The organism is Streptomyces sp. NPDC002851 (genome assembly GCF_053591935.1).
Map to the genome: position 1 here is coordinate 115,344 of NZ_JBSFUT010000007.1, position 57,081 is coordinate 172,424.

Annotated in this window: 50 protein-coding genes, 1 tRNA gene and 2 pseudogenes (2 of these 53 running past the window's edge); 27 read left to right on the forward strand and 26 right to left on the reverse strand. The window is 70.7% G+C overall.

The genetic code is table 11. The features are described from left to right. The 7 genes from rho to ACWD10_RS10255 form a co-directional block, all read right to left on the reverse strand. Positions 1-440 carry the 5' portion of a transcription termination factor Rho gene (rho, locus tag ACWD10_RS10225; protein WP_451089020.1) on the reverse strand. The gene continues 1,624 nt to the left of window position 1, outside the view, so only the first 440 of its 2,064 coding nucleotides appear in the window; it begins with the start codon at positions 438-440; its stop codon lies off the left edge, out of view. A gap of 387 nt (positions 441-827) precedes the next feature. Then, positions 828-1,745: a homoserine kinase gene (thrB, locus tag ACWD10_RS10230; protein WP_451089022.1), complete on the reverse strand. Its 918-nt coding sequence runs from the start codon at positions 1,743-1,745 to the stop codon at positions 828-830. A gap of 413 nt (positions 1,746-2,158) precedes the next feature. Continuing rightward, complete coding sequence (gene thrC, locus ACWD10_RS10235; protein WP_451089024.1) at positions 2,159-3,244, reverse strand: threonine synthase; 1,086 nt, start codon at positions 3,242-3,244, stop codon at positions 2,159-2,161. Positions 3,245-3,250: 6 nt separating this feature from the next. Continuing rightward, the gene (locus ACWD10_RS10240; protein WP_451089026.1) at positions 3,251-4,552 is read right to left on the reverse strand and encodes a homoserine dehydrogenase; all 1,302 of its coding nucleotides are present in this window, start codon (positions 4,550-4,552) and stop codon (positions 3,251-3,253) included. A 144-nt stretch (positions 4,553-4,696) separates the two neighbouring features. After that, positions 4,697-6,088 carry a diaminopimelate decarboxylase gene (gene lysA / locus ACWD10_RS10245; protein ID WP_451089028.1) on the reverse strand — a complete coding sequence of 464 codons (1,392 nt, stop codon included), beginning with the start codon at positions 6,086-6,088 and terminating at the stop codon, positions 4,697-4,699. 13 nt (positions 6,089-6,101) lie between these two features. Then, positions 6,102-7,160, reverse strand: coding sequence for an ArgS-related anticodon-binding protein NrtL (nrtL, locus tag ACWD10_RS10250; RefSeq protein WP_451089030.1), 1,059 nt, complete (start codon positions 7,158-7,160; stop codon positions 6,102-6,104). 157 nt (positions 7,161-7,317) lie between these two features. Further along, positions 7,318-7,785, reverse strand: coding sequence for a response regulator (locus ACWD10_RS10255; protein WP_451089032.1), 468 nt, complete (start codon positions 7,783-7,785; stop codon positions 7,318-7,320). 154 nt (positions 7,786-7,939) lie between these two features. Between ACWD10_RS10255 and ACWD10_RS10260 the strand changes: the two genes are divergently transcribed. From ACWD10_RS10260 to ACWD10_RS10270, 3 genes are all read left to right on the forward strand, one after another. Next, a tRNA-Arg gene (locus tag ACWD10_RS10260) sits at positions 7,940-8,011 on the forward strand. A gap of 624 nt (positions 8,012-8,635) precedes the next feature. Further along, positions 8,636-9,277, forward strand: a complete 642-nt coding sequence (locus ACWD10_RS10265; protein ID WP_451089033.1) for an LmeA family phospholipid-binding protein — start codon at positions 8,636-8,638, stop codon at positions 9,275-9,277. Positions 9,278-9,427: 150 nt separating this feature from the next. Next, positions 9,428-9,733 (forward strand): hypothetical protein, encoded by a 306-nt coding sequence (locus tag ACWD10_RS10270; protein WP_451089035.1) that lies wholly within the window; start codon positions 9,428-9,430, stop codon positions 9,731-9,733. Between the two features lie 171 nt (positions 9,734-9,904). Here the strand turns inward: ACWD10_RS10270 and ACWD10_RS10275 are convergent, their stop codons facing one another. From ACWD10_RS10275 to ACWD10_RS10290, 4 genes and pseudogenes are all read right to left on the reverse strand, one after another. Beyond that, positions 9,905-10,225, reverse strand: a complete 321-nt coding sequence (locus ACWD10_RS10275; RefSeq protein ID WP_451089037.1) for a hypothetical protein — start codon at positions 10,223-10,225, stop codon at positions 9,905-9,907. A gap of 61 nt (positions 10,226-10,286) precedes the next feature. After that, positions 10,287-10,607, reverse strand: coding sequence for a hypothetical protein (locus tag ACWD10_RS10280; protein ID WP_451089039.1), 321 nt, complete (start codon positions 10,605-10,607; stop codon positions 10,287-10,289). A gap of 63 nt (positions 10,608-10,670) precedes the next feature. Further along, a pseudogene (locus ACWD10_RS10285) lies at positions 10,671-10,913 on the reverse strand (hypothetical protein); the annotation flags it as partial. A gap of 916 nt (positions 10,914-11,829) precedes the next feature. Further along, a complete protein-coding gene (locus tag ACWD10_RS10290) occupies positions 11,830-12,222 on the reverse strand; it encodes a hypothetical protein (protein WP_451089041.1) in 393 nt (130 codons plus the stop codon). Between the two features lie 413 nt (positions 12,223-12,635). Here ACWD10_RS10290 and ACWD10_RS10295 point away from each other — a divergent pair, with 413 nt between their 5' ends. After that, positions 12,636-13,139, forward strand: coding sequence for a tyrosinase cofactor (locus tag ACWD10_RS10295; protein WP_451089043.1), 504 nt, complete (start codon positions 12,636-12,638; stop codon positions 13,137-13,139). Beyond that, positions 13,123-13,989: a tyrosinase family protein gene (locus tag ACWD10_RS10300; protein WP_451089045.1), complete on the forward strand. Its 867-nt coding sequence runs from the start codon at positions 13,123-13,125 to the stop codon at positions 13,987-13,989. The genes ACWD10_RS10295 and ACWD10_RS10300 overlap by 17 nt, the downstream gene beginning before the upstream one ends. A gap of 86 nt (positions 13,990-14,075) precedes the next feature. Here ACWD10_RS10300 and ACWD10_RS10305 read toward each other — a convergent pair whose 3' ends face one another. Continuing rightward, positions 14,076-14,750, reverse strand: a complete 675-nt coding sequence (locus ACWD10_RS10305) for a protein-L-isoaspartate(D-aspartate) O-methyltransferase (RefSeq protein WP_451089047.1) — start codon at positions 14,748-14,750, stop codon at positions 14,076-14,078. Between the two features lie 231 nt (positions 14,751-14,981). Here ACWD10_RS10305 and ACWD10_RS10310 point away from each other — a divergent pair, with 231 nt between their 5' ends. Together ACWD10_RS10310 and ACWD10_RS10315 are read left to right on the forward strand one after the other, a co-directional pair. Next, positions 14,982-15,767 carry a VOC family protein gene (locus ACWD10_RS10310; protein ID WP_451089049.1) on the forward strand — a complete coding sequence of 262 codons (786 nt, stop codon included), beginning with the start codon at positions 14,982-14,984 and terminating at the stop codon, positions 15,765-15,767. Positions 15,768-15,905: 138 nt separating this feature from the next. Further along, positions 15,906-16,709, forward strand: coding sequence for a putative protein N(5)-glutamine methyltransferase (locus ACWD10_RS10315; protein WP_451089051.1), 804 nt, complete (start codon positions 15,906-15,908; stop codon positions 16,707-16,709). A 3-nt stretch (positions 16,710-16,712) separates the two neighbouring features. Here ACWD10_RS10315 and ku read toward each other — a convergent pair whose 3' ends face one another. Beyond that, positions 16,713-17,783, reverse strand: coding sequence for a non-homologous end joining protein Ku (gene ku, locus ACWD10_RS10320; RefSeq protein ID WP_451089053.1), 1,071 nt, complete (start codon positions 17,781-17,783; stop codon positions 16,713-16,715). A 59-nt stretch (positions 17,784-17,842) separates the two neighbouring features. On the opposite strand from ku, the gene ligD reads away from it, so the two are divergent. From ligD to ACWD10_RS10335, 3 genes are all read left to right on the forward strand, one after another. Continuing rightward, the gene (ligD, locus tag ACWD10_RS10325) at positions 17,843-18,763 is read left to right on the forward strand and encodes a non-homologous end-joining DNA ligase (protein ID WP_451089055.1); all 921 of its coding nucleotides are present in this window, start codon (positions 17,843-17,845) and stop codon (positions 18,761-18,763) included. After that, positions 18,760-19,734, forward strand: coding sequence for an ATP-dependent DNA ligase (locus ACWD10_RS10330; protein ID WP_451089057.1), 975 nt, complete (start codon positions 18,760-18,762; stop codon positions 19,732-19,734). Before ligD ends, ACWD10_RS10330 begins: the two co-directional genes overlap by 4 nt. A 115-nt stretch (positions 19,735-19,849) precedes the next feature. After that, positions 19,850-20,278 carry a DUF4440 domain-containing protein gene (locus tag ACWD10_RS10335; protein ID WP_451089059.1) on the forward strand — a complete coding sequence of 143 codons (429 nt, stop codon included), beginning with the start codon at positions 19,850-19,852 and terminating at the stop codon, positions 20,276-20,278. Positions 20,279-20,292: 14 nt separating this feature from the next. Here the strand turns inward: ACWD10_RS10335 and ACWD10_RS10340 are convergent, their stop codons facing one another. Then, positions 20,293-21,096 (reverse strand): nuclease-related domain-containing protein, encoded by an 804-nt coding sequence (locus tag ACWD10_RS10340; RefSeq protein WP_451089061.1) that lies wholly within the window; start codon positions 21,094-21,096, stop codon positions 20,293-20,295. 263 nt (positions 21,097-21,359) lie between these two features. Here ACWD10_RS10340 and ACWD10_RS10345 point away from each other — a divergent pair, with 263 nt between their 5' ends. The 5 genes from ACWD10_RS10345 to ACWD10_RS10365 are packed head-to-tail and all read left to right on the forward strand — an operon-like array spanning position 21,360 to position 26,979. After that, on the forward strand, positions 21,360-22,004 hold the full coding sequence (locus tag ACWD10_RS10345) for a sortase domain-containing protein (protein ID WP_451089063.1): 645 nt from the start codon (positions 21,360-21,362) through the stop codon (positions 22,002-22,004). A 48-nt stretch (positions 22,005-22,052) separates the two neighbouring features. Then, complete coding sequence (locus ACWD10_RS10350) at positions 22,053-22,781, forward strand: hypothetical protein (RefSeq protein WP_451089065.1); 729 nt, start codon at positions 22,053-22,055, stop codon at positions 22,779-22,781. Next, on the forward strand, positions 22,778-24,103 hold the full coding sequence (locus ACWD10_RS10355) for an ATP-binding protein (protein WP_451089067.1): 1,326 nt from the start codon (positions 22,778-22,780) through the stop codon (positions 24,101-24,103). Before ACWD10_RS10350 ends, ACWD10_RS10355 begins: the two co-directional genes overlap by 4 nt. A 39-nt stretch (positions 24,104-24,142) precedes the next feature. Further along, positions 24,143-25,522 (forward strand): FtsW/RodA/SpoVE family cell cycle protein, encoded by a 1,380-nt coding sequence (locus ACWD10_RS10360; protein WP_451089069.1) that lies wholly within the window; start codon positions 24,143-24,145, stop codon positions 25,520-25,522. Continuing rightward, complete coding sequence (locus tag ACWD10_RS10365; protein ID WP_451089071.1) at positions 25,519-26,979, forward strand: penicillin-binding transpeptidase domain-containing protein; 1,461 nt, start codon at positions 25,519-25,521, stop codon at positions 26,977-26,979. The genes ACWD10_RS10360 and ACWD10_RS10365 overlap by 4 nt, the downstream gene beginning before the upstream one ends. A 44-nt stretch (positions 26,980-27,023) precedes the next feature. On the opposite strand, the gene ACWD10_RS10370 is transcribed toward ACWD10_RS10365, so the two are convergent. Beyond that, entirely contained in the window at positions 27,024-27,893 is an 870-nt protein-coding gene (locus ACWD10_RS10370) for a hypothetical protein (protein ID WP_451089073.1), read from the reverse strand. 302 nt (positions 27,894-28,195) lie between these two features. Here ACWD10_RS10370 and ACWD10_RS10375 point away from each other — a divergent pair, with 302 nt between their 5' ends. The 4 genes from ACWD10_RS10375 to ACWD10_RS10390 all read left to right on the forward strand — a co-directional run bounded on the left by ACWD10_RS10375 (position 28,196) and on the right by ACWD10_RS10390 (position 31,861). Beyond that, complete coding sequence (locus ACWD10_RS10375; protein WP_451089075.1) at positions 28,196-29,137, forward strand: AurF N-oxygenase family protein; 942 nt, start codon at positions 28,196-28,198, stop codon at positions 29,135-29,137. A gap of 105 nt (positions 29,138-29,242) precedes the next feature. Next, positions 29,243-30,019: a TetR/AcrR family transcriptional regulator gene (locus ACWD10_RS10380; protein ID WP_451089077.1), complete on the forward strand. Its 777-nt coding sequence runs from the start codon at positions 29,243-29,245 to the stop codon at positions 30,017-30,019. A 123-nt stretch (positions 30,020-30,142) separates the two neighbouring features. Next, positions 30,143-30,496 (forward strand): hypothetical protein, encoded by a 354-nt coding sequence (locus ACWD10_RS10385; RefSeq protein WP_451089079.1) that lies wholly within the window; start codon positions 30,143-30,145, stop codon positions 30,494-30,496. 129 nt (positions 30,497-30,625) lie between these two features. Continuing rightward, entirely contained in the window at positions 30,626-31,861 is a 1,236-nt protein-coding gene (locus tag ACWD10_RS10390; protein WP_451089081.1) for an NlpC/P60 family protein, read from the forward strand. 13 nt (positions 31,862-31,874) lie between these two features. On the opposite strand, the gene ACWD10_RS10395 is transcribed toward ACWD10_RS10390, so the two are convergent. The 7 genes from ACWD10_RS10395 to ACWD10_RS10425 all read right to left on the reverse strand — a co-directional run bounded on the left by ACWD10_RS10395 (position 31,875) and on the right by ACWD10_RS10425 (position 40,910). Next, positions 31,875-32,387 (reverse strand): GNAT family N-acetyltransferase, encoded by a 513-nt coding sequence (locus ACWD10_RS10395; RefSeq protein ID WP_451089083.1) that lies wholly within the window; start codon positions 32,385-32,387, stop codon positions 31,875-31,877. Continuing rightward, the gene (locus tag ACWD10_RS10400; protein ID WP_451089084.1) at positions 32,378-33,634 is read right to left on the reverse strand and encodes an XRE family transcriptional regulator; all 1,257 of its coding nucleotides are present in this window, start codon (positions 33,632-33,634) and stop codon (positions 32,378-32,380) included. Before ACWD10_RS10400 ends, ACWD10_RS10395 begins: the two co-directional genes overlap by 10 nt. Positions 33,635-34,881: 1,247 nt before the next feature. Then, positions 34,882-36,132: a styrene monooxygenase/indole monooxygenase family protein gene (locus ACWD10_RS10405; protein ID WP_451089086.1), complete on the reverse strand. Its 1,251-nt coding sequence runs from the start codon at positions 36,130-36,132 to the stop codon at positions 34,882-34,884. A gap of 72 nt (positions 36,133-36,204) precedes the next feature. Continuing rightward, positions 36,205-36,870, reverse strand: a complete 666-nt coding sequence (locus ACWD10_RS10410; protein ID WP_451089088.1) for a GTP-binding protein — start codon at positions 36,868-36,870, stop codon at positions 36,205-36,207. Continuing rightward, a complete protein-coding gene (locus tag ACWD10_RS10415) occupies positions 36,851-37,258 on the reverse strand; it encodes a DUF742 domain-containing protein (protein ID WP_451089090.1) in 408 nt (135 codons plus the stop codon). Before ACWD10_RS10415 ends, ACWD10_RS10410 begins: the two co-directional genes overlap by 20 nt. Further along, positions 37,255-37,761 carry a roadblock/LC7 domain-containing protein gene (locus ACWD10_RS10420; RefSeq protein WP_451089092.1) on the reverse strand — a complete coding sequence of 169 codons (507 nt, stop codon included), beginning with the start codon at positions 37,759-37,761 and terminating at the stop codon, positions 37,255-37,257. The genes ACWD10_RS10415 and ACWD10_RS10420 overlap by 4 nt, the downstream gene beginning before the upstream one ends. Further along, entirely contained in the window at positions 37,758-40,910 is a 3,153-nt protein-coding gene (locus ACWD10_RS10425; protein WP_451089094.1) for a nitrate- and nitrite sensing domain-containing protein, read from the reverse strand. The genes ACWD10_RS10420 and ACWD10_RS10425 overlap by 4 nt, the downstream gene beginning before the upstream one ends. A 424-nt stretch (positions 40,911-41,334) precedes the next feature. Here ACWD10_RS10425 and ACWD10_RS10430 point away from each other — a divergent pair, with 424 nt between their 5' ends. Next, entirely contained in the window at positions 41,335-42,201 is an 867-nt protein-coding gene (locus ACWD10_RS10430) for a hypothetical protein (protein WP_451089096.1), read from the forward strand. 25 nt (positions 42,202-42,226) lie between these two features. On the opposite strand, the gene ACWD10_RS10435 is transcribed toward ACWD10_RS10430, so the two are convergent. Further along, a complete protein-coding gene (locus ACWD10_RS10435; protein WP_451089098.1) occupies positions 42,227-42,733 on the reverse strand; it encodes a MarR family winged helix-turn-helix transcriptional regulator in 507 nt (168 codons plus the stop codon). Between the two features lie 252 nt (positions 42,734-42,985). Between ACWD10_RS10435 and ACWD10_RS10440 the strand changes: the two genes are divergently transcribed. Next, positions 42,986-43,837, forward strand: coding sequence for a lysozyme (locus ACWD10_RS10440; RefSeq protein WP_451089100.1), 852 nt, complete (start codon positions 42,986-42,988; stop codon positions 43,835-43,837). Between the two features lie 53 nt (positions 43,838-43,890). On the opposite strand, the gene lon is transcribed toward ACWD10_RS10440, so the two are convergent. Beyond that, the gene (gene lon / locus ACWD10_RS10445; protein WP_451089102.1) at positions 43,891-46,353 is read right to left on the reverse strand and encodes an endopeptidase La; all 2,463 of its coding nucleotides are present in this window, start codon (positions 46,351-46,353) and stop codon (positions 43,891-43,893) included. Between the two features lie 203 nt (positions 46,354-46,556). On the opposite strand from lon, the gene ACWD10_RS10450 reads away from it, so the two are divergent. Continuing rightward, a complete protein-coding gene (locus ACWD10_RS10450) occupies positions 46,557-47,336 on the forward strand; it encodes an SAM-dependent methyltransferase (RefSeq protein ID WP_451089104.1) in 780 nt (259 codons plus the stop codon). A gap of 115 nt (positions 47,337-47,451) precedes the next feature. On the opposite strand, the pseudogene ACWD10_RS10455 reads toward ACWD10_RS10450, so the two are convergent. Beyond that, positions 47,452-48,309 (reverse strand): annotated as a pseudogene (locus ACWD10_RS10455) (rhomboid-like protein); the annotation flags it as partial. Positions 48,310-48,519: 210 nt separating this feature from the next. Here ACWD10_RS10455 and ACWD10_RS10460 point away from each other — a divergent pair. The 5 genes from ACWD10_RS10460 to ACWD10_RS10480 all read left to right on the forward strand — a co-directional run bounded on the left by ACWD10_RS10460 (position 48,520) and on the right by ACWD10_RS10480 (position 55,591). After that, on the forward strand, positions 48,520-49,212 hold the full coding sequence (locus tag ACWD10_RS10460) for a spermidine synthase (RefSeq protein WP_451089106.1): 693 nt from the start codon (positions 48,520-48,522) through the stop codon (positions 49,210-49,212). 119 nt (positions 49,213-49,331) lie between these two features. Continuing rightward, positions 49,332-50,069: a response regulator transcription factor gene (locus ACWD10_RS10465; protein WP_451089108.1), complete on the forward strand. Its 738-nt coding sequence runs from the start codon at positions 49,332-49,334 to the stop codon at positions 50,067-50,069. Further along, positions 50,066-51,193 carry a HAMP domain-containing sensor histidine kinase gene (locus ACWD10_RS10470; protein ID WP_451089111.1) on the forward strand — a complete coding sequence of 376 codons (1,128 nt, stop codon included), beginning with the start codon at positions 50,066-50,068 and terminating at the stop codon, positions 51,191-51,193. The genes ACWD10_RS10465 and ACWD10_RS10470 overlap by 4 nt, the downstream gene beginning before the upstream one ends. 313 nt (positions 51,194-51,506) lie before the next feature. After that, a complete protein-coding gene (locus ACWD10_RS10475; RefSeq protein ID WP_451089113.1) occupies positions 51,507-55,331 on the forward strand; it encodes a multifunctional oxoglutarate decarboxylase/oxoglutarate dehydrogenase thiamine pyrophosphate-binding subunit/dihydrolipoyllysine-residue succinyltransferase subunit in 3,825 nt (1,274 codons plus the stop codon). A 77-nt stretch (positions 55,332-55,408) separates the two neighbouring features. Next, the gene (locus tag ACWD10_RS10480; protein WP_215025437.1) at positions 55,409-55,591 is read left to right on the forward strand and encodes a DUF6104 family protein; all 183 of its coding nucleotides are present in this window, start codon (positions 55,409-55,411) and stop codon (positions 55,589-55,591) included. A 16-nt stretch (positions 55,592-55,607) separates the two neighbouring features. On the opposite strand, the gene helR is transcribed toward ACWD10_RS10480, so the two are convergent. Beyond that, a protein-coding gene (gene helR, locus ACWD10_RS10485; protein ID WP_451089275.1) for an RNA polymerase recycling motor ATPase HelR crosses the window boundary here: on the reverse strand, positions 55,608-57,081 show its 3' portion. Its footprint extends 749 nt past the window's final position; only the last 1,474 of its 2,223 coding nucleotides appear in the window; its start codon lies beyond the right edge, outside the window; its stop codon occupies positions 55,608-55,610.

Sequence of the window (57,081 nt, forward strand, 5' to 3'; positions counted from 1 at the left end):
GGCTGGCCGGGAATGTCGATCTGCTGCTGGGCACCGGCCGGTTCGGCCTTCGCGGCGCCCTCGGCACCCGCCTTCGCGCCGGTGTCCTTGGCGGCCTTCTCCGGGGCCTCGGCCTCACCGGTACGGGCCTTGGAGGTGGCGCGGCGCTTCGGCTTGGTCTCGCCCTCGGCGCTCTTCGCGGGGGCGGCCGAGCCGCCGGAGGCCTGGGCCTCCTTGATGACCTCGATCAGCTGGCTCTTGCGCATCCGCGCGGTGCCCCTGATCCCGAGGCCGGATGCGACCTGCTGAAGCTCTGCCAGCACCATGCCATCAAGGCCGGTACCGCGGCGCCGCCGCGTGCTGCCGGTCGAGGGCGCAGCAGAGGCGTCCGTGGCGGGCGCGGCAGCGGTCTCGACCGTACTGTCGGCAGTCACGCCCATCAGATCGGTGGTGTCGCTCACGAAGGGTCCTTCCCTGGAGCGGACGTCGGCCTGTCTGGCTCGGCGACCGGTTGTGCTGTCCGGCGGGTGTCCTGGATCTTGCGGTCCTGCCGGGGCGGTGGTCCCGCCGAAACGGCGGAAGAGTTCTTTGATGACGGCGTTACCCGACGGGGAACCACAGATCTTGCTGTGTCACCCGGCTCGGTCGCGCCGGTTCCGGAGCGTGTTCAGGCCCGCTCAATGCGTGGCATCAAGCAGTTTGGGGGGCTCCCGGAAGAAGGTCTGTCCCCTGCTCATTACCTGACGGGGACGCGAAGCACCGCGCCATGCAGACGCCATGTGCTGACTTGAGGTTAACACTACCGGATCCAACAAACATTCCCCCTCTCTTGCTCCGGCATACGTGTATCAGGGCGCGAGCGGCAACACACTCGCTCCCGCGGTGTCCAGGGCCAGGCGATTCGCCGCCCAGCCCTCGCCCGCGAGCCGGGCGACCTTGTCGGCCGCGCTGGCGTCGGCGAGCGCGAGCACCGTGGGGCCCGCGCCCGAGATCACGGCGGGCACGCCGTCCGCGCGCAGGCGCTCCACCAGGGCCGCGCTCTCCGGCATCGCGGGGGCGCGGTACTCCTGGTGCAGGCGGTCCTCGGTGGCGGGAAGGAGCAGCTCGGGGCGGCGCGTCAGGGCCTCGACGAGCAGGGCGGCCCGGCCGGCGTTGGCCGCGGCGTCCACATGCGGGACGGTGCGCGGAAGCAGGCCTCGGGCGGTCTCGGTGAGGACCGGCTTGTCCGGTACGAAAACCACCGGAACGATGGAATCAGCGGGATCCATCCTGATCGCCCGCGCGGCTCCCCCGTCCATCCACGAGAGCGTGAAGCCGCCGAGCAGACAGGCGGCGACGTTGTCGGGGTGGCCCTCGATCTCGGTGGCGAGTTCGAGCAGCGCGGCGTCGTCCAACTTGGCGTCCCCGCCTATGGTTACGGCTCGCGCGGCGACGATTCCGGCGCAGATCGCGGCGGACGAGGAGCCGAGGCCGCGGCCGTGCGGGATGCGGTTGGCGCAGACCACCTCGAGGCCGCGGGGCTGACCGCCGAGCAGGTCGAAGGCGGTGCGCAGGGAGCGTACGAGCAGGTGTTTCTCATCGCGCGGCAGGGTTTCGGAACCCTCGCCCGCGATGTCGATGTGCAGGCCGGAGTCGGCCACCCTGACGGCGACGTCGTCGTACAGCGCGAGGGAGAGGCCCAGGGCGTCGAAGCCCGGACCGAGGTTGGCGCTGGTGGCGGGGACGCGCACCCGGACGGCGGCGGCACGGAAGGCGGGACCGGCCATCGCTCGATGACTCTCCTTGTTGAGCTGCGGAATGGTGAGCTGCGTATTTACGATCTTGCCAGAGCCCCTGGACCAGGGGAACGACAGAGGTACGAATTGCCCGTAAGGCCGCTGGGGGACGGCGCCGCGGCATATGCGGCGAGGCGGGTCCGGTACAGCCTATCGAAGGAAGGTTCTGCTGCGACATAGGGCGCACAGGAGGCGCACGATGCGTGTCACAAGCCCCCCGTGCACCCCCTGAACAGGAATGGGCGGTTTCACGGGGGCTGCCGCGCGGCCTCGTGGCGACCGTGCGCCCGACGCTGTACCGCTGCCCCCTCGGGCGCCGTACCACCGCCCTTTCAGGCGGCCGTACGACTGTGCTCGAGCGAGGCCCAGGACCCGCCCCGTGAGGCGAGGCCCGGGCGCTCCGCTTAAGCGAGACCCAGGCGCTCCGCCGCGGCCGCGGCGTCGACCGGCACGGTGACCGGCTGCGGGGCTCCGGCGACGGCCCAGTCCGGGTCCTTCAGGCCGTTGCCGGTGACCGTGCAGACGATCCGCTGGCCCTTGTCGAGCATGCCCTCTTCGGCGGCCTTGAGCAGACCGGCCACCGAGGCGGCCGACGCGGGCTCCACGAAGACGCCCTCGCGGGAGGCCAACAGCTTGTAGGCGCGCAGGATTTGACGGTCGGTCACCTCGTCGATGAGGCCGCCGGATTCGTCCCGGGCCGCCTCGGCGAAGGCCCAGGAGGCCGGGTTGCCGATGCGGATCGCGGTGGCGATGGTCGACGGGTCCTTGACGACCTCGCCGCGCACGATCGGGGCCGACCCGGACGCCTGAAAGCCCCACATGCGCGGCGTACGGGAGGCGCTGCCGTCCGCCGCGTACTCCTTGTAGCCCTTCCAATAGGCCGTGATGTTCCCGGCGTTGCCAACGGGAAGGACGTGAATGTCGGGGGCGTCGCCGAGGCGGTCGACGACCTCGAACGCGGCGGTCTTCTGGCCCTCGATGCGGGCCGGGTTGACCGAATTCACCAGCGCCACGGGGTAGTTCTCGGACAGTTGCCGGGCGAGCACCAGGCAGTCGTCGAAGTTGCCGTCGACCTGGAGGATCTTGGCGCCGTGCACCAGGGCCTGGCCCATCTTGCCCAGGGCGATCTTGCCGATCGGCACCAGGACCGCGGGGACCATACCGGCCTTGCCCGCGTACGCCGCCGCGGAGGCGGACGTATTGCCGGTGGAGGCGCAGATGACGGCCTTGGCGCCGTTCTCCTTGGCCTTGGAGATCGCCATGGTCATGCCGCGGTCCTTGAAGGACCCGGTGGGGTTGGCGCCCTCGACCTTCAGGTGGACCTCACAGCCGGTGAGCTCCGAGAGGACCTCGGCGTGCACGAGCGGGGTACCGCCCTCGCCGAGCGTGACCACGGGCGTCGCCTCGCTGACGGGCAAACGCTCGCGGTACTCCTCGATGATCCCGCGCCACTGGTGGGCGCCGGTCCGCGGGGCGGGCGGATTGCTCATCGTCCCTTACTCTCCTTCAACACGCATGATGCTGGCGACACCCCGGACGGTGTCGAGCTTGCGCAGCGCGTCGACGGTACCGGTGAGGGCGGCGTCGGCTGCGCGGTGGGTGACGACGACGAGAGAGGCCTCGCCGTTCTCGCCGGGTCGGCCTTCCTGTCGGACGGTGTCGATGGACACCCCGTGCTCGGCGAAGACCGTTGCGACCTGGGCGAGTACGCCCGGCTTGTCGGCCACGTCGAGGCTGATGTGGTACCGCGTGACGACCTCGCCCATCGGGCTGACGGGGAGGCGGGTGTACGCGGATTCGCCGGGCCCGGTGGCTCCGGCGAGCTTGTTGCGGCACACGGCGACGAGGTCGCCGAGCACGGCCGACGCGGTCGGCGATCCGCCCGCCCCGGGGCCGTAGAACATCAGCTGACCCGCGGCGTCCGACTCCACGAACACCGCGTTGTACGCCTCGCGGACCGAGGCCAGCGGGTGGCCGAGCGGGATCATCGCGGGGTGCACGCGGGCGGTGACGGACTCGCCGTGGGCGGCGCGCTCGCAGATCGCGAGCAGCTTGATGGTGCAGCCCATTTCCTTCGCGGACGCGAAGTCTGCGGCGGTGACCTCGGTCATGCCCTCGCGGTAGACGTCATCCAGGCGCACGCGCGTGTGGAAGGCGATACCGGCCAGGATCGCGGCCTTGGCGGCGGCGTCGAAACCCTCGACGTCGGCGGTCGGGTCGGCCTCGGCGTACCCGAGGGCGGTGGCCTCGTCGAGCGCTTCCTGGTACCCGGCACCGGTGGAGTCCATCTTGTCGAGGATGAAGTTGGTGGTGCCGTTGACGATGCCCATGACGCGGTTGATCTTGTCGCCCGCGAGGGACTCGCGCAGCGGGCGGATCAGCGGGATGGCACCGGCGACGGCGGCCTCGTAGTAGAGGTCCCGGTCGTGCTCCTCGGCGGCGGCGTGCAGCGCGGCGCCGTCCTGGGCGAGCAGCGCCTTGTTCGCGGAGACGACCGAGGCGCCGTGTTCGAAGGCGGTGGTGATCAGCGTACGGGCGGGCTCGATGCCGCCGATGACCTCGACGACGACATCGAGGTCGCCCCGTTTGACCAGGGCGGTCGCGTCGGTGGTGATCAGCTCCGGGGAGATGCCCGCGCGCACCCGGTCGGGGCGGCGGACGGCGACGCCCGCGAGCTCCACCGGGGCGCCGATGCGGGCGGCGAGGTCGTCGGCGTGCGTCGTCATGATGCGCGCCACCTCTGAGCCGACAACCCCGCAGCCCAGCAGCGCCACCTTCAGCGGACGCGTACGCTTCATTCGACCTACGCCTTTCAATCGAGCACAGCCTGATTCATCTACGGTTGCACCAGTCTCGCCCACCAGAACGGGGTTTCTATCCCCCGTCCGGATCCTGAGACGTAAATTTCACGGACCGGAGTCTCCCGATCCGTCCGGTCCTGCTCAGCCCACGTCGAGCCGCAGGAGATCTTCCTCCGTTTCGCGTCGGACGACCACCCGCGCCGCACCATCCTTGACGGCGACGACCGGCGGCCGCAGCGCGTGGTTGTAATTGCTCGCCATGGAACGGCAGTACGCGCCCGTGGCGGGCACCGCGATCAGATCGCCGGGCGCCACGTCGGCGGGCAGGAAGGCGTCCTTGACCACGATGTCCCCGCTCTCGCAGTGCTTGCCGACGACCCGTACGAGCATCGGCTTGGCGTCGGAGCGCCGGGACACCAGGGCGACGCTGTACTCGGCGTCGTACAGCGCGGTGCGGATGTTGTCCGACATACCGCCGTCCACGGAGACGTAAGTCCGCAGGCCTTCAAGGGGCTTGACCGTGCCGACCCGGTAGAGGGTGAACGCGGTCGGCCCGACGATGGCGCGCCCCGGCTCGACCGAGATCCGCGGGGTGCGGAGCCCCGCGGCCGCGCACTCGCGCGTGACGATCTCGCTGAGCGCCTTGGCGATCTCGTGCGGCTCGCGCGGGTCGTCGTCGGAGGTGTACGCGATACCGAGGCCGCCGCCGAGGTCGATCTCGGGCAGCTCGACGCCGTGCTCGTCGCGGATCTCGGCGAGCAGCCCCACGACCCGGTGCGCGGAGATCTCGAAGCCCGAGGTGTCGAAGATCTGCGACCCGATGTGGCTGTGGATGCCGATGAGTTCGAGCCCGTCGAGCTTGAGCGCGCGGCGTACGGCCTCGGCGGCCTGACCGCCCGCGAGGGCCAGGCCGAACTTCTGGTCCTCGTGGGCGGTGGCGATGAACTCGTGGGTGTGCGCCTCGACGCCGACGGTCACGCGGATCTGCACCCGCTGCCGCTTACCGAGCCGCTCGGCGGTGTGCGCGACCCGCACGATCTCTTGAAAGGAGTCGAGCACGATCCGCCCAACGCCAGCGGCAACGGCCCGCTCGATCTCCTCGGCGGACTTGTTGTTCCCGTGGTACGCGATCCGCTCGGCGGGCATCCCGGCGTCGAGCGCGGTGGTGAGCTCACCGGCGGAGCACACATCGAGGTTCAGCCCCTCCTCCTTGAGCCACCGCACGACGGCCCGGGAGAGGAACGCCTTACCGGCGTAGAAGACATCGGCGTCGGCACCGAAGGCGCTGCGCCAGGCCTGGCAGCGGGCCCGGAAGTCGGCCTCGTCCAGGAAGTACGCGGGCGTCCCGAACTCCTCGGCGAGCCGGGCGACATCGATCCCGCCGACACTGACGACACCATCGTCGTTACGGGCCACGGTGCGCGCCCAGACCTTCGGGTCCAGCTCGTTCAAATCAGCGGGCGGAGCGGTGTAGTGCCCCTCGGGAAGCACATCGGCGTGACGGGGCCCGGCGGGGTGGGCGGAACGGCTCATGATGCGGTCTCTCTCACAGATGTTCGGGGGCGCTGATGCCGAGCAGGGACAGGCCGCCGGCGAGCACCGTCCCGGCGGCTTCGGCGAGCGCGAGCCGGGCGCGGTGGGCGGCCGTGGGTTTCTCGTCGCCGCGCGGCAGGACGGTGTGCTGGTGCACCAGCACGGCGTCGGCGGTGCCGATCAGATGCCGGGCGAGCCGGTCGGGCGCGCGGCGGCGGGCGGCGGCCGCGAGGGTACGGGGGTAGTCGGCGAGGGCGGCGAGCAGCTCGTCGACGGCCTGCCGCTCATGCCGCGGATACGTCGATGACTCCTCCCGCTCCGGAAGGTCCAGGTCCCCCGGGGCGGCCGCGAACCCCAGGTCGGCGGCGTTCCGACGCAGCGCCCGGGTGCGGGCGTGGGCGTAACGGACCCGGAAGAGCGGATTGCTCTCGCCCTGAACGAGATGCTCCCCACCCGCACGCGGGTGATCATGGGCGGCCGGATGCAGCAGGGCCCACTGCCCGGCATCGCGCCCGAGCTCCGCGAGCCCTTCCGGCGCGGGCACAGGCCGCAGATTCACGGATCCGTACGAGAGAGGTTCGCCGTACGAGACAGGTTCACCGTACGAGATACGAACGATGCCACCCTGGGTGCCGACGATCCGGCCGACGGCCTCGGCAACGGCGGTGGCGCGCGGCTCGTCGGGGATCCGCAGCTCGACGATCTGTCCACGCAGGCCATCGCCATGCCCGTACGCCTGGGCCCGCTCGAGGACCTCGCGTACCAGAGCCTGCTGCTGCCCCTGCCGCCCCCCGGCCAGCGTGATGTTCAGGAACCCGGGTCCGGTGATCTCGACGTCGGCGATGCCCGGCTCGGCGGCGAGCGACGCGGTGAGGAGTTCGGCGACCTCGCGGGCGGGACGCCGGGCCCGGCCCGCGAGCTGGAGCGCGACGTTGGTGGCGTAGTCCCCGCGCCCGCCCGGCCGGGGCCGCTCGACGACCACCCGCTCCGGTACGGCGACGCTCAGCGCATCCCCCTGAACGGCACGGCACACGGCGCGCCGCACGGTACGGGAGACATCAGCGGGGGTCACGGGACAAGCGTATGGGAGGAGGGGGGTGGGCACGCGAACCGGTTTCGGCGTCTTCCCGAAATGCGGACGACCGGGGTGGCTCTATTACGGACTGCCGGGGTGGCTCTATACGGACGACCGGGGTGGCTGTGTACGGAGACCAGGGTGGCTCCCCCGGTCAGCCGCGCCGCTCGGTCAGCTCGGAGGCCTCGGGCCGCGCGGAAGTGCACCCGCCGGGGGCCCCAGTGCCGAAGCCGCCCTCGCACCCCCGTCGCTCCTGAACCAACCGCCGTACGACTCCGACGAGTTCGGTCGGCTCGAACGGCTTCGCGAGAAACGCGTCGACGCCGACTTCCAGGCCGCTGTCCACCTCGTACTGCGTGCAGGCGCTCACGACGACGAGCGGGAGCCGCCGAGTGCGGGCGTCCGCGCGCAGCCGCGCGGCGGTGCGGAGGCCGTCGAGCCGGGGCATCACCACATCGAGCGTGATGACGTCGGGTTCCACTTGGTGCACGACTTCCAGACACTCGGCACCGTCGGACGCGGTCACGACCTCGAAGCCCTCCAGCTCGAGGTTGACCCTGATCAGCTGCCGGATGACCTTGTTGTCGTCCACGACAAGGATCCGGCCGGACGCCCCTGGCACAACTCGAGAGTAGGTCCGCAACCGCCGCCGCGTCCCGGTTTTCCCTACTTCCGCCCCGTGCGGGCGGAGATCCGGACCGGGAAAACCTGTGCCAGGACACCCCTACGGAGCTGGTAGGGTTCTACCCGTCGCCGCACACACAGCGCAACGACACGCCCCCGTAGCTCAGGGGATAGAGCAACGGCCTCCGGAGCCGTGTGCGCAGGTTCGAATCCTGCCGGGGGCACCCCCTGTGAGGTGCCTAAAGACCCCGTGATCAGCGCGTTCGCTGAGTGCGGGGTCTTCGCGTGTGTGCAGGCGTATGTCGCTCTGAGCGGCCGTATGCCGGGGTCCGTGGACTATTCGTGGACAGGATCCCGAGGCATCTGCCCTCCACACGCGGTAGTAGGTGGACGAGCCGACCACCCCCCCGCGCTCGTTGGTGAACAGACGCCCGTCCTCCGCAGGGCCGAACGTGTCGATGTGGCCGCGAAGGATCGCGACGAGCCCGGTGGCCCGTGCCCACGCGGCGGCCGCGGGCAGAAACCCTCAGGGCGCCGCCGAGAACAGCGGGCGCCCCGGGGTGCGGTACAGGAGTCCCGCGCCCCGGGCCGCCCGCCCCGCGCCTCACGCTGCCCGGCCTGGGTCCCCGGGCGCTAGGGCCTGTCCGATGGGGCCGGGTGAGGTGACGGCGGGCATGGCTGGTCGTTCCGAAGAAGGGGGGCGGGGCGGCTCAACCGACGACGAGACGTCGAACTCGTCGGGTATATCGCCCTGTTGCTCCGTCATAACCGGCACTGTAGCGACGCCGCCGGAGCACGAGTGGTGGGATAGGGCGGTATAGACCACCCTTCGGAAGGATCACCCCATCATGCGCATGCGTACGCCCCTCATCCTCCTCGGCACGCTCGCCGTCCTGGCCGTCGGCGGCGATCTCGCGGCCGAGCAGATAGCAGAGAACATAGCCGCCGACAAGGTCGGTGAAAGACTGCCGGGGCAACAGGGCAGCGCCGAGGTGGACATCAAGGGCTTTCCCTTCCTCACCCAGGCCGTGACCAGAGAGTTCGACGAGATCACCATCACCGTGAAGGACGCGGCCGCCCCGGCCGGTTCCGCTACCGTCACCCTGCCCAGAGCCACGCTCACCGCGCGCGGAGTGAAGGTGGAGGGCATGTCGTCCGCCGTCGCCCAGCTGGTCGAGGGGCAGGCAACCGTCCCCTACAGCGCACTCGCCTCCGCCCTCGAACAGCAGAACCCCTCGGGCGGCCCGGTGGAGATCGCCCCGGTCACAGGCGGTGCCACCCGCGTACGGATCACCCAGGGCGGCAAGGACCTCATCGCCCGGCTCTCGGGCCAGGGCGCGGACATCGCGTTCACCCCAGAGGTCGAGGGTGCCCCGCCCCAGACCGTCGCCGTGGCCACCGGGCCCCTGCGGGCGGACATCACCGGCGCCACTCCAGATGACGACGGAGTTCGGCTCCACTTCGCCGGACGGCTGGTCAGCCTCGGATAAGCGCCCGCCCATCTCGCCGTGAGTGATGCCGAATCGCTCAGGCAGTTCCTTCGTATGAGTTCCTGGAACTTGACGGCCGCAGAGTTTCCTGGAAGGTCCCCCTCTCGTTGGTACGGGAGAACGAGGACCGGATTTCCTGGAAGGAACACGATGAAGAACCTGAAGACCGCTGCCGTTGCCGCCGGCTCCCTTGCCATTGCCGGCGCTGCTGTTCCCGCCTCCGCGGTGGACCTGTCGGGGCACGGCCTCGTCGACAACGGTACGACGGTCGCCCGTAGCCTCCCCAACGCCGCCAAGCTGCCGACCGGCTACGTGGGCAACAACGTGAAGCGCACGGCGGACAAGGTGAAGACCGTCGCGAACGAGTCGGGCGTGGTGAAGACCCCCATCTTCGGTGGCACCCTGCCGAACCCCCTCGACGGACAGCTGCTCGGCGGACTTCCGCTCGACAATTGAGTTCACCGCCCACCGGCTCGATGCTCGGGGCCGGCTCCGTATTCTTCGGAGCCGGCCCTTCGGCATATATGGCTGGTCGGCATATATGGCTCGTCATTGCCGGGACGGGTTCGCGAAACGCCGATGGCGGCCCACCGGGATTCCGGGGACCGCCATCGGGTGAGGCACTGCTCAGAACAGCATGCCGCTCTCGTACGGGGCTTGCTGCTGCTGGTTGACCGTGCCCGTGTTGCAGGCGGCGTAGTGCGAGTTCGGCGCGAAGACGCCACCGAGGACAGCTCCGTTGGACCACGGGGCGATGCAGCGGCCGTCGACGACAGCACCGTTGACGACGGCAAGACCCTGCTGCGGCTCGTTCACGACGACCGGGGCCGACGAGAAGCCGCTACCACCCCGGACGGTGGTGGTGTTGTTGTCGGCCGCGGCGGTGCCACCGGTCGCGAGGACAATGCCTGCGGCAATGGCGGAAACAGCCATAACCTTATTGCGCATGAGTTGAGCCTTTCCCGACTGTGATGGGGGTTTACCTGCTCCGCATCGCACGAAGCAGGAGTCAGAACAACATGCCGCCCTCGTACGGGGCTTGCTGCTGCTGGTTGACCGTGCCCGTGTTGCAGGCGGCGTAGTGCGAGTTCGGCGCGACGACGCCACCGAGGACAGTTCCGTTGGACCACGGAGCCACACAGCGGAGGTCGGCCACGGTGCCGTTGACGATGACAACGCCCTGCTGCGGGGCGTTCACGACGACCGGGGCCGTCGAGAAGCCGCTACCACCCCGGACGGTGGTGGTGTTGTTGTCGGCCGCGGCGGTACCTCCGGTCGCGAGAGCGATACCTGCCGCGACGGCGGAAATAGCCGTAACCTTCTTACGCATGAGTTGAGCCTTTCCGGGCTGCGTTGGGGGGATTCACCTGCTGCGAATTGCTCGAAGCAGGAGTCAGAGCAGCAGGCCGCCCTCGTACGGGGCTTGCTGCTGCTGGTTGACCGTGCCCGTGTTGCAGGCGGCGTAGTGCGAGTTCGGCGCGGCGACGCCACCGAGGACACTTCCGTTGGACCACGGGGCGATGCAGCGGCCGTCGACGACGGTGCCGTTGACGACGAGAACGCCTTGCTGCGGCGCGTTTACGACGACCGGGCCGGACGAGAAGCCGCCACCGCCGGTGACGGTCGTGGTGTCGCCACCGTTCTTGCCGTTGCCGTTTCCGTTGTCGCCGTTTCCGTTGTCGCCGTTTCCGTTGCCGCCGTTCCCGTTGCCGTTCCCGTTGCCGTTCCCGTTGCCGTTCCCGTTGCCGTTCCCGTTGCCGTTCCCGTTGCCGTTTCCGTTGCCGCCGTTACCGTTGCCGTTGTCGCCGTTACCGTTGCCGTTCCCGTTGCCCTTGCCGTTTCCGTTGCCCTTGCCGTTTCCGTTGCCCTTGCCGTTGCCCTTGCCGTTTCCGTTGCCCTTGCCGTTGCCCTTGCCGTTTCCGTTGTCGCCCTTGCCGTTGCCCTTGCCGTTGTCGTTGCCCTTGCCGTTGCCCTTGCCGTCGTCGCCGTTGACGGGCTTGGTGACGCCACCGTTGCCGGTGCCGTCCTTGCCGTAGGTGTCGTCCGCGGAGGCGATGCCGGCGGTGCTGAGGACAGTGGTGAGGGCGAGGGCCGTGATGATCGCGAACTTCTTAGGCAACTCGGTTCCCTTCCTGAATTCACTTTTGCGCGCTTACGAAAAGGAAACCCGTATATGCATGCATAAGTCACGGCGGGAAGATTCACACGCGGGCAGATTCCATCGGATGGCGCAACGTGGCGCACTCGGCGGCGGACCCGGCTTTACGTACGTTCGTGGGGAAGCCCTCGAAAATGTTTTGCCCGCCCGGCGTGAACAGATTTCCGATGACATGCGTCCGGCCCACCGGCGAGGAAAGGGCCGGTGGGCCGGACGAGGGTTCACGTGTGCCGATGGGCTCGGGGCCCGCCGCGTGCGGAGCTGGAACTGCGGGTCCGGATCCAGCCTCCGGCCCCCCGCCGACGGTCTTCCGGCCGCCGAGAACCGGATCAGAGTCTTCGAATTCCGGGCCCGGCTTTCGCCGGTACGGCCGACTCGTAAGGCTGCCGGGTCGTCACTTGTTGGGGAGCAGGGAGCCGAGTCCGGCGGCGGTCGGCGCCTTCAGCGGACGGACCTGGACCGTGCCGCTGCCAGCCGGGTTCTTCACCGGAATCGTGGGCTTCTCGGCGGCGGTCGGGTCCATGCCGTCCAGGTAGATGCCGGACACCGGCTGCCCCGGCTTCTTCTTGTCGAACGCGCTGCCCTTGGCGATCTGTCCGTTACTGGCCAGCTCCGTCACGACATCGGTCGCCGGCACGACCGCCGGAGTCACCTTGGTCGGGGACACGAGCCCGAGCGGGCCGGCGGAGTTCCCCGAGCTCTCCGCTGCGGCCGACGCCGCCGCGGAACCGCCCACAAGACCCGCCCCGATCGCCAACGCCGCAGTGGTGAAAACTGCCTTCTTCATGATTCACCTCGCTTGAAAGTACCTCTGATCCGACGGTTGGAGAACATAGCAGTCCATCGGCACTGCAAAAGCGGCTCGCTACTCCGTACGCGTGAAAGTCACAGGGGTGAAGAATGCAATGCGCGGGAAAATTCGGCGGAATTTAAGTCTGATCCGCGAATCAATTCATCCTATGGTTCTTCCGGTTCGACTGGTCCACATGCGTGCCCGAAAATATGAAATTCAGGGGCTTCCTCGACGCACTCACCGGCAGTGTCCCGTTCACGTCCCCCCGGACCCGTTGGTGGGATTTCCGGACAAGCTGACCATTGCTGCACCCGGGGCGACACGGCCGTCCTGACGCTTCGGCGGTCACTGCTCGGCGCCCTTGAACTGCTACTTGTACGAAGAACGAACCGTACGAGGAGTGAGCGATGGCCGTCAGCGCAGGCGGGGTTTCGGTGGGTGAGGTCCAGGGCGCGGACGCCCCGGTGGGCAGCGAACCCGGGGGATGGACGCGGCGGGAGGCGGCGCGGATGCTGCTCGCCCCTTCCGCCCTGGCGGTCGCCCCCCTCATCACCGGCGCCCGCCCCTCGCCGTCCGCCGACCGGCCACCGGGCCCCGGCGCCGACGGTCCCTTCGATGAGACCTATCGGGGCCGCCGTATCCAGGGCGTTCCGGTGTCCCGCGGCGGCCTCAGCGACCTCGATGTCGCCTGGCACGTCACCGTGGACGGCCGGCCGCTGCATCTGATGCGCCGGGCCGACGGCACCTGGCTGAGCATGGTCGACCACTACAGCTGCTACGAGACCCCGCTGGAGGCGACCCGCGCGGCCGTCGACGAACTCGGGCCTCGCGAGCGGCTGCGCAATCTGGCTCCCGGGCCGCTCGGCGGCGGGTATCCGCACAGGGAGGCAGAGCATGGTGTACGTGCGTAAGAACGTGAGCAAGCTGACGCGCAGTGAGCGTCGGCGGTTCGTCGAGGCGCTCCTTGAGCTCAAACGGCGGGGCGAGTACGACGAGTTCGTACGCGTGCACATCGCGCACTTCACCGGGGACGGCGACCGGAGCCTGCGCGTCGCCCACACGACGCCCTCCTTCCTGCCCTGGCACCGCCAGTTCATGCTGGACCTGGAGAACGCGCTGCGCCGCGTCGACTCCTCGGTGACGGTGCCGTACTGGGACTGGACCCGGGACCGCAAGGCGACCTCGCTGCCATGGACCGACGATCTGCTCGGTGGCAATGGGCGGCCCGGCGACCGGCGGGTGATGACCGGGCCGTTCGCCTACGGGACGGGCAACTGGACCATCAAGGCGGGCGTCACCGAGGCCAAGTACCTCACCCGGGACCTGGGCCGCTCCCGCGGTCCGATCGACCTGCCCACCAAGGCCGATCTGAATCAGGCGCTGGCCGACCCCGTCTACGACGTCGCACCCTGGAACTCGACGGTCAGGCGAGGCTTCCGCAACAAGCTGGAGGGGTGGGGGCGGGGCAGCGGCCGGGACTCCTGGCACTGCCACAACCGGGTGCACCGCTGGGTCGGGGGCGCCATGGTCGGCGGCGGATCCGTCAACGACCCCGTCTTCTGGCTGCACCACGCCTTCGTGGACCTGCAGTGGTCCCGCTGGCAGAAGCGCCATCGCAACCACCGCTACCTGCCGGCGCAGCCGCCCGGACCGGACAGCGACCAGTCCCGGCGGATCGTCGCCCGGCACGAGCGGCTCCCACCGTGGGACGTGACGCCGGACGAGCTGGAGGACGTGTCCAATATCTACCGGTACGCCTGAGGCCGGGGCCTGCTCGGCCGGGCTTCCGTTGCGGCGCGTTGGGGGGGCGGTTCGGTCATCGGGCCACCCCTGACGCGCGGCAGCCGTCAGCAGGTGTCCTCGGACGGGTCCGTCGGGGGATGACCGTACTCGCCGTAGAGGCGGACGAAGTGAGCGAGTGTGAGCGTCCGGCGGTGCGCGAGTCCCGCGTGCGTCCCCTCGTACAGCTCGACCTGCTCCCAGCCGCCCGGCCCGATCGGCTGCACCAGACGGCCGCCCGGCCGCAGTTGTGCGGCCAGCGGCGGTGGCACCTCCGGGAAGGCGGCGGAGACCACGATCGCGTCGAACGGAGCCCGGTCCGGCACGCCCAGGGTGCCGTCGCCGACGACGATCTCGGCGTTCTTGATGCCCTGGCAGGCGAGGTTGGCCCGGGCCTGGTCGGCCAGGTCCGCCCACCGCTCGACACCGGTGACGTGCGTCGCGAGGCGGGCCAGGAGCGCGGTCTGGAAGCCGTGACCGCTGCCGATCTCCAGCACGCGCTCGTCGCCTGTGAGGCCGAGTGCGGCGACCATCATCGCCACGAGGGACGGCTGTGTCGTCACCTGGCCATGCCCGATCGGAATCGGCACGTCCACGTACGCCGACGCACGGCCGGAGGACGGCACGAAGGCCGAGCGCGGGGTCTCGCGGAGGGCGCGCAGCAGGCGCTCGTCCGTCACGCCGGAGGCGCGGGCGGCCTCCACAAGATCCTCGGGGCCCGGATCAGGGCGGGGACGGGACAACCTGACCGCCTCCCTTCACCACCATCGCCCTCCCTTCCCCACCATCGTCGGTCACCGCGCTCGTGCTCGTGAACCGGCTTCCTCTGGGTGAGGTGCGTCATCCCGGAGTGTGATTCCGGCGGCCCGTCGCGCAGGGCTCCAGCGGGAGGGTGGGCTGACGCGGGCATCGTTGCGGGGTTCGTGCGGGGCTGCGGAGCCCCGTATCCCGCGGAGTCGTTGGAGGCAGCGCTCATGCTCGGTACAGATTTCACTCACGGATCTCCCTGCTGGATCGATCTCGGCAGTCCGGACACCGACGCGGCGGCCGCCTTCTACGGTGGCGTCTTCGGCTGGCAGTTGGTCTCCGCGGGGGCCGAGGCGGGGGGGTACGGGTTGTTCCAGAAGGACGGCAGTACCGTTGCCGGGCTTGGCGCGCTCACCGAGGAGGGCGCGAGCAGCGCCTGGATGGTTTATTTCCTGACCGACGATGCCCAGGCCACGACCAAGGCCGTCGAGCAGGGCGGCGGCAGCGTGCGGGTGGCGCCCATGGACCTCGGCGGCGAAGCGTGGATGGCTCAGCTCACCGACCCGCAAGGGGCGCAGTTCGCGGTGTTGCAGCCGGTCGCGGCATCGGGCGGGCTTGAGAAGACGTCGGAGGACGACACGCTGGTGTGGACGGAGCTCCACGTACCCGACCCCGTGGCCGGGGTCGACTTCTACCGCGGCCTCTTCGGCTGGCGCTCGCAGGAGATGCAGGCGCCCGGGATGACGTACCGGGTGCTCAGCCTCAAGGACGGGGACCAGCAGGACACGTCCTTCGGCGGGGTGGCCCCGGTCGGGGAGGGCGACCCGGGGGCGCGCTGGGTTCCCTACTTCGCCGTCGCGGACGCCGACGCCACCGTACGGAAGGCGCAGGAGAACGGCGGCTCGGTGCTGATGCCCGCGACGGACGTGCCGGAGGTCGGCAGCATCGCGATGCTGGCGGACCCCTCGGATGCGGTGTTCGCGGTGCTCAAGCCGAACCCCCGGCAGGCATAGGCGGGGCCATGGGCCATACCTCCGGGGCGTCGAGGGCGGTCGGGGCGCGCGGGGCGGTCGGGGCGCGCGGGGCGGTCGGGGCGCGCGGTTAAGCTGTGGTGGTTCTGGCGTTCCGGGGGTTTTCGGGGGCAGTGTTTCTTGCTGGGTTTTGATGCGGTGGTAGGGCGGCTTCGTGCGGCGGGGTGTGTGTTTGCCGAGGACGAGGCCGAGTTGATACTCGGGGCCGCGCGGAGTTCCGGTGACGTCGACGGGATGGTGGCGCGGCGGGTTTCCGGGGAGCCGTTGGAGCAGGTCGTCGGGTGGGCGGAGCTCTGTGGGCTCAAGATCTTCGTCGAGCCGGGGGTGTTCGTGCCGCGGCGGCGGAGTGAGTTCTTGGTACGGCAGGCCGTTGAGGGGGCCTCGGGGGCCGTGTCTGTTGTCGTCGATGTGTGTTGTGGGGCCGGGGCGTTGGGGGCCGCGGTGGCCTCGGGCTTGACGGGTTCCCGGACGTCTGCGGAGTCGGTGGAGTTGTACGCCGCCGACATCGACCCCGTCGCCGTACGGTGTGCTCGGCGGAATGTCGCCGCCTTCGACGGGCGGGTGTACGAGGGGGACTTGTACGGTGCGCTGCCCGCGGAGGTGCGGGGGCGGGTCGACGTGCTCATCGCCAACGCGCCCTACGTACCGACCGAAGAGATCCCGTTCCTGCCCGCCGAGGCCCGTGAGCATGAGCCGCGGGTGGCGCTCGACGGGGGTGCGGACGGGGTCGATGTGCAGCGGCGGGTGGCAGCCGGAGCGGCCGAGTGGCTCGCTCCCGGAGGGCGGTTGCTGATCGAGACCAGTGAGCGGCAGGCTCCGGAGACCGCTGCCGCCATGGCTCGCGGTGGGCTCGTACCGCGGGTGGTGGGGTGCGAGGAGCTCGGGGCCACCGTGGTGATCGGGGAGCTGGTCGTCGGTACCTGACAGTCAGGCCGATGCGCTTTTCTTCTTCGCAGTCGTAGTCGCGGTCTTCGTGGCGGTCTTCTTCGCGGTCTTCTTCGCGGTCGTGGTCGCGGTGGTGGACTTCTTCGTGGCCGTGGCCTTCTTCGCCGTCGTCTTCTTGGCCGCTGCGGCCGTTGTCTTCTTCGCCGTCGCCGCCGTCGACTTCTTGCCGCCGACCGCCTTCGGTGCCGCCGGGGCCGACTTGCGGGTGCGGGTGCCGGTGCCGGTGCGCAGCGGGGTGACCTTCGCGGGGGCCGCCGGTTCCTCGGCGGTCTCGCCGCGGGCCTCCTGGGCCGCCTTGACCGAGCTCTCCAGGGCGGCCATCAGGTCGATGACCTTGCCGCCCGCGGCCGGTGCCGCGGGGGCCGGGGCGGGGGCGCCGCCCTCGGTCTTCGCGGCGATGAGTTCCTCGACCGCCTCCCGGTAGTCGTCGTGCAGGGTCGACAGGTCGACCTCGCCGAGGGTTTCCATCAGGGTGTCCGCCAGGTCCAACTCGGCGTCCCTGATAGTGACTTGGGTTTCCGGGGCGACGCCTTCCGGGGCGCGGATCTCGTCCGGCCAGAGCAGCCCGTGCATCGCGATCACCTCGTCCACGACCCGGAGCATGCCCAGGCGCTCGCGGCCGCGCAGGGCGAACTTGGCGATGGCGACCTTGCGGCTGCGTTTGAGGGCCTCGCGGAGCAGGGTGTACGGCTTCGCCGCGGCGGCGCCGCTGGCGGCCAGGTAGTACGCCGCGTCCATCTGGAGCGGGTCGATCCGTTCCTCCGGCACGAAGGCGACGATCTCGATCGTCTTGGCGGTCGGGATCGGGAGCGCGGCCAGGTCCTCGTCCGTGATCGGGATGATCGAGCCGTCCGCCTCCTCGTACCCCTTGCCGATCTCGCCCGATCCGACCTCCTTCTCCTCCAGCTCGCAGACCTTGCGGTAGCGGATGCGGCCGCCGTCCGTGGTGTGGATCTGGCGGAAGGAGACCGAGTGGCTCTCGGTGGCGTTGAAGAGCTTGATAGGGATGCTGACCAGGCCGAAGGAGATGGCGCCGTTCCATATGGATCGCACGTTTCGCCCCTTAGGTCGGAGAAGCGCGCCTTACGCGTCTTACGTGGGATTCTCATCGTATGACGCCCATCACAGAGGTGGAGGGGCGGCGCCTCTCGCTCAGCAACCTCGACAAGGTCCTGTACCCGTCGAGCGGCTTCACCAAGGGCGAGGTGCTGCACTACTACGCGACCTGCGCCGGGTCACTGCTCTCGCATCTCCACAACCGTCCGGTGTCGTTCCTGCGCTTCCCGGACGGGCCCGACGGCCAGCGGTTCTTCACCAAGAACGTGCCGCCCGGCACCCCCTCCTGGGTCCGCACCGCCGAGGTGCCGCGCAGCGCCCGGCAGGCCTCGGACGGGAGCGGTGCCGAGCAGGTGGTGCTCCAGGACATGGCCTCGCTGATGTGGGCGGCCAATCTGGTGACGGAGTTCCACACCCCGCAGTGGCAGGCCGACGCCCCGGCCCGCGCCGACCGGATGGTCTTCGACCTGGACCCGGGGTCGCCCGCCACGGTCGTGGAGTGCTGCACGGTCGCGCGCTGGCTGCGGGAGCGGCTCGGGTCCGACGGGTTCCACGTGCTCGCCAAGACCTCCGGTGCCAAGGGGCTCCACCTCCTCGTACCGATCGAGCCCACACCGTCCGAGAAGGTCACGGAGTACGCGAAAGAGCTGGCCGTCGAGGCCGAGCGGGAGCTGCCCGGGCTCGCCCTGCACCGGATGACCCGCAGCCTGCGCCCCGGCAAGGTCTTCGTCGACTACAGCCAGAACGCCGCCGCCAAGACCACCGCCACCCCCTACACCCTGCGGGCCCGCACCGAGCCGACCGTCTCCACCCCCGTGACCTGGGAGGAGATCGCGGCGGGCGAGGAGAGCGGCGACCCGGAGCAGCTGGTCTTCCGCGCGCCGGACATCGCGCCGCGGCTCAAGGCGTACGGCGATCTCCTCGGGCCCCTGATCAACCTCGACCGGGCCCGGCCCCTGCCCCGGAGGCACCGGTGAGGGCCCCGGCCGCCCCGCTGCTCCCGGTACGGGTGGCGCTCGCGGAGTCCGTGAGCGAGCTGCCGAAGGGGGGCGGCTGGGCGTACGAGCCGAAGTTCGACGGGCATCGGCTCGTCATCGCCGTCGGGGAGGTCGGGGAGGTCGGCAACGGTGACGGCGGTGGCGGGGCTCGTCGCGTCGTGCTCCAGGCACGCTCCGGGCGGGTCGTGACCAGCGCCTTTCCCGATCTGGCCGAGGCTGCGCGGCGGCTGCCGGACGGGGCGGTGCTCGACGGCGAGGTGGTGGTCTGGACGGGCGGGCGGATCGATTTCGCCGCCGTGCAGCGCCGGGCCGCCGCGACACCCTCCCGGGCGGTCGGCCTCGCCCGCACCCTGCCCGCCTCGTACGCCGCCTTCGACCTGCTGGCACTCGGCGGTACGGATCTACGGGCGCGGCCGTACGAGCGGCGCCGCGAGCTCCTGGTCGAGCTGCTTCGCCCGCTCGGGCCGCCGCTCCAGGCGGTGCCGGTGACGACCGACCGGGACACCGCGCTGACCTGGTACGAGTCGCTGCGCGCGAGTGGCGTCGAGGGCCTGGTGGCCAAGCGGCTCGACCAGCCCTATCCGAGCGGGCGGCGCTCCTGGCTGAAGCTGCGGCACAGCGACACCCGGGACGCGGTCGTGGTCGGCTTCACCGGCACCCCGGCCCGGCCGCGCGCTCTCGTCCTGGTCCTGCCCGGCGACGACACGCCCCTGCTCTCCAGCCCGCTGACCCCCGCGGTGCGCGCCGAGGCGGCGGCCCGGCTGCCCGCGCCGGACGGCGAGGACCTGATCAACGCGGTGGGGCTCGGCGATCTGGCGTACGCGACCGTGCCGCCGGGGATCACGGTCGAGGTACGGCAGGAGGCGACGCGGCACGCCACGACCGCCGTACTGCGCTTCCGCGACCCCAGCCTTGACCGCGACGATCAACGTGACCACGATCACATCTAATCAAGTTTGATTAATCTCGCCGCGAGGCATACCTTCTCTGCAAGTAGTCAAGCTTGATGAATCCATGAACCGATCGACATGAACCGATCGACATGAACCCAGCGAAGGGACCTGCATGACCGTTCTGCCCGACACCGGATACGCCCCCACCGCGGAGGACCGCGCGAGCATCGACGCCTGGTTCGCGGAGTACGACGCCGCGAGCGGCAAGCGCAACATCGAGCGCATGGCCGACATGGCGGTGTTCCCGCTGAACCTGGTGAGCGATGACGCGGCGGGCAACGGAGCCTCGGCGCAGTGGAGTCGCGAACAGTTCATCGAGACCATGACGCAGGTCATGGGCGACGGAAGCGAGGACATCAGCTTCGAATCCGTACGGACGCCCGTCTTCCTCTCCCCCGCCATGGCCGTGGTCTTCACCGACTCGACCATGACGATGGAGGGGCAGAGCACCCAGCTCCGGTACGCCGACATCCTCATCAAGCGGAACGGGAAGTGGGCGTTCCAGACGATGATGCAGGGCGGCTGGGGAGCCAACCTGTAGCCGTCGGACAACCGTCAGACGCGCAGCCAGGTGTGCCGGTCGCGCGCCCGGGCGTACAGCGCCTCGATGTCGGCGGGTTTGAGGGCGCCGCCGAGGTCGGCCAGGTCGCGCAGCCCGGCGTCGCCGAGCACCCGCGCCGCACGCGGCGCCGCCGCCACGTCCAGGGCGGCGGCGTCGGTGACGGCGAGGACCGGGCGGACCTGGGCGGTGAGCGCGAGGGACGCCCGGTCCGCGTCCAGGCCGAGGCTGCGCAGGACGGGTTCCGGGTCGCCGCGGCCCACCGTGACGAGGGGGTCGGCGACCCGGACCCGTTTCTTGTGCGCGCCGAGGGACCGTACGCAGAACAGGCCGCCCGGGCCGATCAGCAGGTGGTGGATCCGGGCGCCGCCCGGAAGCGGAATGGAGTGCAGGGTCCGCCACCCCGCGGACTCCAGGGCGTCGAGGGCCGCCCCCACGGTCCGCTCGGCGGCGAGGGCGCGGCGGCGCGGGTCGGCGCGGAGGCGGCGCGGGGGTGCCGGGTCGCGGTCGAGGGCGACGAGGAGGGCCTCGCCGGGGCGGTTCGGGGCGAGGTCGTCGTCCGGGTGCAGGGTGAGTCCGGCCAGTTCGGCGGGCGTGGGGACCGGGGGCGGGCCCACCGTGACCGGGGCCGTCAGATACGGGGCGAGGGCGGCGAGGACGTCGTCCTCGCGCTCGTCGTGGAGCAGGTTCACGCGGCCCGCGTCGCGGTCGTACCAGCCGAGGCTCCTGCCGTCAGGGGCAAGGACGTAGTACCGCTCCTGTCCGTGCCGAAACGTCGGTACTACGCGCAGTCCGGCCATGCCGCATCACCCCATGACCATGGGAACAGGTGCGGGCAGGTCCAGCAAATACAGCGAATACAGCAATACGCGGCTCGGTGGCGGGAGTTGGCCGGGGCGCCGCACCGGCCCCCCGACCTGCCCGAACCGGGCACGCGGTGAGCCTTGAGCCCGTAACGGCACTGCCTGGACAGCTATGCGTCGCTGTTACATAGCCGAGTAATTGCCGCAATCGCGGACACATAGGTTCGGTGCGTTCTCCCCCCCCCACCCCTGGAGTCGCCGTGAGCACGCCCGCCCCGTCCACCCCGCCCGCCTCGCCCATGGCTCGCCCTGCCCGTATCGCGACCGTGTCCGCGCTGGCCGTCGCCCTCGGCGGCGGGCTCGTGGCCTGCGGCAGCGGCGGCGGGCCCGCCCCGGACGTCAACGTGGCGAGCACCGCCACCACCCAGGCCAAGCAGGCCGCCAAGGCGCTGGAGAAGTCCCGGCCCACCGGGCTGCGTATCCCGTCCGCGGGCGTCGACGCCGACTCGATGGTCGGCCTGACCACGGACGGCTCGGGCGAGCTCGGCGTGCCGGACCCGGACACCGAGGCGGACAAGCCCGGCTGGTGGACCGGCAGCGTCACGCCGGGCGAGGACGGCGCCTCCGTACTCGTCGCGCACTACGACACCGCGAACGGCCCGGCCCTGATGAAGGACCTCAAGAAGATCAAGCTCGGCGACGCGATCGAGGTGCCGCGCGAGGACGGCGCCACGGCGAAGTTCCGGATCCGCGAGATCCAGGACGTCAATAAGAAGGATTTCCCGACCCATAAGGTGTACGGGGAGACCGACCGTCCGGAGCTTCGGCTGCTGACCTGTGGCGGGCCGATCAAGGACGGCCACCGGACGAACAACATCATCTACTTCGCCGACCTCGTGAACTGAACGACCCGTATCCGCGTATCCGCATGCGCGTAGACCCGTAGGAGTGCCGTGACCCGACGCCGTCGGCCGGGCCGTGCGGCGCGGCTGCTCCTTGCCGCCGCGCTGCTCGGCGCCGGAGCTCTGACCGTGACGGGCTGCGGCAACGCGGGCGGGCCGAAGAGCGCCGGGCCGACGCCCAGCGCCATCGGACCCGTCCGGCTCTGGCCCGAACATCCCGCGGCCACGCCGCAGTACGGCAGCACGCCCGTCACCGTCGAGGTGGTCAAGGGGATCAAGGTGCCGGACGGCGGGCTGCACTCCGTCGACCCGCTGAAGGTGGTCAAGGCGGAGGTCGCCGCCCACCCCCGCACATACACCGGGGCCGACGGACTCCCCCGGGACACCGCCGACGCCATCGCCGCGTGCCCGGACAAGGAGCCCGGAGAGCTGGTCAAGGGCTGCCCGGTGCTCCAGGCGTACTACCGGGATCTGACCGGCAACGGCAAGGACGAGCTGATCGTCGGCATCGACTTCTCGGACAGCAACCTCGGCATCCGTGTCTACAGCGCGGACGGCGCCAAGCTGGTGCGGATCATGGCCACCTCGGAGCCGGTGACCAGCGTGGAGCTGGCCGGGCGGGACATCATCACGCACTCGCCCGCGACCAGGCCCGGGTACGAGTCCCGCAACGTGTGGTCCTGGGACGACCGGCAGCGCACCATGCGCCCGGCCCGGATGGAGGTCGTCCGGACCCAGCCCGGCGACGACGCCCCGAGCCCCTCGGCGGCCACGCCATGAGCGGTGCGCCCGCTGCGCACGGCCGCCGGTGGCTGCCGCGCCTGCCCGCCTGGACCGCGACGCTGACCTGGAAGGCCGCGGTCTTCATCACCGTCATGTGCTGTGCGCTCGCCGCGCTGCTCGGCACCTTCGTGCATGTCGCCGTGACCGGGCAGACCGTCGGCAACGCCCGCGAGAAGGCGCTGAACAAGCTCGTCGACGTCACCCGCCGCTACGAGGCCGGGGACCGTCTCCCGCCGGGCTCCGGGATCGACCCGCCGGGGCTGCCCGGGGAGCTGCGCGAGCTCGCGGCGCGCGGCAAGCGGTCCACGATGGTCGCCCAGCTGGACGGGCGGCCGACGATGTGGGCGGCGGGGCCCGCGGACGGCGGCCGGGTGATCGCGGCCGAGATCGACTACACGCAGAGCGCCCGGGCGATCGACGGCCTCGACCGGGCCATCGCCGGGTCCGCGGTGCTCGCCATCGGGGCCACGCTGATGGTCGGCGCGTTCGCCGTGACCCGGGTGACGCGGCGGCTGCATCTGACCGCGACCGTGGCCCGCAGGATCAGCGCCGGGGACCTGGACGCCCGCGTCGACGACCCGCGTACGCAGGACCCGGCGCGCGCCCAGGACGAGGTCGCCACGGTGGCCGGCGCCCTGGACACCATGGCCTCCTCGCTGCAGGGCAAGCTGGAGAGCGAGCAGCGGTTCACCGCCGACGTGGCGCACGAGCTGCGCACCCCGCTGACCGGGCTGCACGCGGCCGCGGAACTGCTGCCTCCGGGGCGGCCCGCGGAACTCGTACGCGACCGGGTGCGGGCGATGCGCTCGCTCACCGAGGACCTGCTCGAGATCTCCCGCCTGGACGCGCGCAGCGAGCAGGTCGACCTCGACTGCTATCCCCTGGGACCACTCGCCGAGCGGGCGGTGCGGGCGTCGGGCACCGGGACGGAGGTCCGGGTCGTCCGCGATGCCTGTGTGGAGACCGACCGGCGGCGCCTCGAGCGGGTGCTCGGCAATCTGATCGCGAACGCGCACAAACACGGGCGCGCCCCGGTGGTCCTGACCGTGGACGGTCCGGTGCTCTCGGTACGGGATCACGGCGACGGGTATCCGGCGTATCTCGTGGAGCACGGGCCGCAGCGGTTCCGCACCGAGGGCGGGGCAACGGGGCACGGGCTCGGGCTCACGATCGCGGTCGGGCAGGCGCGGGCGCTCGGCGCGCGGATCGAGTTCCGGAACGCCTCCGGGGCTTCCGGGGGCGGGGCGTTGGCCGTACTGACACTGCCGTACGAGGACGCGGAGGCGGGCTGCGGAGCGCCACAACCAACGGCTCCGTGATTCCCGGAAATTCCACCGGCACTTGCTACGTTTCCGGGCATGACCGGAAGAACCGCTGATGTTAAGGAAAGGGCTGAACGTTCCGTTCCAGCGGTCCGATTTCCCCGCCGCCGCGGTGTCGAACTCTCCCTGCTCGTCCTGGCCGTGGGCCTGTGCGTGCTCGGCTACGTCAATGTGGGGCTCGCGACGACCGGCGCCGTACCGCCCGGCGCGGTCGGTTACGGCGCCGGGCTCGGCGGGCTCGCGCTCGCCGCGCATCTGGCGGTCCGGATCCGCGCCCCGTACGCGGACCCGCTGCTGCTGCCGATCGCCGTACTGCTCAACGGGCTCGGTCTGGTGCTCATCTACCGGCTCGACCGCGCGACCCCGCACGACGAGGCGGCGCTCGCGCAGCTGACCTGGTCGACGGCCGGGGTGGCCCTGTTCACGGTCGCGGTCGTGGTGCTCGGCGACCACCGGACGCTGCGGCGGTACGCGTCCCTTTCGGTGGTCGCCGCGCTGGTCCTGCTCGTCTCGCCGATCTTCTTCCCGGCCGTGAACGGGGCGCGGATCTGGGTGCGGTTCGCCGGTTTCTCGCTGCAGCCCGCCGAGTTCGCGAAGCTGCTGCTGGCGGTCTTCTTCGCCGCGTACCTCGCCGCCAACCGCGACGCGCTCGCCCGCCCGGGCCGCCGCTTCCGCCGCCTTCAGCTGCCGAACCGCAAGGTCCTCGGGCCGATCGTGGCGGTCTGGCTGATCAGCGTCGGCGTGCTGATCCTGGAGCGCGATCTCGGTACCTCGCTGCTGTTCTTCGGGCTCTTCGTGGTCCTGTTGTACGTCGCCACGGGGCGCACCGGGTGGATCGCGGTGGGCCTTCTGCTCGCGTGCGTGGGCGCGTTCGCGGTCGGCACGCTCGAACCGCATGTGCACAGCCGGGTGGCGGACTGGCTGCACCCCGTGGCCTCCATCGACGCGGGTGAGGGCCCGAACCAACTCGCCCAGTCGCTCTTCGCGTTCGCCGCGGGCGGTGCCTTCGGGAGCGGCCTCGGGCAGGGGCACTCGATTCTGATCGGGTTCGCCGCCAAGTCGGACTTCATCCTTGCGACGGCCGGTGAGGAGCTGGGGCTCGCCGGGCTGTGCGCGATCCTGCTCCTGTACGCCCTGCTCGTGGCCGGAGGCTGCCGGGCCGGGCTCGCGCTGCGTGACCCGTTCGGGCAACTCCTCGCGATCGGGCTCGCGTCGATCGTGGCGCTTCAGGTGTTCGTGATCGCGGGCGGGGTGACCGGGCTGATTCCGCTGACCGGGATGGCGATGCCGTTTCTCGCGCAGGGCGGCTCGTCGGTCGTGACCAACTGGACGATCGTGGCGCTGCTGATCCGGCTCAGCGACTCGGCCCGGCGCGAACCCGCGCTTCCGGACGGCGCCGTGGAGGCCGCGGCATGAGGCGGTACGTGCGGCGGGCCACGGTCTTCTGCCTGCTCCTGCTCCTCGCGCTGCTCGGCAACGCCGCCCGGATCCAGGTCTTCCAGGCCGCCGAGTACGAGGCCAACCCGGCCAACCGGCGCCCCGCCATCGTCCGCTACGAGCAGCCGCGCGGCGACATCCTGGTGGACGGCCGACCGGTCACCGGCTCGAAGGACACCGGGGAGCAGCTCCGCTACGAACGGACGTACCCGAACGGCCCGTTGTACGCCCCGATCACCGGCTACGCCTCGCAGACCTACGGCACGACGCTCCTGGAGAAGTCCGCGGACGACCTGCTCACGGGCACGGACCCGGCACTCGCCCCGTTCCCGCTGTGGCCCGGCGCCACGAGGTCGCGGCAGCCGGGCGGGCAGGTGCACACCACGATCGACCCGAAGGTGCAGAAGGCCGCGTTCCGGGCGATGGGCGCGCGGGAGGGCGCGGTAGCGGCGATCGAGCCGGCCACCGGGCGCATCCTCGCCCTTGTCTCGACCCCGTCGTACGATCCCGGGCTGCTCTCCGGCAACGACCTTTCGGTGGGCCGGAATTGGGACCTCCTGCACGAGGACCCCGGCCGCCCCATGCTCAACCGCGCGCTGCGCCAGACCTATCCGCCGGGCTCGGCGTTCAAGGTGGTGACGGCGGCGGCGGCCCTGGACACCGGCGTGGTCACGGATCTGGACGCTCCGACGGACGCGCCGGACCCGTACCGGCTGCCGGGCACGTCGACCGAGCTGACCAATGACGTACGGGGCAGCTGCGCGGAGGCGTCGCTGCGCAAGGCGTTCAAGTGGTCCTGCAATACGGTCCTCGCGCGGCTCGGCGACGCGGTGGGCCTTTCGGCGATGGTCCGCACGGCCGAACGCTTCGGCTTCAACGACAAGGACCTGAAGATCCCGACGCTGGTCGCGCGCAGCAACTTCGACACCTCCATGGACCGGGCACAGCTCGCGCTCTCCGCGATCGGCCAGTACGACACCACGGCGACGCCCCTCCAAATGGCGATGGTCGCGGCCGCGGTGGCCAACGGGGGCGACCTGAAGAAGCCGCGCCTGGTGGACCGTACGACCGACGCGTCCGGACACCCGGTCGCGGTGACCCGCGCCGAGTCGCTGCGGCAGACCCTGAACCCGGGCACGGCGGCGCTCCTGCGCGAGCTGATGGTCGACGTGGTGGAGCGGGGCACGGGCGGAAACGCGGCGGTTCCGGGCGCGATCGTCGGCGGCAAGACGGGCACGGCACAGCACGGAATCGCCAACACGGGCCTGCCGTATGCCTGGTTCATCTCCTGGGCCCGGGCCGAGGACGCGGCGGAGCCCGCGGTGGCGGTCGCCGTGGTGGTCGAGGACGCGTCGGCCGACCGCGACGACATCAGCGGGGGCGGGAGCGCGGCGCCGGTGGCGCGGGCGGTGATGAAGGCGGCGCTCGGGCGGTGAGACCGGGCCGAGCGCCGCTTCGGGCGGTCAGTTGATTCAGGCGGTCAGTCGAGAGGTTCGCGCATCTCGTCGCGGACGGCGAGGGCGGTCCTCGCCGCCTCCTCCAGGTCGATCGACCGCAGGTCCTGACCGGCGGCGGCCGGGTCGACCGTGGCCACACCGGCGGCCGTATTGCCGTCGGCCCAGGCGCACATGGGCATCTGGACCTTGACGCCCGACTGCTGCTGGGTCAGCACCTGGCAGCGCACCGTCTCGCCGCCGCCGTCCGGCGTGATGTCCTTGGCCGCCACGGCGATCGAGGTGCCCTGGGCAGTACCGGCGCCGCGCAGCATGCTGCGGCGGGCTTCGTCGGGGTCGCTGATGCGGCCGTACATGCCGGAGACGACGAGCGCCTTGCCGGACGCGGCGTCTCCCTTGCCGGTGTACTGGCCGACGACCGGCGTCATGTCCTTGATGTTCGACTCGTCCCAGGACCCGTCATCCTGGGGCCCCTGCGACGAGTGGTCACCGGCCAGCGTGTACTCCCCGTCGAGCAGGGTCTTCTGGAGCGTGAGCCGGTACTCGGCAGCGGGGAACGCGGAGTCCGACGGGCCGCCCGCGGTGTCGGAGTTCCGGTTCCCCCACGCCGAGAACAGCAGCAGAGCCCCGGCTCCGGCCACCACGAGGGCCACGATGCCGATCGTGCGCCATGCGTTGTTACGGGGCGGCGGGGGCGGTGGCGGTGGCGGTGGCGCACCCCAGCCGCCCGGTCCGGGGTGCGATCCACCGGCGTACGGTCCGGGCTGCGGTGACCCGTACGGGCCCGGCGGCGGAGGCTGTTGCTGCGGGTACGGCTGCTGTCCATAGGGACCGGCGGGGCCGGTCGGGCCGGTCGGGCCGTATCCCCCGGCCTGTGATGGCTGCGGCGTCGACATGGCGGCACCGTATGTCACAAGCGCGAAGCACCAACGGGCAGGGCCGCGGCGATGGCCGAAGATGCCCGGCGCCGACGCCCGACGCCGACGCCCAACAACAAGTCCCGCACAAGGGATTGACGCCCTTGCTGACGCGGAGTCTCATAAGAACCCATAGGGAGTGACCGCGGGTAACCAGCGCCATCCAACCGCAGTCCACACCGCGAACCAACCGCGATCCAGACCCCGATCCAGACCCCGATCCAGACCGCGATCCAGACCGCGATCCAGAGCGCCAATCCATACGACGAGGTGGGAACGGCATGACGACGGTGACGGAGGAGGACGACGTCCTCATGGGCCTGCGGGACGCCCTCGGGCAGCTCAAGGGCCGCGAGCAGGTCGCCAAGCGGCTGCTCGAATCGTCCGCCAAGCATTCCTTCGACCCCGACAAGGAGCTCGACTGGGACGCCCCGGCCGAGGACGGCAAGTGGTTCTGGCCGCCGGAGCTGGTCTCGCTCTACGACACCCCGCTGTGGCGGCGGATGTCCGAGGAGCAGCGGTTCGACCTCGCCCGGCACGAGGCGGCCTCGCTCGCCTCGCTCGGCATCTGGTTCGAGATCATCCTGATGCAGCTGCTGGTCCGGCACATCTACGACAAGTCGGTGACCAGCTCGCATGTGCGGTACGCGCTCACCGAGATCGCCGACGAGTGCCGCCACTCGATGATGTTCGCCCGCATGATCGAGAAGGGCGGGGCGCCGACGTACCCGGTGTCCCGGCTCAACCACAATCTCGCGCGCGTACTCAAAACGGTCTCCACCACCCCCGGCTCGTTCGCCTGCACGCTGCTCGGCGAGGAGATCCTCGACTGGATGCAGCGGCTGACCTTCCCGGACGAGCGGGTGCAGCCCCTGGTGCGCGGAGTGACCCGTATCCACGTGGTCGAGGAGGCGCGCCATGTCCGCTACGCCCGCGAGGAGTTGCGGCGCCAGATGGTGACCGCGCCGCGCTGGGAGCGGGAGCTGACCCGGATCAGCAGCGGCGAGGCGGCCCGGGTCTTCTCCATCGCGTTCGTCAACCCGCGGGTGTACAGCGACGTCGGGCTCGACCAGCGCGAGGCCCTCGCCCAGGTCAAGGCGAGCCCGCACCGGCGCGAGGTGATGCAGACCGGCGCCAAGCGCCTCACCGACTTCCTGGACGACATCGGGGTGCTGCGGGGCGTCGGGCGACGGCTGTGGCGGAGCTCGGGGCTTTTGGCCTGACGGGCACGGTAGTTGGTGTGCGGCGGGGCCGGTTCGCGGGGTGCGCGGCACGGTAGTTGCTGAGAGGCCGGGCCGGTTCGCGTGCTGCGCGGTTACGCTGCGGGAATGTCCCCGCCTCCGATCACGCGTTCCTCCGCCGCCAGCTCCGGACCCGCTGCCTCCGCGCCTGCGCCTGCGCCCGCGTACCGGCGGCTGAGTGTCGAGGAGCGGCGGCGCCAGCTCCTCGACGCCGCCCTCGGCCTGTTCGCCCGGCGCGCCCCGGAGGACGTCTCGATCGACGACGTGGCGGAGGCGGCCGGGGTGTCGCGGCCGCTCGTCTACCGCTACTTCCCGGGCGGCAAGCAGCAGTTGTACGAGGCGGCGCTGCGCTCGGCCGCGGACGAACTCGAGCAGTGCTTCGAGGAGCCGCACACCGGACCGCTCACCGCACGGCTCGCCCGCGCCCTGACCCGCTACCTGACCTTCGTGGACGAGCACGCCACCGGGTTCAGCGCACTGCTCCAGGGCGGCAGCGTCGTGTCCACGTCGCGTACGACCGCCATAGTCGACGAGGTGCGCCGGGTCGCCGCCGCCCGGATCCTCTCCCATCTGCCGGTGACCGACCCCGGGCCGCGGCTGCACATGATGGTGCGCACGTGGATCTCGGCGGTCGAGGCGGCATCCCTGATCTGGCTGGACGAGGGCAAGCAGCCGACGGCGCCGGAGCTGCGCGACTGGCTGCTCGACCACTTCATCGCCCTGACGACGGTGACGGCGGCGTCCGACGAGCAGACGGCCACGATGCTCAGCAAGGCCCTGGACACGGAGCGCCCGGACGGCGCGGCGGGGACCCTGGCCCGACGGGTGCTCCCGGTGGTCGGCGACGCGGCGCATCTGCTGTAGGGGCGGTACACCCGCCGTAGAGCGAGGTACACCCGCCGTAGAGCGCGGCACACCTGCCGCAGGGCGATGGCGGGCCCGGGTGGACCGACCGGCAGACTTGCCCCGTGAGGGCAGACTGGCCCCGTGAAGAGCGAAGAAACCCCCTTCGTCGGCGGGCCCCTGGACGGCCGGGTCATTCCGGTCCTCCTCGGCCCGACCGGCCAGCCGCCGAAGGTGTACGAGGTCCCCGTGCCCGACCCGGACGGCGGCGAGCCCACCGTGCTCGTCTACCGGCGCGTGCCCGCGGCCCACAGCAAACGGCTCGGCCTGCCGCGCGGCTGGCGCTACGAGTACGACCCGGAGGGGAAGCGGGGCCGGGGGCTCAGGTGGCCCTGGTCCAAGCCTCAGCCGGAGCCCGGACCCGAGCCCGGACCCACAGAGGAGGAACGGGACGAGGAACGAGGCAAGGAACGAGGCGAGGAACGAGGCAAGGACTGACGCCCTGTCAACCCACCCGGCCGCTTTCCGGCCCCGCCGCCCGGGACGAGTGACACCCTTCGCCCACCGGACCCCGCCCGCGCGGCGGCCCGGCCACCCCCGAGCCATGCTCGCCCCGGAGGTGATGTCGTGTCAGGGACGTCAGGGACTCGCGTGCGGGCGGCGATCGGCAAAGGGATCGGGCGCGCGCTCCGGCTCGCCTGCGCCGCGGCGGTCGTCACGGCACTCGTCCCCGGCCCCACGGCAGCGGCCGCGCCCGCCCCCGGACCCGGACCCGGACCCGGACCCGGACCCAGTGAGCGTCGCTCCGTACCCCAGCTGCTCACGGACCTGCGCGAGCTGTACCGCAAGGCCGAGCAAGCCACCGAGACGTACAACACCACCGCCGAGCGCCTCAAGAAACAGCGCGCGGAGGCCAAGCGGCTCGACGCCGAGCTGAACCACACCCGGCTCGCCCTGCACGACAGCCGCAGCGCGGCCGGGCGCCTGGCCCGCCAGCAGTACCGGTCGCACAGCGAGATCTCCCCGTACGTACGCCTGTTGCTCGCCCGGGACCCCCAGCGGGCGCTCGGCCAGGGCCATCTGATCCGGCGCCTGGCGGCCGAGCGGGTCGAGACGGTGGGACGCCTCACCGCCGGTGAGAAACGGGCAAGCGACCTCGCCCGCCGCTCCCGCAAGGCCCTCGACGCCCAGCTCGCCCTCGCCGCGCGGCAGAAGAAGCAGCGGGACACGGTGATCGGACGGCTCAAGGAGGTCGAGGAGCTCCTGGCCGACCTGAGCACCGAGGAACTGGCCGAGCTGCGCCGCTTGGAGGAGGCGGGAACGGTCAAGGCCCAGCGGGAACTTCTGGATTCCGGGGCACTCGGGCTGCCGGGCTCCGAGGGCGGTCAAGGCGCCGGTGCGGTGGCCCCGTCGCGTTCCGGAAACGCGGCCCTGCGCTACGCCGTACGCCAGATCGGCAAGCCGTACCGCTGGGGCGCCGAGGGACCGAAGTCGTACGACTGCTCGGGCCTCACCTCCCAGGCCTGGGCCCACGCGGGCCACCCCATCCCGCGCACCTCCCAGCAACAGTGGGCCACCCTGCCCCGGGTCCCGCTGCGCGAGCTGCGCCCCGGAGACCTGGTGGTGTACTTCCCCGAGGCCACGCACGTGGCGCTGTACCTCGGCAACGGAATGGTGGTGCACGCACCCCGCCCCGGCGGCCGGATCAAGGTCTCCCCCATCGCGGCGAACCCACTGCGCGGCGCCGTACGACCGGATCCCGGGGCGGAAGCGATGCCGGGATATCGGCCGCCCCGGATCCCTGCGGGGGCTATGGAGGGGTCGGATCTGGGGTACGACGGGGCTGGGGCACCGTCGGAATGATTTCGCCCGGTACTCAGCCGCGCTCCAGATCCCTGGCCATGACGGTGGTCAGCGGCGCGTCGTCCGCCGGCTTCGCTTCGCCTACTTCGCCGTAGCCCCAACTCTCGTACAGCGAACGCACCTTGTAGTGAGCGGACTCGACCAGGAGCGTGACGACGTCGGCCGTGATCGGTGCGAGCAGCGTGTCATGAATCCGCTTCGCCCGACCGGTCCCGCGCCATGAGGGAACCACCATCAACTCCGACAGCGCGAAGACCGACCCCCTGACAGCTACCGGCCGTTGGTGCCCCTTCCACCATCCGCCCGGCTTGAACATGGCGCCGTATGCGTAACCGACAGGACCGCCCTCTTCCCATCCCAATACACACTGCCAGTTCTCACGTGAGGACCACCGCTCGACGAAGTACGAGAAGCGTTCGCGCGAGTGAAACGGATTCGGATCGTTCGCGTACGCCTCGTCGTGGATATCGAGCAGCAGGGACCTGACGTCCCGTGCATCGGCATGCGTGTAGCGCTTCAGATCCATTGCCCGGATTCCTCGATCCACTCGACGACCTCGGCACTCTGTGAGCCTGAGGCTACGATCGCCTTGCGTGTCGCAGCCAGAGTGTGAGCCGTTCTCCTCGATCCGGAAGAGGGCGGCAGCAATGCGTGGGCCTGTCTGCCTGTCGCACAGGCAGACTCCAGGTCTCCTTGTCTGGCCTGCGCCAGCGACAGGTGAGCCGTGTACAGCGCCTTGTTGCGGGCCATGCCGTCAGGAATGGCAGCGAGCGTGCGATGCAGGTGGTACTCCACCCGCCCGTGATCACCCAGTGCCTTCCACATGAATGAGGACAGGGCGTCCATCTCGCTGGTGTCGAAGAACCTGATCCACTCTGGCCGTTGATCGTCGGCGCTACGGGCGAAGGCACGCTCCGCGTCGCCGAGGGCCCGCAGAGCCTCGGAGCGGCGTCCGAGGCGCGCGAGTCCGCTGGCGTTCCGCATGTGCCCGAGAGAGGCGTACAACGAATCTCTCCGGGCGATAGAGGAGCACTTCATCACCTCTGATCCGGCGACCGCTTCGGCGTGGTTCTCGTGCTGGTTGGAGGTGAGGATCAGATGGTTCCAGACCTGGTACATCGTCTCGCTGTCGCGGGACAGGCCGGCGAAGGTCAGAGCTTTGCCGAGATAGGCGCGAGCCCGCTGCGGAGATCGTGCGTCGATGGCCGCGAATGCCGCAGAGCAGAGGACGTTGGCGGCGAGCCGGTGAAGAGTGTCTCGCACGCGAGTTGACGACGAGGAAACGGCAACGGTGGACTGGATCCGGGAAGCCAGTTCCACCGCGAGGTCCTCCATCTTCCGTGATCCCCCTACTGCTTGATCCTTTCGGACGATGGCCACGTAGTCCTGATGGAATCGCCGGACGTCGTTGACGCCGAGGCGCCCATGGGTGGGTGCGTACGGAGCGGCAATGGCCATGGCAGTTCCGCTCGCGGCGGTGAGGAGCGCACGTCGGTGCACGGGATCTTCCTCCGGTGGTGCGATGCGCTTCTTGCGAGGTATGAACCCCAGGTCTTCGGCGCTGGCATCAAGAACCTTTTCCAGGCACAGCCTGATGCGGTCTTGCGGCCACTTGGTATCGCCGCGCAGCCATCGCCGGATGTCGGCATCGGTGACGTTGCCCGGCTTGCCTGTCAGGAGTTCGATCTCAGCATTGATCTGACGCGCTAACTCGGCCTGAGAGAAACCGAGTTCCGCGATCCGTGCGGCGAGCTTGCAGTTTCCTTGCGCCATGCCCTCACGGTAACGGTGCGCGATCATCCAGACACGAACGAAGGTAAAAATCACCGGGGGCACGCGACGGGAGACGTACCTCTTCCACCTGTCCGCTGTGCCGGGCCAGCCGTTGACTAGGCATCACCAGACAAGTACCCCCGCGACGCGGCGAACGTCCGGGGGCGTGGCCATCAACCGACAAGGGGTTGACGACAATGCCCAAAGCTACAACCAGACTCCTCACGCCGCTTCTGCGGTTACTTCTGCCCGCTGGAGGACGTCACCGGGCGCGCACACCCCACCCGAGCACCCGGCCTCAGCCCGCTCCCGACGGGCCCACGCTCGCGCTCCGGGGTGAGGACGTTGGGCTTGTCCGTCCGTACCTCGTTGCTCACGAACGACGCCAGGAAGCTCAGCGGCAGCGCGCCCGACGCCGTGCCCTATGGCTCGCCGTACACGGCGTGGACATCGGTCCCAAGCTCCTCCACGGAGTGGAGGTGAGCGCGTGACCGTCGAAGTCTCCCCCCGTCCCCGTCCACAGGACATCAGCCAACTCGAGGCGGCCTACCTCATGCATCGTCTGGAGTGCCTGCGGTGCGCGCCAGAGGGCTCGTGTGAGCTCGCGCAACGGCTCGAAGAGGCACAGCGCGAAGCGGGGGCATCATGAGCGCGCATTGTGCGGAGTGCGCTCAGTTGGAGCGCGAGAAGGAAGAGGCGCGCAGGCTCGGAAACCTGAGCCGGGTCACTGACTGCAACGTCTTGATCAAGCGACATCCGGACCACAGCAGGAAGCTTGCTCCGGCCGGAAGGGGGTGGGCATGAGTCGCACTGTCCACCGGTTCCGCCTGTCTGTCCGGCGAGCAGGCCTCTGACGCCCGCCCTCGGTGGAGACGCGAGTCGACAATTGCCCCCAGGTGGCGACCAACATTCCGGGTGTGGTCGCGTTGCGCGACAGCAACCGGCCCGACACCATCGTCCCATGTCGAAGTGCCCCCGCTGTGACTCCGAATGCCTCACGGATCCCGAGAACGGGTTGCCCTGGTGCGCGCGCTGCGGGGCGCACTTCGGGCTCTCGCTGCCTTCGTGCCGGGGGCTTTGGTCGTGGCGCAACCCTGCCACCCGCGCCCCTGTCCGGCCTCGCAAGCACTGAGACACGGGACTCCGTAACGGCCCCCGCCGTGCGTCTCCTCATGACGCCTGGCGGGGGCTTCCTCATGCCACGGTGCCCCGCTGGGTGGGCGGGGGTGGGGGGTGGGGGGTGGGGGCTAGGCGGTGACCTCCGCCAGGTAAGCGTTCGCCTTGTCCGGGTCGAAGAAGAAGTTCTCGAAGTCGGACGGGTCGTCGAAGCCGTTGGCGATGCGGTGGGCGACCGGGGGGAGTTGGCCTGCCGCGCCGATGAGGTTGAGGACGTGCTCCGGGGGCGGGGACAGCATTGCGTTGGTCCACTTCGTGACGTGCTGCGCCGTTTCCCAGTAGCGGTCGAACGTCGCCTGCATCCACGCCTCGTCGAACTCCTTGTCCCCGTGGGACACGATCGAGTCGAGGTACGAAGCCGCGCACTTGGCGGCCGAGTTGGAGCCCTGGCCCGTGATCGGGTCGTTGGCCACGACCACGTCCGCGACGCCCAGGACCAGGCCGCCGCCGGGCAGCTTGCCGATGGGGTTGCGGACGGTCGGGGCGTAGCGGCCCGCGAGCGTGCCGTTCGGGTCCGTCAGCTCCACCTTCGTGGCCCGCGCGTACTCCCAGGGCGTGAACTTCTCCATCAGCTCCAGGGTCAGGGAGAGGTGTTCCGCCGGGTCCTTCACTCCCTTGAAGGCGTCCAGCGGACCGCCCGGGATGCCCTCCCAGAACAGGATGTCCGCGCGGCCCGTGTTCGTGTACGTCGGCATGATGAAGAGCTCTCCGACGCCGGGCACCAGGTTGCAGCGGACCGCGTCGAACTCCGGGTGCTCGGGGCGCGGGCCGAGGCCGTGGACGTACGCCACCGCCAGCGCCCGCTGCGGCTCCGTGTACGGCGAACGCGACGCGTCGCGGCCGAACATGGAGACCAGCTCGCCCTTGCCCGCCGATACCAGCACCAGGTCGTAGGTGCGCGAGAAGTAGTCCAGGTCCGAGACCGCTGCGCCGTGGATCACCAGCTGGCCGCCGCGCTGCGCGAAGGTCTCCATCCAGCCGGCCATCTTCACCCGCTGGTCGACCGACTGGGCGTAACCGTCGAGCTTGCCGACCCAGTCGATGGCGCGCTGCGTGGGGCCCGGGTCGTGCGAGCCGGGGGCGGCGACCGAGACGCCGAGGCCCTCGATGTTCGGGGCCTGCGACTCCCAGAAGTTGATCTGTAGATCGCGCTCGTGCTGCAGCGCCGTGTGGAACATGCACTGCGTCGACATGACCCGCCCGGAACGGATCTCGTCGGCCGTGCGGTTGGACATCAGGGTGACCTCGTACCCCTGGGACTGGAGTCCGAGGGCGAGCTGGAGTCCGGACTGACCGGCTCCGACAATGAGTATCTTCCGCATGGCTGGTTCTCTCCTAGCGGGTTGTGCGGGGGAGTGGGGAGGGCGCGGGTACTTGGGGGACGTGACCCCGCGCTACTCGGGGGTGGCGTCGAGGGCGTGGCCCACGAGGGACAGCAGGGTCTCGACGACCGTGATGCGGCGCCTCGCGTCCATGATCACCACGGGTATGTGCGGCGGTATCGTCAGCGCCTCGCGCACATCCTCGGTCTCGAACTTCTCGGTGCCCTCGAAGTGGTTGACGGCCACCATGTACGGCAGCCCGCAGCTCTCGAAGTAGTCGAGCGCCGGGAAGCAGTCGGTGAGGCGCCGGGTGTCGGCCATCACCACCGCGCCGATCGCGCCGCGCACCAGGTCGTCCCACATGAACCAGAAGCGCTGCTGCCCGGGCGTACCGAACAGGTAGAGCACCAGGTCGTCGTCGAGCGTGATCCGGCCGAAGTCCATCGCGACCGTGGTCGTGGTCTTCTCCGGGGTCGCGGCCAGGTCGTCCTCGCCGGTGTCGGCGCTCGCCCGGGTCATCAGGGCCTCGGTCTGCAGTGGAGCGATCTCCGAGACCGAGCCCACGAAAGTCGTCTTGCCGACGCCGAAGCCGCCCGCGACCACGATCTTGGTGGCGATGGGGGCACGGTCGCGGTCGTTCTGCCAGGCCTGGGCGCCCTCTTCGGCGGCCGCGGCCGTCGCGGCATCGATAACCGGGCCCGGCCCGGCTGGCGGCAGGTCAGAGACGGCGGAGTCCACTCAGCACCCTTTCAAGCAGTGCGCGGTCCGGCTGTCCTGGGCCGCGACCGGTTCCGTACACGCGGATCTTGCCCTGGTCGGCGAGGTCGCTGAGCAGCACGCGGACCACGCCGAGCGGCATCTTCAACAGCGCGGCGATCTCCGCGACCGTGCGCATCCGCCGGCAGAGCTCCACGATCGCCCGCATCTCCGGCATCACCCGGGTGTGCAGACTGCCGTTCGGCAGCTCGAGCCGCTCCTCGGGGGCCTCGAGGGCCGCCACGAAGGTCTCGACCAGGAGTACGTGGCCGAAGCGGGTACGGCCGCCGGTCAGGGAGTAAGGGCGTACGCGGGCAGGTTTGCGGTCGCCGCCGCGCACCGGAAGCTTGCTCACGTGGGCCTGGCTCACTGGGCACTCTCCAGAGACTGGCGCAGCTCACTGCGGAGTTCGGGGGTGAGGACATGTCCGGCCCGGCCGACGAACAGCGCCATGTGGTACGCGACCACACTCATGTCGCAGTCCGGTGTGGCGTGCACGCCGAGCAGTGAGCCGTCGCTGATCGTCATCACGAAGAGGCTGCCCTCCTCCATGGCGACCACGGTCTGCTTGACGACGCCGCTGTCCATCAGCTTGGCGGCGCCGATGGTGAGGCTGCCGATGCCGGAGACGATCGTGGCGAGGTCGGCGCTCGAGCCCTTCGGCCCCTCGGGCTGCCGCTGGGCGGGCTCAGCGTTCCGGCCGGGATCGGAGGACAGCAGCAGGAGCCCGTCCGACGACACCACGGCGACCGAGAGGATGTCGGGCACTTCGTCGACGAGGTTGGTGAGCAGCCAGTGCAGGTTACGGGCTTCGCTGCTCAGCCGGTAAGTGCCGGGAGTACTGGGCGTACTGGACGTACTGGGCGCGGTCAACTACGTGCCTCCTCAGTTGAATCCCCCTGGTTCGTGGTCTCACCTGTACGTTCACGTTCGTTGGTGCCGCTGCCGTCCTCGGCGAGCTCGGCGGCCACGTCGCGGCGGCCCTCGACCGCGCCCCGCTGGAAGCCGCCGAGCCGACGGCGCAGCGCCTCGGCGTCCACGGCGCCCTTGCGCGCGGCCGGTGCGGGCCCGGGGGCCGCGAGCTTGGGCGTCCGCTTGGGCAGCCCCTTGTCGGTGATCCGCTCCGGCTGACCGTCGGGGATGCGCTCGTGGGTGGCCGCGGGCTCGTCGGGATCGGCGGAGAGCTCGGGTGCGGGCTCGGCGGCGAGGTCGAGTGCGGGCTCGGTGGCGAGGTCGGTGGCCAGGTTGGTGGCGGGCTCGGCGACGCGGCCGGTGGCCAGGTCGGCGGCGGGCTCGTCCGTGGCACCCCGCTCACCCGTCTCGTCGGTCGCGTCCGACTCGCTTGTCCCGGCGGCGGGCCGTTCGGCCGGGGCGGCCGGGGCGGCGGGCCGCTCCTGTGGCTGCTCTTCGGGCTCTTCGAGGTCTTCGCGCTCTTCTCGCCCATCGCGGTCTTCGCGCTCTTCCGGTACGTCGACGGGCTCGCGTGCCGCCGGTACGTCGAGCGGCTCGTGGCTCTCCGGTACGTCGAGCGGCTCGCGCGGGCCCGGTACGTCGGCGTGGCGCGGCTCGGCATCCGCTGCCCGGAGCGTCGCCTCCGCCGCGTCGATCAGCGGGTCACCCGGGGGCGGCAGCTCCGTACCGGCCGAAGGGACCGTACGGACCGAACGGCCGTCCAGGACATTGGAGTTGGCCTCGGCCTCGAAGCCCGGCAGATGCACGCCGGACGTCCCCGCCGCCGGGCCGCCGCGCTGCTCGGCGACCGCGTCGGGCGGCGCCGCGGCGAGGATGGCCTTGGGCAGCACCACGACCGCGGCGACGCCGCCCTGCTTCTGCTCGCGCAGCTGGACCCGGGCGCCGTACCGTCCGGCGAGCCGCGCGACGACGTACAGGCCGAGACCGAGCCCGGACTCGGGGGCCGGGCCGTCCTCCAGGCCCCCGTCGGCCTGGCGGCGGTCGCCGTACTCGTGTGCCGCGCACTCCGTTTCGAACTCGCCGAGGCGCGCGTTGAGCTCGCGGAGCCGGTCGTCGGTCATCCCTATGCCCTCGTCCTGCACCGAGAGCATCACCTCGCCGCTCTCCAGGAGCCAGCCGGAGACCTCGACCTGGGCGTCCGGCGGCGAGAACGACGTGGCGTTCTCCATGAGTTCGGCGACCAGGTGGCTGATGTCGTCCGCCGCGAACCCGGCGAGGTGCGCGTGCGGCGGCAGGGCGGCGACCCGTACCCGCTCATAGCGCTCGATCTCGCTGACCGCGGCGCGCAGCACATCGATCAGCGGGATCGGACCGGGGTGCGTGTGGCGGTGCTCGGCACCGGCGAGGACCAGGAGGTTCTCGCTGTGGCGGCGCATCACGGTGGCGAAGTGGTCGAGCTTGAAGAGGGTGGCGAGGCGGTCCGGGTCCTGCTCGCGGTCCTCCAGGCCCTCGATGACGCCGAGCTGCCGCTCCACCAGGGAGAGGGTGCGCAGCGCCAGCTGGACGAAGGTGGCGCTGATGCCGTCCCGGGTGCGGCGCAGGCGGGCGGCGGACTCGGCGAGTTCCGCGCGCAGTTGCTCGCGCTCGTCGGCGAGCTTCTCGCGCTGGCCGATCAGGTGCTTGCGGTCGCCTTCGAGTACGGCCTGCCGGTCCCGCAGCTTCTTGGCGTGCTCGTGCAGGGCGTTGACGGACCGTACGACCGCGGCGAACTCGTCGTTACGGCCGGTGAACCGGATCGGCTCGTCGGCCCCGTCCCGCTCGGCGGCGTCCGCCTCCGAGTCGGTGGCAGTGGCCTTGTCCGCCGGGTCCGCGGTGGCGGCCTCGGCGAGCCTCGCCGTGCCCAGGCGGAGCACCGCGAGCGGGCGGGTGAGCGTGCGGGCGACGGCCGTGGCGATGCCGACGGCGAGCAGCAGCAGGGCGGCGGCGTACGCGATCCGGAGTTCGAGCGTGGTGACGTCGTCGTCGCGGAGCTGGGAGAGGTGCTCGATGCGGTCCGTCGCGAGGGTGTTCTCGACGCTGCGCATCTGCTCGACGCGGGCGGAGAGCGCGGCGGCCACGGAGGTGCGCTGGTAGCCCTGTTCGGTGGCCGAGAGGGTCGACTGGTCGGTGAGCCGGGCCAGGTAGCGCACGGCGCGGTCGACCTCGGGTCCGGTGACCGTGGAGCGCAGCTTGGCCAGGTCGGCGTCGGTGGCGTCGCGCTCGAAGTCGGCGAGCGCGGCCTGTTCGCGGACCCGGGCCTGCTGCGCGGCGGCGCTCAGGCCGTCCCGGAGCTTCGTGTTCGGGCTCGGCGCACCGGCCTGCGGCAGGCCGGTGATCGGGTCGATGGCCGGGGCGGGGTCCCTTGGCACGGCGAGCGCGGCGAGCAGCAGGCCGCGGGTCGCGGCGGCCTGCTCGACGGCGCGGTCCAGGTCGGCGAGGGCGCGGGCGCCCGCACCGGCGCGCGGCGGCAGCTCGCCGGCCAGGCGCTCGGCGAGCGCGTGCAGTTCGCCTATGGCGTCGGTGTACGCCTCGTGGGCGTCGGTCGCGGATCCCGTGCCGGTACGGGCCTCACGGCGTACGTCCGCGAGCGCGTCCAGGTCCTTGCGCAGCCCGCCCGGCGCCTCGGCGCGCAGCTCCGCGATCTGCCGGTCCACGCGGGTCTTGCGGTCGGCCGTGCTGTCGGCGGGCCCCTGGCCACGGGGGCGCCCGGCGGCGATGTACGCGGTGACCTCGTCGCGCTCGTCGGAGAGCGAGTGGGCGAGCGAGACGGCGTCCTTGGTGAGCTCGGCGCGGGTCACCAGTTCCTGGGAGTCGGCCAGTTGGGCCGAGGCCGCGAAGATCGCGGGCGCTCCCGCGGCGCCGATCGCGGCCGCCACCACGGCGACGGCGATGACGAGCCGGCTGCGCACCCGCACCCGGCGTCCGGCCGGGGTCGCCCCGTCGGCCGCGCCACCGGGCCCACCGGCGGGCTCGCCGCGGGCCGCACCGTCACCAGCTCCGGACCGCGACGCCCCCAAGGCGCCGTCCGTGCCCTTGCCCCGAGGCCGCTTCATCTGCACCGGTGCTCGCATTCTTGATGTTCTCGTTCCTCGGCCGCACGAAGCCCGGGTGCCGCGCGGCCTCGCGGCCTGCACGGGCGCCCTGGTACGGCTCGTGCGTCCCCTGGTACGACTGGTACGACTCATGGCCATGCGACACGAATGTCCGTGTATGCCACGGACTCATGGCTCATGACCCTTCCAGTGTGGTGGAGCAGCGATCGCCCCTCGCCCAGCGGGCCACCGGAAGGAGTGAACCTCGGCCGGGTTAGCCGATCAAGTCTCGCGGGCATACGCATCGACCGCGCGTGGAGCGCCGGTTGGACGGGCCGGGCCCGCTTTGGCAAGATGCCCCGCCCGCGCCTTCCGGAGCCCCGCGATCCGCCCGAAATGCGGCGCGCCGCCCCGGTACCGGCACCCTGACACGGTCTGTGAAGGCCTCGTGCAGACTGGCCGAATGCGTGTTGAACTCGCCACCGAACCCGGCGACCCGGAACGCCCCAATGAGGACTACGCTTCGGTCGCGCTCCCCGCATCCGGCAAGGGCGGTTCCCTCGTCCTGCTCGACGGCGTGACGCCGCCGGACGCGGACTACGGCTGTCGGCATTCGGTCCCCTGGTTCACGGCGCGGCTCGGCGGCGCACTGGGAGAACTGTCCGTTTCACACCGACATCTGACGCTGCGTGAAGTCCTCGCGGAGGCGATCGGGAGGACCGCCGACGCGCATGGCCGAACCTGTGACCTTTCTCACGCGCGTACGCCACAGGCAACCGTCGTCCTCGCGCGCTGGGACGAGTCGCGCGTGGAGTATCTGGTCCTGTCCGACTCGGTGTTGCTGTTCGAGGCACCGAACGGCACGGTGACGCCGGTGCTCGACGACCGGCTCGACCACCTACCCCCGGCGGTCACCACGCTGCGCGCCACGGCCCGCGCGCTGCCGCCCGGCTCGCCCGAACGCGCGGCCGCGGCGCGGGAGTACGTCGCGGCGGTGGAGGCGCTGCGCAACGCGGCGGATACGGACGGCGCGTTCTTCACGGCCGCGGCCGACCCGGGGGTCGCGGAGCGGGCCGTCGCCGGATCACTCGACCGGGCGGCGGTACGGACGGTGGCGGCGCTGACGGACGGGGCCGGGCGGTGGGTGGAGATGTTCCGGGAGGGTTCCTGGCGGGACTGCCTCGCGGTGGTACGGGACGAGGGGCCGCAGGGCCTGATCGACCGGGTACGCAAGTTGGAGACTGCGCGGGCGGGGTCGGGGCCGGGGCCGGGGTCGGCGTTCCGGGGGAAGGCGCATGACGACGCGGCCGTGGTGTACGTGGAGTTCTGAACCGGCGTACGTCCTTGGCCGGGCCTCAGTCGTCGGAGGCCCGCGCGTTCAACTGGCCGAGCAGCCGGGCCAGTTCCGCCACCTCGCCACGGTCCCAGTCGGCCAGGCGGCGGACGTAGCGCTCGCGGCGGGCGTCGCGGACCGTGCGGTAGCGGGCGCGGCCCTCTTCCGTGAGGCGGAGCAGGAAGGCGCGGCCGTCGGCCGGGTCCGGGGTGCGGGTCACCAGACCGAGCTCTTCCAGGGCGCGGAGTTGACGGCTCATCGTCGCCTTGCCGACGCCGATGTACGCGGCGAGCTCGGTGGCGCGCTGCGGTCCCGCCTCCTCCAGGCGTACGAGCAGGCCGTACGCGGCGGGTTCGAGGTCCGGGTGGACGGCGCGGGCCATCTCGCCGGACGAGGCACGGGCCCGGCGCAGAAAGACCGTCAACTCCCGCTCCAGGGCGAGGAATGCTTGGTCCTCGCCGACCGCCACCGGCTGGGACGGTTCGCTCTCCGCGCGGCCCTCGCCGCTCTCGTGCACGTCAGCACCCATGAAACGCCGCTTTCCCGTTCCTGAAAGTTTCTTCCGGCCGCGGACCATTACCGCAGTTGGGCCAGTATTTCGCAGGAGTAGACCAACGGAAGCAACCGGACCCTGTTCGGACCTGCGGTCTACGGGCATAGAGAAGACAGTGGCATGTTCACACCAGGCTCTGACCAGTCTGTCTCCGGGCATGCCACCACCCCCACACCCCTCCCCATTTCCCCCCATGAGCACCACCGAGGCGCCTTCGGAGGCACGTATATGCCCGTGCGCAGATCCGGATCCGGAACTCTCAGCCGCTCACGTCTCACCGTGACCGGCGTCCTCCTCACCCTCCTCTCCCTTCTCCTCGCCTACCCCGGCACCGCCCAGGCGGCCGATGGCACCGCTGCCTTACCCCCACGCGGCAGCGCGTACATGGGCATGGGCGTCATAGAGCACGACGGCCAGGGCCCGCTGCCGCCCGACAACCCCCAAGTCGCCGCTGTCCAGACCGAGGGCGTCGACGTCTCCAGCCATCAGGGCAACGTCAACTGGAAGGCGCTGTGGGACCGCGGCGTCAAGTGGGCGTACGTCAAGGCGACCGAAGGGACGTACTACAAGAACGGGTACTTCACACAGCAGTACAACGGCTCGTACAACATCGGCATGATCCGTGGCGCGTACCACTTCGCCACGCCGAACACCACGAGCGGGGCCGCGCAGGCCGACTACTTCGTGAACCGCGGCGGCGGCTGGTCACGAGACGGCAAGACGCTGCCGGGCGCGCTCGACATCGAGTGGAACCCGTACGGCTCGGACTGCTACGGCAAGAGCCACGCGGGGATGCGCAGCTGGATCTGGGACTTCGTGAACCGGTACAAGTACCGCACCGGTCGCTATCCCGTGATCTACACCTCCACCAGCTGGTGGAAGATGTGCACCGGCAACTACGGCGGCTTCGCGACCAACCACCCGCTGTGGATAGCCCGGTACAGCTCCTCGCCCGGTGAGCTCCCGAACGGCTGGAGCTACTACACGATGTGGCAGTACACGTCGTCCGGGCCGATCGTGGGTGACCACAACAAGTTCAACGGGGCGTACGACCGGCTGAAGGCGCTGGCCAACGGCTAGGCCCCGGAAGGGGGCGGGCCGTTCGGGCCCACCCCCTTTAGTTGCGCCGCTAGTTACGCCGCGACCGGGACCTCCAACTGCGCGGGCTCAAGCGCCAGTTCCAGGACCTGCCGGACGTCCGTGACCGCGTGGACGTCGAGCTTGTCCAGGACCTCGGCCGGTACGTCGTCCAGGTCCGCCTCGTTCCGCTTCGGGATGACCACCGTGGTGACCCCGGCGCGGTGCGCGGCGAGCAGCTTCTGCTTGACGCCGCCGATCGGCAGGACGCGGCCGGTCAGGGACACCTCGCCGGTCATCGCCACGTCCGTGCGGACCAGGCGGCCGGAGAGCAGCGAGGCGAGGGCCGTCGTCATCGTGATGCCCGCGCTCGGGCCGTCCTTCGGGACCGCGCCCGCCGGGAAGTGGATGTGCACGCCCCGGTCCTTCAGGTCACCGACCGGAAGCTCCAGTTCGGCGCCGCGCGAGCGCAGGAAGCTCAGGGCGATCTGCGCGGATTCCTTCATCACGTCGCCGAGCTGGCCGGTCAGGGTCAGGCCGGAGGCGCCGGTCTCGGAGTCGGCCAGGGACGCCTCGACGAAGAGCACGTCACCGCCCGCCCCGGTGACCGCGAGCCCGGTCGCCACGCCGGGGACGGCGGTGCGCCGCTCGGCCGGGTCCTGGGCGGACTCGGGCACGTGGTGCGGGCGCCCGATCAGGCCGCGCAGGTCCTCGTCCCGGACGGTGAACGGCAGCTCGCGCTCACCGAGTTCGGTCTGCGCCGCGACCTTGCGGAGCAGCCGGGCCACGGACCGCTCCAGGTTCCGTACGCCCGCTTCCCGGGTGTACTCGCCCGCGAGCTTGCGCAGCGCCGACTCGTCGAGGGTGACCTCGTCCCGGTCCAGACCGGCCCGGTCCAGCTGGCGCGGGACCAGGTGGTCGCGGGCGATGACGACCTTCTCGTCCTCGGTGTAGCCGTCGAGCCGGACCAGCTCCATGCGGTCGAGCAGTGCCTCGGGGATGGCTTCGAGGACGTTCGCCGTGGCCAGGAACACCACGTCGCTCAGGTCGAGTTCGACCTCCAGGTAGTGGTCGCGGAAGGTGTGGTTCTGCGCCGGGTCGAGCACTTCGAGCAGGGCCGCGGCCGGGTCGCCCCGGAAGTCGGAGCCGACCTTGTCGATCTCGTCGAGCAGGACGACCGGGTTCATGGAACCCGCCTCCTTGATCGCCCGTACGATTCGGCCGGGCAGCGCGCCCACGTACGTACGCCGGTGGCCGCGGATCTCCGCCTCGTCCCGGACGCCACCGAGCGCGACCCGCACGAACTTCCGCCCCATGGCGTGCGCCACGGACTCGCCGAGCGAGGTCTTGCCGACGCCGGGCGGGCCGACGAGCGCGAGCACGGCGCCGCCGCGACGCCCGCCGATGACACCCAGACCCCGGTCCTCGCGGCGCTTGCGGACCGCCAGGTACTCGGTGATCCGCTCCTTCACGTCGTCGAGCCCGGAGTGCTCGGCGTCGAGGACGGCCTTGGCGCCCTCGATGTCGTACGCGTCCTCACTGCGCTCGTTCCACGGCAGTTCGAGCACGGTGTCCAGCCAGGTGCGGATCCAGGAGCCCTCGGGCGACTGGTCGCTGGCCCGCTCCAGCTTGTCGACCTCCTTGAGCGCGGCCTCGCGCACCTTCTCGGGCAGGTCGGCGGCCTCGACCCGGGCCCGGTAGTCATCCGACTCCTCGCCCTCCGACTCGCCGTTGAGCTCGCGCAGCTCCTTGCGTACCGCCTCCAGCTGGCGGCGGAGCAGGAACTCGCGCTGCTGCTTGTCGACGCCCTCCTGGACGTCCTTGGCGATGGACTCCGCGACGTCCTGCTCGGCGAGGTGGTCGCTGAGCAGCTTGGCGGCGAGCTTGAGGCGGGCGACCGGGTCCGCGGTCTCCAGGAGCTGGACCTTCTGCTCGGTGGTCAGGAACGGCGAGTACCCGGAGTTGTCGGCCAGTTGGGATACATCGTCGATCTGCTGGACGCGATCAACGACCTGCCAGGCGCCGCGCTTCTTCAGCCAGCTCGTGGCGAGTGCCTTGTACTCCTTGGCCAGTTCGGCGACGGCACCGGGCAGCGGGTCGGGCACGGTCTCGTCGACCTCGGTGCCCTCCACCCACAGGGCGGCGCCGGGTCCGGTGGTGCCCGCGCCGATCTTCACGCGGCGGCGGCCCTTGATGAGGGCGCCCGGGTCACCGTCGGCGAGCCGGCCCACCTGCTCGACGGTGCCGAGGACGCCGGTGCCCGCGTACGTCCCGTCGATCCGTGGGACGAGCAGCACCCTGGGCTTGCCGGGCCCGCCCGTCTCCCGACCACCGCCCCTCATCGACGCGCTTCGCGCGGCCCCTGCCGTTGGGGCGGCGGCTTGCGCGGCCTCCACCGCGGCTCGTACGTCGGGATCGTTCAGGTCCAGGGGCACGACCATGCCGGGCAGCACGACCTCGTCATCGAGCGGCAGCACGGGCAGGTTGAGCGACGCGTTCACCGTGGACTCGTTAGCCATGATCTCCCCTTCGGCATTCAAGTTGAGCAATACCGACTCAATGCTTGTGAGCCTGGAGATGTTCCCCGAGGGTCGTTCGCTGTGAGCGATCGGGCGGCAGCAGGGCGTTCTTCGGGAACGCCGGCCCTGCCCGGAGGCTTCCCGGAGGCTCCGCCGCCGGAGGCACTTCCCCGCGGGTGCGGGCGTGGGCGAGGATGCTGCTCGTGGACCGAGAGATGATCAGCAGTCTTGCTCACCGTGACCACCCCATCGCCGCCCCGCTGCACGAGATCCGCGTCGACCGGCTTCTGGAACAGGCGCTGCCGCGTGGTGACGAGCGGGTCCTCGACCTCGGCTGCGGCGAGGGCAGTTGGCTGCTCCGCGCCGCGGCGGACCGACCCGGGGTGCGCGCCGACGGTGTCGACCTCAGCGAACCCGCGCTGGAGCGCGGCCGGGAGCGGATCGCGGCGGCCGGTCTTGCGGGGCAGGTCGCGCTGCACCACGCGGATGTCGCCGAGTACGACGCGCGGAGCCAGTACGACGTGGTGCTCTGCGTCGGCGCGACGCACGCGTTCGGCGGGCTGCTTCCCACCCTGGAGGCGGCCCGCAGACACCTCGCGCCGAGCGGCACCCTGATCGTCGGCGACGGCTTCTGGGAGCGCGAGCCCGGTCCCGAGACGCTCCAGGTGGGCTTTGCGGCCGACGAGTTCGCGGACCTGGGGACGACCGTGGACCTGGTGGCGCGGGACGGCTGGGTTCCGGTGCAGGGGCATGTGAGCACCCGCGAGGAATGGGACGACTACGAGTGGGCCTGGACCGGCTCACTCTCCCGCTGGGCCCTCGAGAACCCGCAGCACCCGGAGAGCGCCGAGGCCCTCAAGGCCGCCGAACAGCACCGCGCGGAGTGGCTCCACGGCTACCGGGGCACGCTCGGTTTCCTGACCCTGATCCTGCGTCGGCCGTCGCGGCCGGAGCCGCACACGTTGTTCCGGCAGCAGATGTAGCCGCAGGTGGAGCAGCAGCAGGTGCAGCAGCAGATGCACGGGCGGTGGCCTTGTGGCCCCGGCCTCGCAGCAGGGGCCAGGTGGCCACGCCGATGAGCAGGGACAGCAGATGTCCCCAGTTCGTCAGCGGGTCGGTGAGCGCGAGCAGGTCGTCGACCAGGTACGCGCCCGCGCCGCCGAGCAGCAGCCACCGCGGCCACCGGGGAAGCAGCCCCGCGAGCGCCCCGACACACGCCGTGACACCGAAGCTGATCCCGTAGTCGAGCCGGTGCAGGGAACTCTCCGGCAGCCGGTCGGCAAGGACCCAAAGCCCGACCGGGAGCTCGGTGAGCAGCGTGGCCAGACCGTGTCCGAGCAGGAACACCCCGGCCGTACGCCGCCCGCCGACCCGCCGCTCCAGGGCGGTCAGGACGAGCAGAAACCCGAGGGCGTACGGCGAGGTCACCCCGCCCGCGATCCACAGCGCACTGGCGACGAGCGCGAGCACGGGGGCGTTCACCAGGTGCGCGACATCGGTACTCGACCCGCGAAGCACCGTGTCCAGCACCTGCGGATCGGCGTACGCGGCGAACAGCGAGGTAGCGGTGAGCACGGCGGCGAAGCCGAAGGTGAAGGGGGTGCCGAGGGGGGTGGGCAGGAGACGGGAGAGGAGCCCGGGGCGTCGGGCATTGCGGGCGCGGCGGGTGACGGGGCCGGAGGGGCTTGGGTGGTGCGGTTCGGGGATCTCCTCGGAGCGGATCCCCGGGCCGTGCGTCCGGCCGTGTCCCGGCCCGGGGATCCGCTCCGAGGCAGGTGAGGCAGGTCCTGCCTCCTGCCCGTGGATCCGCTCCGACACAGACCCTGCCCCCTGCCCGGGGATCAGCCCGACGTCCCGCTCCCCGGCGGATCGCTCCCCGCCGGGTCCGGTCCCCCGGTCCTTGCCCCGGGGCTCGGCACCGCCCGTGGGGCGCCGCGTCGTCGCGCTGGTCCGCACGCTCTCGCCTCCTCGGTCGACTGTCCCGTCGGCGGTCCGGCCGTCCAGCCGTCCAGATCACCTCGGCCGACCCTACGTGCGGAACCTGTGCAATCCGGGCCCTGCGCCCATGAGGTCCGCCACAGCGCGGGCGCCCGGACAACCTCGCCGACCCGCACGGCGTCCCCCACCGCTTACGGCAAGACCCGGCCCTGAGGAAAAATGCCCCTCATGCTCGACCCGCGCCACACCCCGGAACCTCCCGTCGTCCTCGACCGCCGTACCGGCCCCCACGGCGAAGTGGTCCTGCGGCGCCACGGTGACCTGCTTCAGATCATCGCCAACGGGACATTCCTCATGGACACTTCCGACGGCCGTTCCGAACGCCTGCTCATCGACGCCGCCGCCGAAGCGCTCGGCGAGCGGCGGGCCGCGCCCAGCGTGCTCATCGGCGGCCTGGGCGTCGGCTTCTCGCTCGCGCACGCCTCAACCGGTCCGCGCTGGGGCCGGATCGTCGTCGTAGAGCGAGAACAAGCCATTGTGGACTGGCATCTGGACGGGCCGCTCGGCGAAATCTCCGCCGCCGCGCTCGCCGACCCGCGCACCGGGATCGTCCACGCGGATCTCCTCGACCACCTCCACGATCCCGACTCGGGCCCGTACGACGCACTTTGTCTGGATATCGACAACGGCCCCGACTGGACCGTCACCGAGGACAACGCGGGCCTCTACTCCCCCGAGGGTCTCGCCACTTGCGCCGCACGGCTCAACTCCGGTGGCGTACTGGCCATTTGGTCCGCCCAGCCGTCCGCCGGTTTTGAGCGGGCTCTACGGAATGCCGGATTCGAGCAGGTCCGTACCGAGGAGATCCCCGTTGTCCGGGGCGTCCCTGACGTGGTCCATCTCGGCGTCAGGGCTGCGTAGCCGAGGCGCGGTAACTGCCCGTACGCTGCTCACCTGAGCCGGGATCTTCCTACCCTCCGACAGATCCCTCACGACAGATTCACTCACCGCAAACAAGGCGCATTTTCAGGGGCGGGGCGATGGAGCAAACACACACCTCCCACAACGGCACGGCGCCCACGCCGGGTGCCCAGCGCCGGGTCCTGGTGGTCGAGGACGACCCGACGATCGTCGACGCCATCGCCGCCCGGCTGCGGGCCGAAGGGTTTCTCGTACAGACCGCGGCCGACGGGCCCGCGGCCGTCGACACCGCCGAGGCGTGGCAGCCCGACCTGCTCATCCTCGACATCATGCTGCCGGGCTTCGACGGCCTCGAGGTCTGTCGCCGGGTGCAGGCCCAGCGGCCGGTGCCGGTCCTGATGCTGACCGCGCGGGACGACGAGACGGACATGCTGGTCGGCCTCGGCGTCGGCGCCGACGACTACATGACCAAACCGTTCTCCATGCGGGAGCTGGCCGCCCGGGTGCACGTGCTGCTTCGCCGCGTGGAGCGGGCCGCGCTTGCCGCGTCCACCCCGCGCAGCGGGATCCTGCGCCTGGGCGAGCTGGAGATCGACCACGCACAGCGCCGGGTGCGGGTCCGCAGCGAGGACGTCCATCTCACGCCGACCGAGTTCGATCTGCTCGTCTGCCTCGCCAATACGCCGCGTGCCGTGCTCTCGCGCGAGCAGCTGCTCGCCGAGGTGTGGGACTGGGCGGACGCCTCCGGGACCCGCACGGTCGACAGCCACATCAAGGCGCTGCGCCGGAAGATCGGCGCCGAGCGGATCCGTACGGTGCACGGGGTCGGGTACGCCCTGGAGACCCCGACGCCATGAGCGGTCCCTGGCGGGAGCCGCAGCGCAAGAACGCGCAGGGGTTCCTGGGCCTGCCGGGCCTCCAGGACGTCCGGCCGTTCTCGATCAAGGCGAAGCTCGGGACCCTGGTGGTCGTCTCGGTGTTCATCACCACCGGGCTCCTGATGATCGCCGTACGCACCGAGACGGAGCTGCGCTTCATCACGGTCTTCTCGGTGATCGCGACGCTGCTCATCACGCAGTTCGTCGCGCACTCGCTGACCGCCCCGCTCGACGAGATGAACACCGTCGCCCGTTCCATCTCGCACGGCGACTACACCCGGCGGGTGCGCGGCGCCGGGCGGCGCGACGAGGTCGGCGATCTGGCGAGCACCATCAACCGGATGGCCGACGAGCTGGAGGCCCAGGAGCAGCACCGCAAGGAGCTCGTGGCGAATGTCTCGCACGAGCTGCGCACCCCGATCGCCGCGCTGCGGGCCGTCATGGAGAACGTGGTCGACGGCGTCTCGCCGGCCGACCCGGAGACCATGCGCACCGCCCTGAAGCAGACCGAGCGCCTGGGCCGCCTGGTGGAGACGCTGCTCGATCTGTCCCGGCTCGACAACGGGGTCGTACCGCTGCACGCCCGCCGCTTCGAGGTGTGGCCCTATCTGTCCGGGGTCCTGAAGGAGGCGCAGCTCTCCGGGACCGCCGCCGCGCAGCAGGACGGGATGCCCTCGGGCTCGGGCCGCCACATGCGGACCGACGTCCATCTGCACCTCGACGTCTCGCCGCCGGAGCTGACCGCGCACGCGGACGTGGAGCGGCTGCACCAGGTGATGGCGAATCTGATCGACAACGCCGTGAAGCACTCCCCGCCGCACGGCCGGGTCACGGTGCGGGCCCGCCGCGGTGCCACGCCCGAGTCGCTCGACCTGGAGGTCCAGGACGAGGGGCCCGGCATCCCGGAGTCGGAGTGGCACCGGGTCTTCGAGCGGTTCAACCGGGGCACCGCGGCCAAACCGCACGGGCCCGGCAGCGACGGCGGCACCGGGCTCGGCCTGGCCATCGCGCGCTGGGCGGTCGATCTGCACGGCGGCCGGATCGGCGTGGCCGAATCCGAGCGGGGCTGCCGGATCCAGGTCACTCTTCCGGGAATCCCCTGACGCTCCGCGTTGACGTAGGGTGCTAAGCGGAAGCACAGGATCCTCGAACCCCTCGAACCTGAAGCGGGGATTACGTGCCCCCGAGCTGGGAAGCGGACTCTCCGGGTCCAGTCGTGGGGCCGCGACCGCGGGCCGTCATGCCCGGTCACGGCGGAACCACACTTGTTTCCCGCCATTTCCAGCGGTGAAACACCGGATCCGATGTGACTTACGCGACCAAAGGCCCGCCCGGTCTGCACCTCTCGGCCTGGGAGGCGTAGCCTTTATTCCCGCTGTCCATCACCTTGTGAAGCGGAAGAGGGCGGTTGCCGCCGTGTCGCCACAGTCCCCCAGTAACCCATCGAGCGTCTCGACCGACCAAGAAGGGCAGGGGAAGAACCCTGCTGCCGCATTTGGTCCGAACGAGTGGCTCGTCGACGAGATCTATCAGCAGTACCTCCAGGACCCGAATTCGGTAGACCGCGCCTGGTGGGACTTCTTCGCCGACTACAAGCCGGGCGCCAAGGCGTCCTCGGCCGAACCGACGGAGTCCGGTGCCGCAGCCGCGGGGGCTGTGGTCACCACCGAAGCGGCCCCGGCCGCGCCGAGCGCTCCCGCAGCCGCCTCGACGCAGGTGGAGGCCCCCACCGGGGCCCCGGCCCCGACGCCGCCGCAGCCCGCGGTGCAGGCCCCGCCCGCCGCCCCGGCGAAGCCGGTCGCGAAGACCGCTCCCCCGAGGGCCGCCGCGGCCGCCCAGGCGAAGCCCGCGGCCAACGCCGAAGAGGCCCCGGCCGGTCCGGAGCTCGTGACGCTGCGTGGCCCCTCGGCCGCCGTCGCGAAGAACATGAACGCCTCCCTGGAGCTGCCCACGGCCACGTCCGTGCGCGCCGTCCCGGTGAAGCTGCTGTTCGACAACCGCATCGTCATCAACAACCACCTCAAGCGCGCCCGCGGCGGGAAGATCTCCTTCACGCACCTCATCGGGTACGCGATGGTGCAGGCCATCAAGGCCATGCCGGCCATGAACCACTCCTTCGCGGAGAAGGACGGCAAGCCGACCCTGGTCAAGCCGGAGCACATCAACCTGGGCCTCGCCATCGACCTGGTGAAGCCCAACGGTGAGCGGCAGCTGGTGGTAGCGGCCATCAAGAAGGCCGAGACCCTGAACTTCTTCGAGTTCTGGCAGGCCTACGAGGACATCGTCCGCCGCGCCCGCAACAACAAGCTGACGATGGACGACTTCACCGGCGTCACGGTCTCCCTGACCAACCCCGGTGGCCTCGGCACCGTCCACTCCGTGCCCCGCCTGATGCCCGGCCAGTCCGTGATCATGGGCGTCGGCTCCATGGACTACCCGGCGGAGTTCCAGGGCACCTCCCAGGACACCCTGAACAAGCTCGGCATCTCGAAGGTCATGACGCTCACGTCGACCTACGACCACCGGGTCATCCAGGGCGCCGCCTCCGGCGAGTTCCTGCGCGTCGTCGCGAACCTCCTCCTCGGCGAGGACGAGTTCTACGACGAGATCTTCAAGTCCCTGCGGATCCCGTACGAGCCGGTCCGCTGGCTCAAGGACATCGACGCCTCGCACGACGACGACGTCACCAAGCCCGCCCGGGTCTTCGAGCTCATCCACTCCTACCGGGTCCGCGGCCACGTCATGGCCGACACCGACCCGCTGGAGTACCGCCAGCGCAAGCACCCGGACCTGGACATCACCGAGCACGGCCTGACGCTCTGGGACCTGGAGCGGGAGTTCGCGGTCGGTGGCTTCGCGGGCCAGTCGATGATGAAGCTCCGCGACATCCTCGGCGTCCTGCGCGAGTCGTACTGCCGCACCACCGGCGTCGAGTACATGCACATCCAGGACCCGAAGCAGCGCAAGTGGCTTCAGGACCGGATCGAGCGGCCGCGCGGCAAGCCGGAGCGCGAGGAGCAGCTGCGCATCCTGCGCCGCCTGAACGCCGCGGAGGCCTTCGAGACCTTCTTGCAGACCAAGTACGTCGGCCAGAAGCGGTTCTCCCTGGAGGGCGGCGAGTCCGTCATCCCGCTGCTCGACGCGGTCATCGACTCGGCCGCCGAGTCGCGCCTGGAAGAGGTCGTCATCGGTATGGCCCACCGCGGCCGCCTCAACGTCCTCGCCAACATCGTCGGCAAGTCGTACGCGCAGATCTTCCGCGAGTTCGAGGGCAACCTCGACCCGAAGTCGATGCACGGCTCCGGCGACGTGAAGTACCACCTGGGCGCCGAGGGCACCTTCACCGGCCTGGACGGCGAGCAGATCAAGGTCTCGCTCACCGCCAACCCCTCGCACCTGGAGGCGGTCGACCCGGTCCTGGAGGGCGTCGCCCGCGCCAAGCAGGACATCATCAACAAGGGCGGTACGGACTTCACGGTCCTGCCGATCGCGCTGCACGGCGACGCGGCCTTCGCGGGCCAGGGCGTCGTGGCCGAGACCCTCAACATGTCGCAGCTGCGCGGCTACCGCACCGGCGGCACCGTGCACGTGATCATCAACAACCAGGTCGGCTTCACCGCCCCGCCGGAGTCCGCGCGCTCGTCGATGTACTCGACCGACGTGGCCCGGATGATCGAGGCGCCGATCTTCCACGTCAACGGCGACGACCCCGAGGCCGTCGTCCGCGTCGCCCGGCTGGCCTTCGAGTTCCGCCAGGCGTTCAACAAGGACGTGGTCATCGACCTGCTCTGCTACCGCCGCCGCGGGCACAACGAGACCGACAACCCGTCGTTCACCAACCCGGCGATGTACAGCCTGATCGACAAGAAGCGCTCGGTGCGCAAGCTCTACACCGAGTCTCTGATCGGGCGCGGCGACATCACCCTGGAAGAGGCCGAGCAGGCGCTCCAGGACTTCCAGGGCCAGCTGGAGAAGGTGTTCACGGAGGTCCGCGAGGCCACCGCGCACCCGCCGCAGGGCGAGGTCCCGAACCCGGAGGCCGACTTCCCGGTCTCGCTCAACACCGCCGTCAGCGACGAGGTCGTCAAGCGGATCGCCGAGTCGCAGGTCAACATCCCCGACCGCATCACGGTCCACCCGCGCCTGATGCCGCAGCTCCAGCGCCGGGCCGCGATGGTCGAGGACGGCACCATCGACTGGGGCATGGGCGAGACCCTCGCCTTCGGTTCGCTCCTGATGGAGGGCACCCCGGTCCGGCTCGCCGGTCAGGACTCGCGCCGCGGCACCTTCGGCCAGCGGCACGCGGTCCTCGTCGACCAGAACACCAACGAGGACTACACGCCGCTGAACTACCTCTCCGAGGACCAGGCGCGCTACAACGTCTACGACTCGCTGCTCTCCGAGTACGCGGCGATGGGCTTCGAGTACGGCTACTCGCTGGCCCGCCCCGAGTCGCTTGTCCTCTGGGAGGCGCAGTTCGGCGACTTCGTCAACGGCGCGCAGACGGTCGTGGACGAGTTCATCTCCTCGGCCGAGCAGAAGTGGGGCCAGACCTCCGGCGTCACGCTGCTCCTGCCGCACGGCTACGAGGGCCAGGGCCCGGACCACTCCTCGGCCCGGATCGAGCGGTTCCTCCAGCTGTGCGCGCAGAACAACATGACGGTCGCGATGCCGACCCTGCCGTCGAACTACTTCCACCTCCTGCGGTGGCAGGTGCACAACCCGCACCACAAGCCGCTGGTCGTCTTCACGCCGAAGTGGATGCTGCGCCTCAAGGCCGCGGCCTCCAAGGCGGAGGAGTTCACGACGGGCGGGTTCCGTCCGGTCATCGGCGACGAGTCGGTGGACCCGGCGGCGGTCCGCAAGGTCGTCTTCTGCTCCGGCAAGCTCTACTACGAGCTGGACGCCGAGCGGCAGAAGCGCGGCATCACGGACACGGCGATCCTCCGCATCGAGCGCCTCTACCCGCTGCCGGGGCGTGAACTGCAGGACGAGATCAGCAAGTTCCCGAACGCCGCGAAGTACCTGTGGGCCCAGGAGGAGCCGGCGAACCAGGGTGCCTGGCCCTTCATCGCGCTCAACCTGATCGACCACCTGGACCTGGCGGTCGGCGCCGACATCCCGCACGGCGAGCGCCTGCGCCGGATCTCGCGCCCGCACGGCTCGTCCCCGGCGGTCGGCTCCAAGAAGCGCCACGAGCAGGAGCAGGCCCAGCTTATGAGCGAGGTCTTCGAGGCGTAACGCACCGACGGCACTGTGCGGACGGGCCCGCACCCCGGGATTCTCGGGGTGCGGGCCCGTCGGCCTATTCTGATCGCATGTACTTCACGGACCGTGGCATCGAGGAACTGGAGAAGCGGCGCGGCGAGGAAGAGGTCACCTTCGAGTGGCTCGCCGAGCAGCTGCGCACGTTCGTGGACCTGAACCCGGACTTCGAGGTCCCGGTCGAGCGGCTCGCCACCTGGCTGGCGCGCCTGGACGACGAGGACGACGACGTGTGACTCCGTGCGGCCTTGATCAGGAGCTCGTGAGGATCACGAGCTGCTGCGTCGCCCGGGTCATCGCCACATAGCGGTCCACCGCACCTTCGATGCCCGTACCGAACTCCTCCGGGTCGATGAGCACGACCAGGTCGAACTCAAGCCCCTTCGACAGCTCCGGCGTCAGCGACCGTACGCGGGACGTCGTCGGCCGGAACGCCCCCTCTTCGATGCCAGCAGCCCCGATGACGCAGGCGATCCCCTCGGCATGCGCGGCGAGCCACGCGTCGAGGATCGAGTCCCGCTCCGTAACGGACCCGTGGACCACGGGGACTTCGCCGCTGCGGATGGACGTCGGCACGTTGGCGTCCGGGAGCGCGGCCCTGATGACCGGCTCGGCCTCCGTCATGTCCTCCTCCGGCGTCCGGTAATTGATACTCAGGGACGCCAGGTTGATCCGGTCGAGCCCGACCCGTTCCAGACGTTCCTGCCATGACTCCGTGAACCCGTGCCGCGCCTGCGCGCGGTCCCCGACGATGGTGAAGCTCCGGGACGGGCAGCGGAGCAGCAGCATCTGCCATTCGGCGTCGGTCAGTTCCTGAGCCTCGTCCACGACGATGTGCGCGAACGGACCGGCGAGCAGGTCCGGTTCGGCCCTGGTGAGGGAGGCCTCGTCGACCAGGGCGTCCTGGAAGTCCTCGCCGCGGAGCATCGTCACCAGGCCCGTCCCGTACGCGTCGTCGGCGACCTCGATCAGGTCGTCCACGACCCTGGCCATGCGCGCGCGTTCGGCGGCGACGGCGGCCTCGTGCCGACGCTTACGGCGGGATGCCTCCGGGTCGCCGAGCCGCTGCCGCGCCGCGTCCAGGAGCGGCAGGTCGGACACCGTCCAGGCCTGCGGGTCCTTGCGCCGCAAGGTGCGTATGTCGTCGCGGCTGAGCCAGGGAGCGCACATCCGCAGGTAGGCGGGCACCTCCCAGAGGTCCCCGACGAGGTCGGCCGCTTCGATCAGCGGCCATGCCCGGCCGAGGGTCGTGGTCAGTTCTTTGTTCTGTAGCAGCGATCTCCGGAACAGGTCGGGCGAGATGTCGCTGCCGTCGCCGTTCTTGTCCGTCTTGTTCGTCTTGTCCCTGAGGATCGTGACCAGTTCCTCCCAGATCTGGTCGCGCCCCTCGTTGTGCGGAGTGCCGGGTTCTACGGCGGCGAACGCCTCGGCCCAGTCGTCGGGGCTCAGCCAGATGTCGTCCCAGTGGGTCGATACCGTCATGCCCTCGGTGGGCGGCTCTTCGTAGAACCGTACGGCCGTCTCGATGGCCTTCACCATGTCCGCGGACGACTTCAGGCGGGCCACGTCCGGGTCGGTCTCGACCGCCGCCCGGGCTCCTTCCGCCACGAGGTCCCGCAGGATGCAGGTCTGCACGCCCTCCTCGCCGAGGCTGGGCAGAACGTCCGAGACGTACGCCAGATACGGCCGGTGCGGACCGACGAACAGCACGCCGCCCCGACGGTGA

Bases quoted from the DNA above. Each gene is read 5' to 3' on its own strand.
- thrB (WP_451089022.1), bottom strand. From the start codon at position 1,745: ATGGCCGGTCCCGCCTTCCGTGCCGCCGCCGTCCGGGTGCGCGTCCCC.
- thrC (WP_451089024.1), bottom strand. From the start codon at position 3,244: ATGAGCAATCCGCCCGCCCCGCGGACCGGCGCCCACCAGTGGCGCGGG.
- ACWD10_RS10240 (WP_451089026.1), bottom strand. From the start codon at position 4,552: ATGAAGCGTACGCGTCCGCTGAAGGTGGCGCTGCTGGGCTGCGGGGTT.
- lysA (WP_451089028.1), bottom strand. From the start codon at position 6,088: ATGAGCCGTTCCGCCCACCCCGCCGGGCCCCGTCACGCCGATGTGCTT.
- ACWD10_RS10265 (WP_451089033.1), top strand. From the start codon at position 8,636: ATGCGCATGCGTACGCCCCTCATCCTCCTCGGCACGCTCGCCGTCCTG.
- ACWD10_RS10270 (WP_451089035.1), top strand. From the start codon at position 9,428: ATGAAGAACCTGAAGACCGCTGCCGTTGCCGCCGGCTCCCTTGCCATT.
- ACWD10_RS10275 (WP_451089037.1), bottom strand. From the start codon at position 10,225: ATGCGCAATAAGGTTATGGCTGTTTCCGCCATTGCCGCAGGCATTGTC.
- ACWD10_RS10280 (WP_451089039.1), bottom strand. From the start codon at position 10,607: ATGCGTAAGAAGGTTACGGCTATTTCCGCCGTCGCGGCAGGTATCGCT.
- ACWD10_RS10290 (WP_451089041.1), bottom strand. From the start codon at position 12,222: ATGAAGAAGGCAGTTTTCACCACTGCGGCGTTGGCGATCGGGGCGGGT.
- ACWD10_RS10295 (WP_451089043.1), top strand. From the start codon at position 12,636: ATGGCCGTCAGCGCAGGCGGGGTTTCGGTGGGTGAGGTCCAGGGCGCG.
- ACWD10_RS10300 (WP_451089045.1), top strand. From the start codon at position 13,123: ATGGTGTACGTGCGTAAGAACGTGAGCAAGCTGACGCGCAGTGAGCGT.
- ACWD10_RS10310 (WP_451089049.1), top strand. From the start codon at position 14,982: ATGCTCGGTACAGATTTCACTCACGGATCTCCCTGCTGGATCGATCTC.
- ligD (WP_451089055.1), top strand. From the start codon at position 17,843: ATGACGCCCATCACAGAGGTGGAGGGGCGGCGCCTCTCGCTCAGCAAC.
- ACWD10_RS10335 (WP_451089059.1), top strand. From the start codon at position 19,850: ATGACCGTTCTGCCCGACACCGGATACGCCCCCACCGCGGAGGACCGC.
- ACWD10_RS10340 (WP_451089061.1), bottom strand. From the start codon at position 21,096: ATGGCCGGACTGCGCGTAGTACCGACGTTTCGGCACGGACAGGAGCGG.
- ACWD10_RS10355 (WP_451089067.1), top strand. From the start codon at position 22,778: ATGAGCGGTGCGCCCGCTGCGCACGGCCGCCGGTGGCTGCCGCGCCTG.
- ACWD10_RS10360 (WP_451089069.1), top strand. From the start codon at position 24,143: ATGACCGGAAGAACCGCTGATGTTAAGGAAAGGGCTGAACGTTCCGTT.
- ACWD10_RS10365 (WP_451089071.1), top strand. From the start codon at position 25,519: ATGAGGCGGTACGTGCGGCGGGCCACGGTCTTCTGCCTGCTCCTGCTC.
- ACWD10_RS10370 (WP_451089073.1), bottom strand. From the start codon at position 27,893: ATGTCGACGCCGCAGCCATCACAGGCCGGGGGATACGGCCCGACCGGC.
- ACWD10_RS10375 (WP_451089075.1), top strand. From the start codon at position 28,196: ATGACGACGGTGACGGAGGAGGACGACGTCCTCATGGGCCTGCGGGAC.
- ACWD10_RS10380 (WP_451089077.1), top strand. From the start codon at position 29,243: ATGTCCCCGCCTCCGATCACGCGTTCCTCCGCCGCCAGCTCCGGACCC.
- ACWD10_RS10395 (WP_451089083.1), bottom strand. From the start codon at position 32,387: ATGGATCTGAAGCGCTACACGCATGCCGATGCACGGGACGTCAGGTCC.
- ACWD10_RS10400 (WP_451089084.1), bottom strand. From the start codon at position 33,634: ATGGCGCAAGGAAACTGCAAGCTCGCCGCACGGATCGCGGAACTCGGT.
- ACWD10_RS10405 (WP_451089086.1), bottom strand. From the start codon at position 36,132: ATGCGGAAGATACTCATTGTCGGAGCCGGTCAGTCCGGACTCCAGCTC.
- ACWD10_RS10425 (WP_451089094.1), bottom strand. From the start codon at position 40,910: ATGCGAGCACCGGTGCAGATGAAGCGGCCTCGGGGCAAGGGCACGGAC.
- ACWD10_RS10430 (WP_451089096.1), top strand. From the start codon at position 41,335: ATGCGTGTTGAACTCGCCACCGAACCCGGCGACCCGGAACGCCCCAAT.
- ACWD10_RS10435 (WP_451089098.1), bottom strand. From the start codon at position 42,733: ATGGGTGCTGACGTGCACGAGAGCGGCGAGGGCCGCGCGGAGAGCGAA.
- ACWD10_RS10440 (WP_451089100.1), top strand. From the start codon at position 42,986: ATGCCCGTGCGCAGATCCGGATCCGGAACTCTCAGCCGCTCACGTCTC.
- lon (WP_451089102.1), bottom strand. From the start codon at position 46,353: ATGGCTAACGAGTCCACGGTGAACGCGTCGCTCAACCTGCCCGTGCTG.
- ACWD10_RS10460 (WP_451089106.1), top strand. From the start codon at position 48,520: ATGCTCGACCCGCGCCACACCCCGGAACCTCCCGTCGTCCTCGACCGC.
- ACWD10_RS10465 (WP_451089108.1), top strand. From the start codon at position 49,332: ATGGAGCAAACACACACCTCCCACAACGGCACGGCGCCCACGCCGGGT.
- ACWD10_RS10470 (WP_451089111.1), top strand. From the start codon at position 50,066: ATGAGCGGTCCCTGGCGGGAGCCGCAGCGCAAGAACGCGCAGGGGTTC.
- ACWD10_RS10480 (WP_215025437.1), top strand. From the start codon at position 55,409: ATGTACTTCACGGACCGTGGCATCGAGGAACTGGAGAAGCGGCGCGGC.